Raw genomic sequence first — 54,513 nt, forward strand, 5'->3', positions numbered from 1 at the left:
GGCGCCGCGGCTGCCTTTGAGGTAGGGACATTTGAGGATCAGTCGTGGCATGAGGGCACCTCCTTTTCAGCTTATTGATCCGCACCCCGCTGGTACTCCACCACATCTTTGAGGGAGATGCTGCCGTTGGTTTTCTTGATCTCCCGGACGCAGAGGCCGCGAAGTTTTTCAAGGATCTCCGGCTCGATCTCCATGGCGGTGGCGAAGAGGTGCATCATCATATCCACCTCTACCGCCAGCTTGAAGAGCAGGCGAGAGGTCCGGTTCTCCGAATCCTGCAGCGTCCCCCGGATGGCAGAGACGAGAGCCTGGGGAAGATAGGCGGCCGCATCCTCACCAGAAAGATATCCCGCATAAAAGAGCGCAGCCTTCTCCAGGTATTCGCTCCGGCTTTTCCAGTTCCCGCGCTCCACCATCTGATCCACCACCTCGAGGGCGGAGGGGTAAAGCCACACGGGAATGCGTGTTTTTGTTTCCGATTCCACTTCGTTGACGATGACTTTTTTGTTTTCTCGCATAAGCTCCCTCCTGATGAAAAGTTTGTAGAACCACCTGCCACAGCCACCTGTGAAAAGCGGCTATGGCAGCGGCTTTTTTCTCGGTTTTTGCTTTTTGAAACCACCCAGCACAGCCAAAGGGTAGAAATCCGACCACCTGGGCGAAGGCTCACCGACCCGCGTTGCGGGGCGGTGTGATCGGCAGGAGGACGCAAAGCGACCACCTGCCTTTATCCTGCTCGAATATCGACCCACCACCCCCGTCCTGGCGGGTGGATTCCGGCCCTCGCCGCACGCCCGGCACAAAGGCCCCACGGCGGCCTCAGATGCGGGGCTGAGGTGTGTTCCTCCACCCGGTGGGACAAAGGGCGACACGGGGGCACATGGGGCCGGACAGGGCGGATCTCGGAGTTTGGCTGCTGCCAGGCATAGGAAAAGGCCGCACCACCTACCGGTGCGGCCTCTGCTATCGGGTATTCCTTTTTAGAAAATCTGTTGGGAAACCTGTGGCCCCTCACTCGGCTCCTCCATTGCCAGCAGCTTTTCCAGGCTGCTGTCGAGGATCTGTTCCTTGCGTTCCTGCAGCATGGTGAGGTAGAACTCCCGCTGCAGGCCGTTGAGGGAAGGGGTGTCTTCTATGATCTTTTGAATCGCGTCCATATCGATCCGCGGCGCGATCCGCCGCAGGGCGGCGTTGCACTCCGGGTTCTTCAGGGAGGAGATATACGCCGCGTAGGGAATCTTGACGCCGTCCTCCTTGATGGCGGAGCTGGGGAACACATAGATGCGCTGACGGATTTCCTCCGGGTCGTCCAGGACCGCACGCATCCCTTCCTCACTCAACTGAGGGTACAGGCAGGAACCGCAGTCGTAGACCGGCGCCAGCTCCGCCGTGCCCAGGTTCTCATCCACCAGCACACCCCAGTTGCCATTGTGCCGGTCGAAGTTCCCCAGGAAGGCATCGGCGATAAACTGGTCCCAGAAAAATTCCCGCAGGGTTTCCGGCGGGAGGAGCGTTTGCTCCTCGATTGCCTCAAGAATGGTGGAAAGCTCCGTCCCATAACCGTTCAGCTCACTGTCGATACAGGTGTTCTTGAGTTTTGCGAATTCGATCAGCTGCTTTCCGCCTTCGGTGAAATCCCCGCAAGCCACCACCAGCTTCTCCTTGTTCTTGTTGTCGGTGTAGGTACCGAGCAGAGTTTCCTGTACTCTGAATCCCAGAGAGGCGAAGATGTGGCAGCCGAGATACTCGCTGACGCAACCGTTGGTGTAACTCATCTCACCGCCCCTTCTGGGTTTGGGCGGGAACTTGAGCATATAGCTTTTACCCTGATAACGGATGTTGATCTTATTCCCATTGGCGCCGCCGTAGGCGCGGAAGCGGTTCCGCTCGCAGTTGGTAAAGTCGATCAATGGTCATTCCTCCTCATCATCGAAGAGATACTTGCTTCTCAGGTAGTCCGCCTGGGCCGGGCTGATTTCACCGCCCCACTGGTTGGCGTTGATGGAGCCGTACAGCTCATCCCAGAGGCAGTCCAGATGCTTGGAGTGGGTGCGTTCCCCCTCCAGATATTCCCGGATGGCCTTTTGCAGGTCGGCGGGGAGCCCAGCCTCCTGCGCGTCTGTTTCAGCTGGCGGCCGCTTTTCCTCCACCTTCAACGCCAGCAGCTGTTCCAGGGATAGGCCCAGGGCGCCAGAGAGTTTCATCAGCGTGTTTCCGCTGCACCGCTCCAGCTTCGTCCTGCCGGAACAGATATCGGACAGGGTCGCCCAGGGGATACCGCTGGTTTTGGAAAGCTGGTAACGGGTCAGGTTCTTTTCTTTCATCACTTGCTGCAGTGTCATATCCATCACCAGCTTCATTATATCGGTGTCCCGATAGAAAGTCAACTGAGGCCCAGCCCCATCTCGTGCGGGCACTTTTTCACCGTTTTCCCATCCAGAGAGGAAAAACAGCACTCGGTATAGGAGAGCCTGTGCCCCTGTACCAGCCGATCCAGCACAGCGCACATGGCGTCCTCCTCCAGGCACACCGCCTCCTCGGGATTGTCGTAGCAAACCCATTCGGGAGAATCCGGCTGGTCTTTGACAAACAGATCGTACCCCAGCCGCAGTGCGTTGCCGTCACGGAAAAGCACTGCGTCCAGCCGGACACAGCCGGCGATGAGGGACGCAGCGATCTGGCCGGTGAACCAGGATGGGTTTTCCTTCTGCAACCTGCGCACCTCGCCGCTTGTCAAGATCAGCCGGTATTGATACCGGTCGCCCAGCATTTTCTGCAACTTTTCTTTGTTCACCGGATCGCCTCCTCACAGCTTGGGCCCTTCGGAAAAATAAAAGGGGTCGGATTCATCCAGCTCCTCCTCATTGAATACATCTTCCTCCTGCAGCTCCTCCTGGCCGGTAAACAGGGATTCCTGGTAGCTCTGCAGAATACCGTTGGCGAAGTACGCCTTGGCGCTCTCCATGATCGCCTGATCGAGGACTGTGGCATCCAGCCCGCAGTCCTCATACCCCTCCCGCACCGTCTGATAGTACTGTAGGGAAGGCAGGCCGAATTCCTGTTTCAGATCCATGATGTAAACCATAGCCTGGATTTCAACTTCGCTCATCTGGACGCGGATGTCCTGTTTGAAATAATGGGAGGGATACCCTTCGTACCAATCCAGCGCCTGCTCGTCCTTGGGTTCCAGCGCCCACACCGCGACCGGGACCATGGCCCCTTCCTTGGGAGCGATGGTAGCGAAGGCCCCCTGGGGCCTTCCTTTGAATTGCAGTTCATAATCCTGAATCGTCCCGATCCCCACCAGCTTGGCGGTGGGACAGCGCATTGCCATCTGGCTAAGATTGAGATTGCTGCCATAGGCAGTGTAAAGCCGTTTCTTCATTTTGTCACCTCATATTCTTTCACATAGAGAGGGAGATAGACGGTTGCACGTCCTCCTCCAGCTGCTCCGGTTCCGGCGCCGACTCCTGAATCAGCTGGGCGGTTTCCTCCAACCGTTTTCTCGCCAGCCGTTCTTTTTGCGCTTGGGCCTGCGCCGGGTCTTTCCAGGCGATATTCCCCTCCAGGTTTTTCAATAGATGGCCGCGGGCGGTTTTGAACTCGTCGCCAATGAGCCCCAGCCGCAGCAGCCAGGTGCGGAAGGTGTACTTTTCATTGTCGCTGTGGGTCCTGGCGTGGGAGGCGCGTTTTTGCACCAGCGCCTGATGGCTGATGGCCAGGCAGAGCTGGATATAGGATTTGACCTCGCCCGCATGGAGGGTGGAGTTGAACAGGCGGAACTCAATGGTCCCCTTTGAAAACACACTGTGCAGATTGAGCCCGTGGTACCGGGTATGGTCGTAGTGATTATTCCGACCGGAAGGGCCGTCATACCAGATCCACTCCAAAGCAGACATGGAAGTTGGCCGCCTGCGATGCATCTCATTTAGGAAACGGGTGTCCGCTTTTTGACAATAGTTTTCCCGTTCTACCTTGACCTGCAGGGCTTTGTAGAGCAGGTCCTCCTTTGCCGCCATGATGTTGACGATGTTCCGTAAGGTGGTGACCGTATGGGGAGCGGCGTCCACATGGATGTGGATGCCGCAGGAGTCGTTGACCTTGGCCCCCGCACTCCTCAGTGCCCGCACGATCTCCTGGATGGTGGGGATGTCATCATACCGGCAGATGGGGGACACCAGTTCCACCGCGTAGGTCCGCCCGGCAGCTCCGGACCCTCGCCGCGATTCACATTGGATGGAGGCGTCGCTTACAATCTTCCACTGCCGGCCTTCCGTATCCCGGATAGAATAGGCGTCATAATTTCCGCCTACATGGATGGCGGTGGTAGAAAAATGGCCGGCGATCACCCGGGCAGCTGCGGCCCGGGTGAGGCCGGTCATCTCGATCTCAATTCCAAAACGCTGGTTCTTCACAGTGGATCACCCTCCGCTTCCGCGGGCGGCTTGGGTTGGGACGGTTTTACTGGGCGGCGGGGGCGATCCTTGACTCCGCTTTTACTTTCCAGATACTCCCGCACCGGTTCCGGCACCGACTGCTCATAGAGTCCTGCCAGTGCCTCGTCCAGCTTCTTTTTGACGGTAGTCTTCTCTTTGCGGAGGACAAACTCCAACGCCTCCAGCTTTTCTTCGTCAAAGGAAAGGGCGATTTCAACCTTCTTCATTGTGCTCCTCCTTACCAAGTGAAAATTGTTACTTTGGGCTCCAGCTCCGGTTCTTCTCCGGTAAATTGTTCCGGCTGGGCAAAGGCATCCCGGGCCAACTGCATCTGCCGGTCCGTGAGGGATACGAATTCTCCCTCGCTGTTTTCCCCGACCAGGAAAAAAGGGCCGCAGATAATGTCATTGCCCAACCATCGGTTGGGAGGCATCCCGTTGAGTTTTCCCTCCTCATTGCAGCACAGAACAATCCCCGCCCCCAGATACAGAGGCTGAAACAGCCCGCCGCCCACCTCTGCCTGAATGCTTTTCAAATTGTTTTCGATCTCTTTTTCGTAGGGAGCCCTCCCAGGTTCCACCTTCACGATTCTCAAACGGGTTCCTCCTTTACAGATAGTTCCTCGGGTCTTGCGGCACGCCGTCCTGGATTACCTCCAGGTGCAGATGGGGGCCGGTGCTCCGTCCAGTATTACCGCTTTTGGCGATCACCTGCCCGGCTGTGACTGTCTGCCCCTCGGTCACCAGGATCTCGGAGCAGTGGCCGTAGAGGGTCACCAGGCCCCCGCCGTGGTCGATGGCCACATGGTAGCCGTACCCGGTCTGCTTAAACCGGACGAACAGCACCTTGCCATCCTTGACCGCCCGCACATCCGTCCCCAGCGGGACAGCCATATCCATTCCGGTATGGCCTTCGCTGCCGGCGCCGGTGGGATTTTGCCTGTAGCCAAACTCAGAGGTAACCTTGTCCTGCCAGCCGCCAGGCAGAGGGCTGACAAAGCCGCCCTCGGACGGAACCACATCCGAATCCTTGACCATCTCGGCAATGAGATCATGGGTGCTGTTGCCGCCTTCCAGCGCCATGTCCGCCCCTATATCAAAATTGCGGTACACCACCCGCAGGTAGATCTCGGTGATGTTGGCCATGTCGTCGGAGGTGACCTGCCGTCCCACCACAGCGGAAACATTGGCATAGACGGTGGGCAGATCCTCGATGGGATAGGCCCGGGTATGGGTATAGGTGTATTCCTCACCGTTCTCATCAATTTCGGTGTGGGTGCAGTCCCGGTATTCCACAAAGCAGTCCACAAACTCCCGGGCTTTGGCCCGGCGCAGGGAAAGATCCTCCGTCCCGAAGTTGAGGGCGTAAAAAACAGCCTTGACCCGGTTGGAATCCAGGCTGTCGCCGTCCTCCATCATCCCTTCCACTGTGGCGATGGCGCCATCCAGAGAGGAAAAACAGTCCCGCATCTCGGTGATATAGTCCTTGTACTCGCCGGGCATGGTGATGGGCAGGCTGCCGCCATAGAAGGTCAGTTCTACTGCAGCGTTGTTGTGGTTGGCCGTCCCCGAGAGCATCGAGCAAATAATCACCACCAGCAGGAGGAAGGGGGTCAGGATGGCGGCGATCACCACCCCGATGGCTTTCCAGGTGCGCTTGTCGGTGAGCAGCACCACCGCCGCTTTGATGAGGGCGGGATTGGCCATAGGCGTTCACCTTCCTCCTCCCTTACCGTACAGCGCCAGCTTGTGTTCCGGTGGGCGCACCACCAGGTTATACCGTTCGGCGCCGCACCGGTAGAGGCAGATTCCGGTCTGGCACGCCTGGATCAGCTGGTATTCGGTTTCCTCCAGCTGGAGGGCGTCCATGAAATCCCGCTTGTCGATGATACCGGGATGAAAGAGGAACTGGTGGGTGGGGATGGAGAAGAGCGGTTTGGTCATCTCAGCCACCCCCGGCAGCAGGAAATCCGAGATATTCTGGCTGGCCAGCACCACCATGCTGTCCCTCTTGCGGACCCGCTTCATGGCGTTTCGAATATAGCTTACCGCCAGGGGATTGGAGAGGAACACATGGAGCTCATCGATGATGCCGGCAGTGTTGCCGCCGGAGATGAGGGCGTGGCTGATGTAGGAGAGCACATTGAAGAGCATGGCGTCCTTGATGTTTTTGCCGCCCTCCATCAGGTCCTTCACATTGAAGAACACCAACCGGCCGGACCGCAGATTGGTATGGCCGCTAAAGAATTTGGCGTCCGCCCCCACACAGATGGAGTGAAGCCCCAGCCGTACCGACCGAAGCAGTTCCGGGGTGTAAAGGGTGCTTTCGCCCTGATCCTGGGCCTCCTCCATCAGGGCGTAGAGGTCGGAGAGGATGGGATAGTCCTCCGGCGCCAGGCGGGAGAAATCGGTGTTGTCATCGATCCCCCACTTGGCGTAGAGCCTGCCCAGCATGATCTCGATGGTATCAGTCTGGGCGTCGTCGAAGTTTTTGTAGCTGCGGAAGAAATCCCGCAGGAAGGAGATGTGCTGGGAGAGCAGGGAGCCCTGCCGGAAAGCGACAGGGGCGTCCGGGTCGGCGGTATCCTCTCCCGCGCTCCAGGCACGGGGTTCCAGCACATTGATCCGGTGGTTCCCGCTGGTGAGATCCAGGTAGGAGCCGCCCAGCTTCTCCACGATCTCCCCATATTCCCCCTCGGGGTCCAGGCCCACCGCCCGTTTGCCGCTCTCCAGGATGTTGCAGAGAAGGAGCTTGAGGAAGTAGCTTTTGCCCTGGCCGGAGTTCCCCAGAATCAGCACATTGGCGTTGGATTTGTCCCGGTCCCTGCGGTCCAGGTCGGTGATGATGGAGCTGCCGTACTTGTCGTAACCCAGGTAGAAGCCGCCCGGGTCGGTCTTGCCGGTGTAGGAAAACGGGAAGAGATTGGCCACGCTGGACGCCGGCAGCATCCGCTCGTATTGATCCCCCAGGGCATTGTAGCCGCTGGGCATCACCGAGCAGAAGCCCTCCTGCTGGCAGAGGTGCAGCCGGTCCACGGTGACCTTCGCCCGGCCCAGCTCCGCCTCGATGCCATCCCGAAGTTCGGTAAACTCCTGTTCGCTTTTGGCAATGAGTTCGATATATACCGCCGTGTGGAAAAATGGCTCCCGGTTGCGCTGGGCGGCTCGGATCATGGACGCCACATCCTCCAGGTTGCTCTGGGCCTCCACCATCTCCCGGATATCGGTGCTGCCGGACCGGAAGCGGTTGGCCTTGTCCGCTGCCTGGAGGATCTTCCGCTCCTCTGCCGGGGAAACCAGCCGGGTGTAGATCCGCAAGGTGACCCCGGCCCGTTCCCCCAGCCGCTGGAGGATGGCCTGTTCCTCGGTGGACGGGGAGTACCCTCGCACCGCCCAGACACAGCGCCAGGTATTGCCCATGAGGTAGCGGTCGGTTTCAAAATGCACCGCTGCCGGCGCGATGAGGTCCAGAAAGGTCTGAAGCACCTTGGCCTCGTCCATAACACTGGCGGAGCGATAGTCGCTACGGCCATCCTTCATCAGCCATCGCTGGCCGTCGAAGTCGTCGTATCCCTCGCTCACCGTATCCCCGGCGAAGTAGACGGCGAGGATGCGCTTGAGGTCCTCCCGGTCCGCCCGGCGCACCGTAAACTGCTGCTCCCGGATCATCTTTTCCAGTCGGTTCAGGTAGGGATATATCTCTTTCTCGTCGATGCCCCTGGGCCGGACCAGGAGGACAAACTCCCTGGCAGTGGCGGTGCGGCTCTGGATCTCATCCAGATGGCGAAGGTCCTGCTCCAGCAGGGCGCGGATCTGGGGGACGGGTTCCTGCTCCATCCGGCTGGTGAGGTACTGCTTGTTGTGCTCAAAGCTCTCCCGGGAGTTGAGGCAGAGCAGTTCGATTTCGGCAAATCCCTTAAGAACATGCATCAGGGCATTCACCCTGGCCCGCAGTCCCTCCCGGGAAAGCACCGACACATTGGTGGGTTCCAACAAAAAAGCACAACCTCATCCCCCTGGAGGGTAATGAGGCTGCGCTCAGTGATGGCTTTCAGGTTCATCAGCTGGCGGGTGCTATTGGCCCGCCGCTTGTTTTTCAGGCTTCCGAACAGGTTTTTGATGGCGTTTCACCTCCGGTTCAAAGGGGGAAACCCAGCGGTACCGCTGGGGCTTCAGCAGAAAATATACCGCCGCTTTGCGGATGAAGTCCAGAATACAGGCGTCCTCAAAACGGATGGTTAAAAACAGGTACAGGGCGGCCAGCGCCGCCACCAGGTAGATGCCGAACTGCATGAGCAGCACAGCCCCCAGAACAGCCAGGGCGCCGCCGATGGTCAGGTCCCTCAGCTGCCAGAGCCACAGGGTGGGGGCGGCCTTCAGATTTTCCGGGTAGATGTATACCACGGGGAGCAGTCTCCTTTCCAAAGAGAATAGGCCCGGAATGGGGCCTATGGTGTGTAGGATTATTCGGCTTCCATGTTATCCGGATCGGCCTCAAGGTCCACAAGGACCGTCTCCTCCTCCGGGGCATTTTCCTCCTCTGATTCTTGTTCCCACTCCTCCAGCGCCTCCTCAATGAGGCCGAGGACGAACTGCCGCTGGGAGATGTGGTGGGCCGCGAGGTAGGCTTTCAGCCTCCCGAAGAGGTCCTCCGATACCTGGAATGCCAGGGTCCTGGTGTTTTCGCTCATCGCTTTCCCGCCCTTCTCTTTCTGCTCAAAATGTTCGGTTAAGATCTGCGTGATATATGCGCCCAGGGTCTGTCCCAGGTGTTCCTGTTCTTCCCGCACTCTGGCGTGAAGGGATTCCGGGATCTGGGCGCAGAGGTTCTTGGTTGGTTCCGTCATTGCCGTTTTCACCTCCTTAGCAAGCAAAGCATACCCCAAAGGGGTGGCAATAGCTATTCACCAAAGGCAACAAAAGTGCGGGCAGGAATACTAGCGGAAGCAACATGATCCTGACAGCAGGCGGAGCCTCCTCTCCTGGCACCAGGCCAGATTTTGGAAGATATACACAAAACAGGGTACGGCGATGCTGTTGCCCAGCGCCCGGTACCGGGCGGAGTCAGAGGCGCCGGGGATCTCCGTCCAGCCGTCCGGGAACCCTTGGAGGCGCTCGCACTCGATGGGCATGAGCCGCCGGATATACAGCCCCTCCACCGCTGGATTCAGGACAAGATCAGAGGGGCTTTTCTGTTCTGTGGCTTCAATCCCCATGCACTGTTGGCTGCCGAATTGGCAAACACAGTGTTCGTCCGTCGCGGTGAGGGTATACCCCATCTCCTCGGAAACACCGATCCCGTTGCCGCCGTTCTGAGGCTGCCTGCCTACCGCTGTCGCGGCGATCCCATAGGCGCCTACCAGCGGCGTATTGTTCCCGCCGGTCCCCATCCGCGTGGGCAAGGTTGGGGAAACAGGATGGGGGCCTGTGTACCGCCCATCGATACCGTGATTTTCAAACAGCACCAACGGCTGGTGGCCGTGCTCCTGGGCGCGGAGGGTTCCTGTCTTTTCCCACTGGCAGTCCATCATCCGGCGGCCGTTGTCATGGATGCAGAGGACGGAGGGCATACAGTTTCCGCTCTCCGTCCCCTTGAGGGTGGGGGAGAGTTCCTCGGTATACCCGGTGCTGCCGGCGGACGCTCCCGCCCCGGCGCTGAACCCGGCGGCAAGCACACAGGGGTATCCCTGGCCCGGCAGGCCGCCCCCGCCGCCCAGGGCGGTATGGCGTTCCTGGGACAAAAAGCATGCTCCCGTCCCCTTGGCGGTGACGCCCGCCACAAAGGTCTGGGCCTTCATCCCTGGCTGTGCGGTCAGTGCCGCGGAAACATCCCGCAGATCCCGCACTTCATCCCTCTGGTTACAGGCAATCGCCTGGGGCAGCCCTTCCAGAAGGCTCGGTGCAGCCAGCCCTCCCTGGACTTCAAGCGCCCGCAGCAAGGCTCCGGGCAAAGGCTTCCCCCGGGCTTTGGCCCTCTGGATAATACCCCGGCAGGCCGTCGTCGATAAATAGTACTTCCGGGGCGCAAAGCCCTGCAAAATCTGCGACAAGCGCGATTCTTTTCCTTCTTTGGGGCACTCCGAAAAATTGTGCGTCGACCGTCCGCCATGCGATGGAAAAACCGTCTGCCAGAATGCACCCAGCACCAAGCCACTGTCCCTTCGCAGGTCGAGGCACATGGCAGGCCGGGTCCACCACTCGCGCGGTTTCCTCCAGGACGATCCGGAAGTCTTCCCCCTTGGGATCTCCGCTGGAGAAGGCTCCCGGCACGTTCTCCCAGAGCATCCATCTGGGCCGAACAGACTCAGCTGTCCTTCCACATCGTATATCCGCATCTCTCATCTCCTTGATCACCCGGATCTGGTGCAGAAAAAGGCCGGAGCGTTCCCCGGCTAATCCGGCCCGCGCTCCGGCTACGGATAGATCCTGACAGGGGCTGCCGCCGCAGATGATATCCACCGGCGGCAGCGCGGCCCCATCCAGTTTCGTAATGTCGCCAACCTGCTGTACTTCCGGGAAATGGGCTTTGCTCACCCGGATGGGAAACGGTTCAATCTCGCTGGCCCAGAGGGTGACGATCCCCGCCCTGCTGGCGGCGAGGAGAAATCCCGCGATCCCGTCAAACAGGCTGCCCAGGGTCATAGGGACAGCCCTCTCTGTAAGGCCGCTGCCGGTTCCACCTGCCGGATCGGGATGCCGAGGCCCTGGGCAAACTGGATCTCCCGGCTCATACCAGGCGAAATCTCCGGGCCGCACACCCACAGTTCCTCGCAGCGGGCCAGCAGCTCCAATCCGGCCCGGAGGCCCAGGTTCCGCTCTGCCGGATCGTTGTCCTCCAGAAATTGCGGGAACAGCAGATGCGGGGCGATGGGAACCACCCCTTCCTCCAGGGCTGCCCGGCAGTAACTTTTCGCTGCTTCGGTATTCGATTGCACATCCCCCGCGTAGGGGGAGGCGATATAGACTAGCTTCATATGTCGTTCACTCCTTTATTTCACAGCTGCCGTCAAACTCCGGCCAAGGTTCACCACCGTCTGGGTGGCGTAGACGGCCTGCATGATATTTGCCCGGGTGGAGGTTTCCAGCCCGAACTGCTGGGCGATCCGCGGGATCTCCGAGGAGGAGAGCATCAGGCCGCAGCCAAGCAACATATTTTCGTTCCAAACCATGAGGCCGGCAATGAGGATGGTGGTCTGCAGGAAGGCGGTCAGGCAGAGGCCGATCACCTGGCGGCACCAGCCGTAGAAGCCGTCTACATACCCCCTGGGGATGGAGAACAGATACAGGCTTCCCACGGCGATCTGGATGAGTAGGATGCCGCCCCTTTTGAGGTTGGCAAAGAAAATTTTGATGACCGAGTAGCCCATGAGGATCAGCAGGAACAGGGCGATGAAGATGCCGTAACCGTTGAGGCCACCCATAGCGGCCCTGGCCATATTGCTGACCCCCTCGGTGTTGGAGGCCCCGGCGATCCCCGAAGACAGGCTGCCCTGCAGGTCGATGCAGAGCTTATACAGTTCCACCGGGACGGTGGTAAACAGGCTGACCGCCAGAAACCCCTTGACCGAGCCCAGCGCCAGATCCCGCACAGCGGTGGTCCGTCCGCCCTGGTATTCCACCGCCGCCTCAAACACCGCCACCACCAGCCCGACCACATAGAGGGCCCAGGCAAAGTAGTGGAAAAACTCCACCACCGCCTGTACCCAGATCAGCTCAAAGAGCTCGCTTCCCATGCCGTTCATCATATTGAGGAACTCGGAAAGGAACTCCACGATCTTTCCATAGATCCAGTCGAAAATCTGACCCAGCACCGTATCCGCCACAAAATCCCATATGAACAAGGGCATCACCTCCTTCCAGCGGCGCAGGGATCTCAGATCCCGAGAATGGTCCAGATATAGGTGGGAGCGGTCAGGGAGAAAATGAGCCCGGCGAACAGGATGGCGATAGGCGCCCACTCCATCTGCCCGTGTTTGCGGTAGTCCATATACGCGCTGGCAATTTTCACAAACAGCAGCACCACCAGGATCATGTCCAGGGCGGGGAACACTACGCTGTTGACCACCGTCTTGATCTGCTGGGCGGCGCTGGTCCAGGTCTGCTCGATTACGCCGGACACATCCCCGGTGGGAGCTGCCAGCGCCGGTGTCGCCATCAGGAAGGCCATGGTGCAAAGGGTTCCTGCCATCGTCACAAGTTTTTTCTTCATAAAGGTCCTCCTATTCACATTGCCATCTCAGGGCCCGGTTCCGGTTCCTCCTGCCGCGTCTGGTGCTGTTCCAGCGCCTGATGGTAGGCGTTCACCGCCGCCTCGGTCATCTGGCGGCGCAGTTCCCCGTTAAGGGGGAAGCAGATATCCTGGTAACCGTCCTTCGCTTTGTAGCTGGGAAAGGAGAGGAACGGCCCGTTTTTCCCCTCCATCAGCCGGATACCGCGGACAGCGAAACAATCCCCCAGCGTCATCGAAAGGTGGGCCAGGCAGGAGCCGCCCTGGGTATCCAGGCGGTTTACCCGCATCTCCAGCGGCAAGGTGGTCGTATTTTCGTTCTGCTTCATTCCATTTCCTCCTTCTCTGTTTCAAATGCAACCGGGACAAAGCCTTCCAGATCCAGATACCAGAATTCCGAATGGTTTTCATCATAGATCTCCACCAGGTCGGAGATGGTCAGCCGGTGGCCCCGGTAGCCCTGGGGTAGCGTGCCGGCGTTAAACCGTTCATACAGCTCCTCTGGATGGTCGGTATCCAGCTGCCCGTCAAACACCATCTGGTAATCGGAACGGCTGGGCCCTCCAAAGCGGTCCGTCAATTCCCAATACCCGATGAACTTCTTGTTCAAATCCGCCTCGGGCTTCAGCTGCCAGACCCGTACACGGCGGGTCATCGGACGCTCTTTTTCGATTTGCTCCAGCCGCTTTGCGACGCCCGGCTGCCAGCGCACCGCCCGTCCGGCGCGGATCAGCCGGTGGCCTGCGTCACAGCCGAAAAAGGCCGAATCCAGCACAGCGGTCCCGTCCTCAAAATACCCCACCAGGACGCCGCCCTGGCGGATCAGATCCCGTTCTTCCATTCTGGTTTTCCTCCTCGGTATTCGTAGTTTCCGGCAGCCGGGTTGTACACCAGGCCGTAGTCCGATGCTTTGCCGCCCAGGATGTCCAGCGCCTTTTCGATGGCTGCCCGGCTGCCGGGGGTGGGGATGAACTCGATAAGCGGCTCACCGTCCCGGTATTGGGCGGCTCCCACCAGGCTTCCCACATCCTCGCTGGCCCACAGGTAGTCCAGGTACAACTCCTTGAACACCAAGGAGAGCCTGCGGATCAGTTCCCGCACATCCCCGTCCATGGTGTCAAAGCGGATGGCGGGGCCGCCGTCGTACTGCCGGACACTTTTCTCCGGGTGGAGCACATTCTGATCCACGCCCCAGTGCCGGAGGCACCAGCCCCGGGAACAGTTTTCCTCCCCATATTTGCGGAGCAGTTCCATATTCGTGGGCTGCCGGTAGACCCAGGGCGGCATGGGAGTGATCCGGTTCAGATCGATGGACCCGCGCCCATACCGCCGGTCTGCGATGAAATCCAAAAGGGCGGCCGCCTGCGAGGCGCCGCCCTGGATGTGGAGGATATTTCGTACTACTGGCAAACTATTACCCTCCCTTCTAAAATCAGATTGCGAAAGCCCCAACAGGCGGGGCTCGAATGATGAAATACAATACGGAAATACTTCCTTCCGAGTAAAAGAGGTCAGCCGTTACACACCGGTCTTGGGCAGGTCACCGCGGGGCTTGCCCCAGACTACCGTGATCCAGGTATCCTTGGCCACCACCCACTCGTCGCCAATTTTGCCACCTACATCGGTGCGGTTGATGATCCGGTATCCATCCTCCAAATCGGCCAGGGTGGTCACATAGAGGCTGGGGCCGGTTTCCTCACAGGAACAGAAGCCGGGTCCTACCGTCCCGAAGTCAAAACGGATCTCGGTGACATACTCGTTGGCAGCCAGATCAAGGGCTTCCGGCGAACAATCCAGCGAGTGGCTGGTCTTGCTGGAAAGGTTCTTCTCCAGCACCTTCCAGCCGCTCTTTTTGTTGGTCTTGTACTCCACCGAATAGGTGAGCCGCTCGCTCCAGGTGCCGGTGACGATCTTGCCCAGACGCACCTCCGCGGGCAGCTTGTCGTGCCAGTAGAACTCGTCCAGAGAAACATTGGAGTCGTTGCAAATCTGGGAGAAATCATACCGCATGGTGTCCCCGGCCAGCACTTCCACATTGCCGCGCTTTTCCACTGTCACATTCACATCCACGCTCTCGTTGAGCACCTCAAACCGTACCAGGTCGTCCGCTACCTTGAGGGTGGCGTAGAACACTTTGCCGTCGGTGAGGTAATACTCCGGGCTGGAGGTTTCTTTAATGGCATAGGTGGCCAGCGGAAGGGGCTTGCTGGTGGCGACGCCGCTTTCATCCGTTGTGATGGTGTCCACCACTTCCAGCTTGTCGTTGTAGATGGTGAACTCCGCCCCGTCCAGCAGGGCGCCGGCCTTTTCCTTGGTGACAGGGTTATCGTCCACCGCCTTCTTGACGATCTGGATCTGCCCCCGCAGCGGGCGGTTCTCCAACACCAGCTCGGTGGTCTCTCCAGCCTTCAGCTCCACCGTGTGGATGGTGGGGTCCACCACATAGCCATCGCATTTGACCTCTTTGACCTTATATTTTCCAGCGGACAATTCTCGGGGGAATTCGATCACGCCCTCCTGGTTGGTCACATATTCGTTAATCAGATTGTTCCGGCTATCGTAGAGGTTGAATACCGCCCCATAGATGGGTTCCTTGGTTTCAGCGTCGATCTTGGTGAGGCGGAAGGTAGCCAGGGGTTTGTTGAGCAGCTCTACTGTGCTCTGCTGCCCCCAGGCCAGGGTCACCTCGTGGACGGTTTCGTCCAGCTGGTATCCGGGCAGAGTCTGGATTTCCTTCAAGTAAAGGGTTTCGCCGCCATCTACGCCGGTGAGCAGGATCTGCCCCAACTCATTGGTGGTGAAGGTCCCCACCTCCCGGTGGAACTTGTCATACACCCGGATCTGGACGCCCTCCATCGGCTGGCGGGTATCCGCATCCAGCTTGACGATCTTGAGGATGGGATAGGGCTGGTTGCGGAACTCGAGGACATTGAGCTTGCCGCTCTCCAGCTTGATGGTCCTGGGGGTGGGGTCAGGCTTGTACCCCTCCGCCGGCTGGATCTCGGTCACCTGAACCCAGATCTCCTCCTGGTCCGGCAGGTTGATGATGCCTGCCTCATCGGTGCAGTAGGTGCCGATGGTGCGGCCGTCGATCTCCTCGATGTAGAAGCCCACATCGGGGATGGGTTCGCCGGTGACATCGTCTACCTTTCGGATCTGCAGCCCGGTGCGGGGCTGGTTGAGGAACTCCACCATGGCGGTGGCCTCGTATTTCAGCTCCACCAGCTTGGCTTCCCCAGTGGCGATGTAGGCCGGGTTCGCCCGTACCTCGGTGACCAGGTACCAGCCGGGGGTCACATCCTTTCCGGCGACCACCGCCATACCATTCTCCCCGGTGGTGAACTCTCCCACCAGGCGGCAATCCGAGTGGCGCACCTCAAAGACCGTGTCGGGGATCGGCTCCCCGGTGACCGCGTCCACTTTGGAGATGATAAGGGGGTTCTCGGGGGTGTTTTTCAGCTTGAGGACGCCGCTCTCGTTTTCATCCAGCTTCAGCTCATGGACCGTCTCGTCCAGCAGGTAGCCCGGCAAGGCTCGTACCTCCTCGGCCAGATAGATCTCACCCGGTTCCAGGTCCTCCAGGACGATTTTTCCCTCTGCATCGGTGGTGAACTGCCCCAGGCTCTTGCCGTTCTTGACGCTGATCTCAAACACAACGCCCTCCAACGGCTGGAGGGTGACGCTGTCGATCTTCTCAATGGTGAAGGTGGGCTTTTTGCGGTTTTTCACCACCAGTTCGGCGGTTTCGCCGGCGATGAGCTCGATGTCGTAATGGGTGTCGTCGGTGACATACCCCGTCGGACTGCGCAGTTCATAGACCTCGTACCAGTCCTCCTCCAGATTCTCGAGAAGGTAGGTCCCGTCCGGCCCGGTGGTCACATCCACATACTCGGCGGTGGAGCGCCGGGAAACCCGGAACACCGCCCCAGGGAGCGGTTCACCCGTATCCGCGTCGATCTTGGTGATGAGGAGCTTGGGCTTGGGAAGATTCCGGAAGATCACCGTAATATTTTCATTGATCGCCTCCGGTTTAATGAGGATGGTCTGTACATTGTCTTCATCCAGGAAGTATCCATAGGGCGGCTGGGATTCAACAATGGTGTAATATTGGCTGCTTTCCAGCTCCTGGATGGTGACGATTCCATTTTCGTTCGATTGAAAATCTCCCAAAAACTTGGTCTTCTCCGCGGCAGTACCCTCGTAAAGTTCAAAAACCGCCCCTTGCAGGCCCTCACCTGTGACGGCGTCCACCTTTTTGATGGTGAGCCCCGTCCAGGGGTCATTTCTAAATTCCAGCTCCACCGGCTCGTGAGAGCCGTCATACACATTGACGGTGTGTACCTGGTCGGTAGGCAGGTAAAACTGGGGCGGGGAGGTTTCCTCGACCCGGTACTCGCCCGGGATCATGTCCTCAAAGACGGCGACCCCGTCCGGCCCGGTGGTGCGGGTGTAGACCAGGCCACTCTCGTAGGGCTCGGTGTGGCTCCGCAGAAGGGTGGCTTTGATGACCGCCCCCTGAAGCGGCTGGCCGGTCTGGTTGTCCCGCTTGGTGACGATGATCTGGGCCTTTTTGTCGTTGGAGATGGCGATCTCCTTGTCTTCGCCCTTTTGAACCACTACCTCATGGGTGGAGATCTCCCCGATGACATAACCATCTGGCGCTTCCAGTTCCTCGACGATCAGCGTGCCGCTGTGGGGAAGGTCGATGTGGATACGGCCCGAGGAGTCGGTGGTTTCGGTCCACACCTGGGCGCTCACATCCGGGTCAGCATACCGGATGCGGAACCGCGCTCCCGAAAGAGGTACATCCTCCTTTCCTTTTTCATGTTTGTAGATGGTGAGGGAACAATCCATCGGGTAGTTGTCAAAATCCAGATGGGCAATGTTCACCTGATCCCCGGCAGTCACCGTCACCTTTTTCGGAGTACTGTCCAGCACGTACAGGTCCGGAGCCTTCACCTCGGTGACAGTCACCTCAATGCTGTCCTTCCCCTCCGGGATGGGGATCACCACAGTGGCCCCGCCATAGGGGACCGCGAAGGAATCGTTCACATAGGTTTCCGACTCGATCTTAAAAATCGCGCCGCCCAGGGGCAGATTGGTTTCTCCGTCATACTTGGTGATCTGGAGATAACCGACCTTTTCGCCCTCGCCCTCATCCGGGGGCTGATCGATGGGCGTCCAGTCAGAGGAGAACACCATATACCCGTCGGCGGGGATGCCGGCGGTTTCATCGAAGGTGGCCTTGGTCTGCTGGGAAGAGTTCCAAAAGATGAGGGCCCCTTCGCCGCTGCCGCCGTGCCAGGCGGTGTAGCTGTCGCTGTCCGGCTCGGAAGAGGAGGTCACCGTCAGGGTATCGCCGGAAACGGAAAAGTCAAAGGGCGCCCGGCTCTCAAAATCCTCCTCCCGCAGGGTGACATTGCCGTTGATGTTCTCAAGGTCGATGCTCCATTCGCCGCCGTTTTCCTCCATGGAGTGCTCGGTGGGGTTCTGGGGGTCCGGGCTCATGAAGCTGGGGATCTCTCCCAGGTTCTCCATCTCCGAGCGGATCTCCTCGTAGTAGGAGGAGAGCTTCCCAGAATTTTGGGCGATGACAGCGTTGTAGACGCTGCCCCCACGAGGAGACTGGTTGTAGGCGATCTCCCAGATGATGGCCTGGCAGGCCATATATTGGTATGGGTTGGAGTGGCCGCCGGGATTGGCGGCGATGGCCCGGGCGATGTCGTTCTGCTGGGCCTGGGTGAGGCCCGAGTAGGTCTTGGAACCGGTCACCACCGTGCCGGTGGTGGAATTAAACCGGGCGGGCTCCACACAGTAGGCGGTATCCCCCTCGGCGGTGTAGAACAGATACCCGTAGTAGGGGCCTCCGCCGGAGAACGGATAGCGGTGGGAGATGTCGTCGATCCGCTCCATATACATAGTGGTGCTGCCGGGGGCGCTGCGGGCCGTCCGGCTCATAACTGCCATCTGTCCGCCTTTTACTGCTTCAAAAGTTGTCAGATCGGGCGGGTCCAGGCCGGAACTGCCTACAGTGGGTTCCTCGCTGAGAGGCTCATCCTCCTCGGGCACGACGGCTTCACCGCTGTCCTGCACAGGCGGGGTTTCCGGCTGCCCCTCCACGGGGAGCGCGGGCTGCCCATCCAGTCCTTGTTCCTCATCCTCGCCTCCAGGCTTCTCATCGGGGGCCGGCTCGTCCATCGCCTCCGCGTTTTCCTCTGAAGCCGGGTCAGAAGACTCATTGTCAGGGTCCTGCTCCGGTTCTGGTATTTCTTCTTCCCCGGTGGTTTCTTCGGTCTGCTCCGGCGCCATCTGCTGGATGCCGATCACCGGCTCCAGAGCGTAGGACACCGGTGCGGAGGTCATCAGCATCAGGGCCGCCAGCAGCCCCGAGGCGATCCGCCGCAGGCGGCTGTTTTTCGTCTGCTTCATCTCATCCATCCTTTCCGCTCCCGGCGGCGCCGGGCCGAGGCGGAAAGATGGATGCTCCCCCGGCAAGCGGGAAAACGACGCCTCGGCCTCGGTTTACCGCTCACCATTTGGGAGCAAACAAAAAAAGATAGCCGCTGTTTTCACAGCGGCTGATTTGGGCTTGATTCAATTGTTGCCTTGTTACTTGTCCGGTTCCTCCCGCAATTGTTCTTCGCAGAAGGCGAGGAGGACAGGAATATCCGTTACAGCGGTTTCCCAGATGATTTCCCGGCTCATGCTGCCATAATTGTGGGCAACCAAGTTACGCATTCCTTTCATCGGGCCCCACTGAATACGGTCGGCGGTTTTAGCGCGGAATTCCGGGCTCAGTCCACCGCTCAGTTCCCCGATTTGAAGGATCGAGAAGGAGACTGAACGCTGGTAATCTGCATCCTGGTCAAAGGCGTCAAAGGATCGCCCGTAGCGGTTGATGGTCTTTTCAATTTCCAGGCAGTAGTCCCGGATATGGGCAAGGCGCTGCAGGTCAGGCGACTTCATACAGGTTGACACGCTCCTTCCACACGGTATCCCGGAATGCTTCCTCACTGGGCATCTGCGCCCGCTGGGTCAGGGAATTGAGGGTAATGAGGTCGATGGGTTTTTGAAACGCTTCCTCAAGTTCGGTATAGAGCGCCCCCAAAGTGAGCAGGGATTTGAGCTCAGTCCCAGTGGTATCCACCAAAAAATCCAGGTCACTCGTTTCGGTGGCATCGCCTCTGGCATAGGAACCGAAGAGGTAAACCGCCGGAAGACGGTATTTTTTTGCAATCGGAGTGATGATACGCCGGATCTCCTCGATGGTATAGATCATATCACATCCCTCCTTTTTCTTTATTATACCCAACTTTTGGGGCCACTGCAACTTTTGTTTCTCACTTGATGGCGAACAGCTGCACCCAGTAGAGGATGCCGTCCTCATCCTGCCAGACGCCGACACCCAGGTATCCGGCGTCCTCCCGCAGGAGGTTTTCTCTGTGACCCTGGGAATCCATCCAGGCTTCCACCACCGCCTCTGGGGTTCGATTGCCCTTGGCGGCGTTTTCGCCCCAGAACCGCAGATCGGTTTCAAACTCCCCGAACACCGTTTTGCAGTTCTCCCCGCTGGGGCGGGTATGGGAGTAGTTCTCCTCCAGCTCCCTGGCCCGGAGCATCGCCATCTCGGTGAGGACGGGATCAGTTGAGAGGGTATTCAATCCCGCTGCTTTCCTCCGGGCGTTGGTCAGGGTCAGGACTTCCTGGGCATAGGCGTCCAGGTCTACCCATTCCGGTTCAGGGGGAGTCCATTCATGGCCATCGGGTTCTTGGAGCTCTGTTTCCGGGGCCTCCCAGACTGGCGCGCTCTGTTTCTCTGCTTTGCTGCCGCTTTCCGGCGCCGCCTCAAAGGTGAAGACCTCTCCGGCATAGGCCGGCGCCGCGCTGCCCACTGCCAGCGCCATCGCCAACAGGATACTCATGAAGTTTCGTTTCATTTTGCATTCCTCCTTGCCACCAAAGATACCAGCAAATTACGCGGAAAGCCATTCAGCAAACCCAACAAATCAGATCTCCTTGGCTTGTACCATCAGCCGAAGGTCCGGCTTGCCGGTGATGCAGGTGATCATGGTGATGCGGTTGTCGTCGGTGCGGGAGAGGTAGCTCCAGTCGTCCCCGGCGATCTCCCGGACCTCGGTCACCTGGTACTGCCGCTCTCCCTGGGCGGTTTGGTAGGTGAGCGTATCGCCCGCCTCCAGCAGGTGAAGGTCACGGAAAAACGCCACCGCACCGGCGGGCGGTACATTGTGGGAACAAAGCCCCACATTCCCGTTCCAGGCGGAGGTGGTGGCAAAATGAGCGATCCCCTTAGTCATGCTCTCCATCTCATCGCCGTCCTCCGACTCATACACCGGGGCGGAGAGGCCAATTTTGGGGATGGAAAGCACCCCCACCGAGCCATCCTCCAGCTGAACCTCAGCGGGAAGGGTATAGTTCTCCGCCGAAAGGGAGGCTCCGTCCCAGACCACCTCCAGGTCGGCGGTGGTCACCAGGGCATTGGCTGCCTTTGATTCTGCGGAATCCGCCTGTCCGGATGGCCGGATCACCACGATACCATCCTCCGCGGTATATGCCCGGTTTTTCTCCAGGTCAAAGGTGACCTCCGTTTCGGTGGGAGGGTCGGCAATGGTTTCCCTGGGCGGCTGGACCGCCTGGTTCGCCTGCCAGATCACCAGCCCCAAAATGACAGCTGCCAGCGGCAGCCCCAGCAGGAACCACCGTCCGGACGAATCCCACAGTCTTTGAAGTTTCTCTCTCATCGGTCCTCCTCCAATCCACGGTCCATCTCATTCAGCAGATCCGGCAGATCCATGGGCGGTCTGCCAGCGTAAGGGTCCTCCCGGACCAGCTTGGATTTTCGGTTTTCGGCTGTGTCCTTTCCCTTCGCAATCAGCCGGCGGACGCCAAATACTCCGCCGGTGAGGACACCCGCGCCGATCAGCACCAGCAGCACCGCCTGCCAGGGAAAACTCCCGAACAGGCTCGCGCCGGGTGTCTCCTCATAGACGATGCTCACCATCTTCTGCCCTTCCTCTGTCTTCGTTGCCTCGCCGGTGTAGGAGGCGGTCACCAGATAGCCATCTGCCTTGCTGCCCCAGGCGGTGCCGGTGTAGACGGCGGTGGCCCGATAGAGGGAGGGAACCTCGCTGTTGTCCCCGGCGCTGGCCATGGGGGTCCACTGCACATCCGCCAGGGTCAGGGTCACACCGTTTTTCTCGGCGGATTTGGGGATATAGTAGGGGTCGTTGCGGTCCAGGCCGGTGTACTCCCTGGTATCCTTAAGAGTGTACGAATAGCTGGTGGTGTCCGCTGCCTTGGCGGAGATGGAGGAGGGGTCCAGGGACAGGGTGCCGGCATAGCCGTCCTCCCCATATTCCAGTGTGGGGGACAGCAGCGTCAGCAGTTCCTCGGTGTCATCCGTCTCCGCTGGGATGGTGACCGTTTTGGTCACCGGCTTCGTCTGGGAATCTCCCTTCAACTCCCGCAGCAGAATATCCGATACCTGGTAGGTGATCCCCCGGCGGGTCAGGCTTTCCTCGACGAGCGCCTGGGGATCTGTACCCTCCGGCACAAGGAAGGTCTTGACCAGCAGGCGGACGCCTGCATCCTCTGCGGTTTCAATGGCAATGGGGTAATACCTCGTCTGGAATGAGCTCTCGGTTTCATCTTCCTGCTCCTCCCTTGGCGTGATATCGGTGATGGAGATGCTGGCGCCGCCGTTTTCAGTATTCACCACCGTCTGGGGTTCCTCGGCAAAAGCGGTGGTGCTCAGTCCCACCGCCATCAGGCAGGCCAGCAAAAGGGCGCTTCCTCGTTTCATTTTGTTTCCTCCTTCCGAAGCAGTTCCAGCAGCCGGGCGGCCAGTTCCATCTGTTTCTCCCGGCTCATAGCCGCAGCCGCCGCATGGACAAAGGCCTCCACCGCCTCGGGGGATTTGTCCCCCAGTTCAATGAGGTGGACCTTTTTCACCTGCAAGCCGTCTTTGCCGGTGGTTAGCTTGACGATTTCCCCGCAGCCGAGACCCATCGCCCCGCGGAACTCCTTGGGCAGATGTACCCGGCCGCGGCTGTCCACCACCTTGTATACGCTTCCGTTCATTCTTCTGTTTCTCCTTTCCGCATCACATCCCGGACGGTTGCCGGGTGGATCTCCAGATCCCGGAAAAAGTCCCGCAGGCGCCGGGGCAGCCGGGAGAGGATCTCGTCTTCCGCCGCTTCCTCCCAGGCGTCTGCCAGCAGTTCCTGTTCAAAGTCCGTCTGGGCTTCCAGGACGATCCGCCCGTCCTCCACAAAGAACTCCAGCTGTTCCATATCACTGGGCAGCCCGGCGTCCTCCAGCATCTCATCCGGGATCACAAGGCCGTCTGTTTCCAAGGGCAGATCCAGGTCTCTGGCCACACAGGACAGGCCCTCACCGATCTCCTCACGCTCCTGTGGGCTGGGAAATCTCCGGGTGAGCAGGATCACGCCCGGAAAGAGAGCTGCCAGCAGGCTCCGCTCCTGGTCCAGTCCCGTGTCCTTCAGAAAATGGCCGGGGAGCCGCAGGCTGTTTTGCTTTTTCAGATTCTTCATTGGTTTTTCCTCCTTCACAAACTAAGGTGTATTCCAGTTCCAACAGGGGTTCGTCCGCTTGAAACAGGGTCATCTGCCGGTCTTTGGGATGGTCCCGGGGATCATAGTTGAGGATCACCAGCTCGCCGTATTCGCTGCCGGGGGTGTATCGGTTGGCCATGGGGTTCTTCCGGCGCACCGCCACCACCCAGAAGTCCCGGTAGAGGTCCCGGATAAAGGGGCAGTCGTTGTAGGAGAGGACCACCCGGCTCTTTGTCTGGCCGATGAGTTCCCGCAGCCGGTAGTGGTCCCGCAGGCCGAAGGACACCTCATAGCACTCGGCCTGGTAGTAGGGCGGGTCGACATACAGGAGGGTGGCCGGGTCATTAAACCGGGGGATGAGGGTCTCGTAGCTCTGGTGCTCGATGACCACCTCCGCCAGCCGGCGGGAGCACTCCCAGATCTGGTGCAGCCCCCGGCGGATGTCCACCGGCTTCCCGCCGAAGGAGGTCCCGCTCCCGGCATAGCTGTACCGGATCACCTTGTAGAAGGCGGCAGCCCGGCGCACATCGCCCATCTCCGCCTTTTTTAAGAGGATCTCCCGCAGCTCCTCCCGTTCCGGCGAGAGGAAGAACCGCTCGCACAGTTCCAGTTCCTCCCGGAGGTAGGCGTCGGTGAACTCCTCCTCCCGCAAAAATTTCCGCAGCACCTCAAACTCCTGGCGGGAGTTGAGGGGCAGGAAGTTCAGCTCCGTCATCAGCGCCAGCGGCCTGTTTTTGACGCACCAGAACAGGGTGACCAGGTTGCTGTTGTAGTCGTTGTAGATCTCCTCGCAGCGGCCCGGCTCCCGGCCAAAGATCACCGCCGCACCGCCGCCAAACACCTCCACCAGCCGGTGGAAGTCGTTGGGGAACAGCTGGTACAGCACCGGCAGCATCGCACGCTTGCCTCCCACCCAGGGGATAAAGGGCTTCAAATAGGCTTTCACCGCCTTTCCGCACAAACAAAAAACGGGCCGCCCCTGAAGTGAGGGACGGCCCGTGATCGACGATCAGATATTCTTTTACAGCATTTTTCACCCAATGGCAATCCCTCCTGTCTGTTCCTCCTCGTGAGACAAACCGGAGCCAAACCTCTCCTCCTCGGTGAGGATCGACCACCGGTCGCTGTTCCACAGGCTCACATAGAGCTCCCCTCTGTCTGCCGTGATGAGGGGGCGCTGTTCAAAACCTTCGCCCCAGCCATCCGACGCCTGGCCCGCCAGGTAATCCCGGAGGGTTTCCAGTTCCTCCGCTTCCAGCGTTCCGGCGACCTTGCACTCTGCTACACCCCAGAGCCTGCCATCTCTGTTTTCGACCGTAAAAAAGGCGGAGTAGACCTTGCGGTTCACTCCGTCCTTGTCCTCATACCAATGCATCAGGCCCCGGGTCTTCTCAGCGGGGAGGTCATTGTCACGCATTGCCCGATTAATCTGGCTTTCGTATGGAAGCAGGTCTTGCCAGTCCATTTCTGTGCCCCACTCGTCCAGTTCGCCCCATTCGCTGCGTTCGTGAATCCTGGCGGAGAGGGGCATATACAGTTTGAGGGTTTCCAAAGGGGTTACCTCAAACTGGTCTTCGCCGGGTACAAGGCCCAGCCCCCTGCCGTTATCCCAGTTGACATGGAAGGTCCCCATATCGTCGATGGCGACAAGGGTTCCCTTGGTACCAGGCGGCACCGGGTGGTATGGGTCGTTCATCCGGATCAGGCGGATGCGGGAGCCAACCGGGTACTGTTCCCGGAGGACCTCGACCTGGTTTTTTGTCAGTTCTCTCATAGGGTCATACCTCCTGTCTGGATCATTGTTTCATTCGGGGTGTTTCTTAACTGTTGCACCCCTTTGGCCAAGGCAGTCAGCTGGGCACTGGTGATCGATTCAAAAGGTGCTGCCATTGACCGCAGTGTGGAAAACTCCGCTTCGCCGAAATCTTTAACTGCCAGGCACAGCCGGTTGAGATTTTCAACCGTTTCCCGGTCTGGTATTGGGGGTAGATCTAGCTTCTCAAAAAGGGCGCCGAATACCTGCTCGGGTCAGACGGATGTCAGCGATTCCCCCAAACGGTCCAGGTACCGCTTCAGCTGTCCCTCAGCCATAGGAAGGAACAGGGAATAGGTGGAATTGTTCATTGGAACAGGGATCTCTGCGGTGATCAAGGGCGCTTCGTAGGAGTACTCCGGGAAGATCCTTCCGTCGTAAACCGTCTGAAGTTCCATCCCATTCTCGAAGATAACCCCGTAGGGGGTAACGATCCCCTCACCGCTGGATAGCGCGGCGATAGCAGTTTTGACAGCCGTATCCCGATCCAACTCTGGTGGATCGACGCTTGTATTTCTTGCAAGCAGGAGCCAGATCCCAACCCGCTCCAAATTTCTGAAATCCTCTACGGCGACAACCTGGGAACAGGAGAACGCCAGGTTAATCAGCCCTGGAAGATCTGTGACCTCCCGTTCCGACGCAACTTCCTGGAAAGCCGCCACCTCATCGGGTGTGAAGCTGTCCAGGTATTTGACGAGATAATCCAGCTCATCTACATTGACGCAGCTTCCCTCCAGGCAATTCAGGATAGGATATGCGGTGGAGATCTCCGCCACAAAGCAGTCCCGTTTTATATGGCCTCCGATGCCCAGGGCATCCAGCATTTTGAGGTTTTCGTCGAATTCCTCCAATTGGATGGGAAACGGCAGGGATACGGTCCCATATTCGGGGTGCGTTTTATTACAGATGGTTGCTTTCAAAGGCCTTCTCACTTTGATTCCTCCTCTCTGGCAGATGATTTTTTCTCACAGTACATCCCTCCTTTCCAACCCAACAACATACCGTCTTCCATACCAGAAAGCGATACCCAAACCCAACAAACTTATCCCGTGCTTTTTGACGCCTGCCGCGCTTCAATTTCCTGTACATCGGAGCGCAGGCAGCTTCCATCCTTCCCATAGCAGACGAAACCTACCTTGGGGTAGGGGCAGCCCTCACAGCGATAGGGGATGGGGATCTCCCTCCAGCTGTGGATCGTGTCGGTTCTCTTTGCCATAGCGTTTCCCTCCAAATGAAAAAGGGCGCCGCTTTTTGCGACGCCCTGGGGTGGCTTGATGCCGGCGCCCCTTTTGAGGGTACCGGCGTGATCTATATGAAGGCGCCCTTTTTCCCGGTAGGGCCCTGCCAGGCGGTCGCCAGATTTTCGGAGAAACAAAAAAAGGCGCCCTTTTTGAAAGAATGACCAATCAAAAAGGGCGCCTGATGCTTTTTGGGGAGCGTATGGGTTCGAGTCCCGTCAGTTCCCGAAAAAGCGGCTTGCCGATCTTTTGTTTTTCAGCTGAAATCAGGGCCAGAAAAACCCCGGAAAAGGCCGATCGGATGCGCTTTTACACGCATCCGATCTAAACTGACCATAATAGATGGTGCCGGTAGCCGGGGTCGAACCGGCACGGTATCGCTACCAACGGATTTTGAGTCCGTCACGTCTGCCAATTCCATCATACCGGCGGATACGAGGATAGTATAGCAAATCCGCGCAGAAAAGGCAAGAGCGCATTGGCGTTTTTTCGCACGTAACAGCTGTATATTACGTATGTACATCTTTCACATTTTGTTTTCTTGCCGCGGATTTTCTCTTGCCTTTGTGAAAAACCCATGTTATAATAACTAAAAAGCATCCGGAATACACTGTGCAAGATGCCAGTAGTGCCGTGATGATCAAGGTTATCCGCGGGCTCGGGCTTTGGGGAAACGGTTTTGAGTTCTCGCCGGAATAACAAAAGGGACGGTTCCTGGAACCGTCCCCTTTTTTATCCGTTTTCTCACCGCGCCCGGGCGGTGAAAACTCCCGCAAAAAGCGGAGGACGGCTGATTTGATCAGCCGTCCTCCGCTTCTATTCCACAACGATCGCGGCCGCCCGGCGTTCGACCGCCTCGCCGATCACAGCCGCACAGGGCAAGGCGCCCTTCAAGCGGCGCAGCAGCCCGTCCGCGTGCGCCTTCGGCACCGCGAGCAGCAGGCCGCCCGACGTCTGCGGGTCGGCGAGCAGGTCGCGCAGCACGCGCGGCACCCCCGCGCCGTAGGCGGCGCGCTCCCCGACATAGTCGCGGTTGGCGTAGGCCCCGGCGGGCAGGATGCCCATTTCGGCCAAATCCGCCGCGCCCTCCAGCAGGGGGAGCTCCCCGGAAAAGAGCCGGATCGTGACGCCCGAGCCCTCCGCCATCTCGAACGCGTGCCCGAGCAGGCCGAAGCCGGTCACGTCGGTGCAGGCGCTCACCGGGAAGTCCGCCGCGATCTCCGCCGCCGCGCGGTTGAGCGCGGACATCGACGCGATCGCCGGGGCGAACGCCTCGGGCGTGATGAGCTCCGCCTTCGCGGCGGTGTTGAGCACGCCCACCCCGAGGGGCTTGGTGAGGATCAGCAGGTCGCCCGGCCGCGCGCCGGCATTCGCGAGGATCCTGCGCGGATCGACGAAGCCGCTGACGCAGAGGCCGTATTTGGGCTCGTTGTCCTGGATCGTGTGCCCGCCCGCGAGCGCCGCGCCCGCCTCGCGCACCTTGTCCGCGCCGCCCGCCAGGATCGCCCGCACCGTCTCCTGCGGCAGGCAGGAGGGGTAGCAGAGCAGATTCATCGCGAGCTTCGGGACGGCGCCCATCGCGTAGATGTCCGAGAGGGCGTTGGCCGCCGCGATCTGCCCGAAGGCGTAGGGATCGTCCACCACCGGCGGGAAGAAATCGACCGTCTGCACAAGCGCGAGCTCGTCGCTGATGCGATAGACGCAGGCGTCGTCGCTGGTGTCGAAGCCGACCAGCAGGTTTTCATCGTGGAACTTTGGTAAGCCGCACAGAACCTGTGCGAGGACCCCCGGTCCGACTTTGGCCGCTCAACCGGCCGTGGAGGTCATTTGGGTGAGCCGTTTTTCCTGTTCCGCCACGATGCGAGCCTCCCTTCCGTGTGATTTCCCGTATCCCGCGCCCGGGGATGGTAAATCCTGCCGGGTTGTGCTATCATGGATCTATCGGGATTATCTATAGCATAGCCCACTTTGCCCAAAAAAACAAGCCTCAAAGGATGACTTTGGGGCAGAGTCTTGGTATAATGGATGAAAAGTCGGACTTTTCCGAAGGGAGGCGGGCGGTTGGATTTTAAACAGCTCGAGGCGTTTTCCGCCGTGGTGAGCCTCGGCAGCTTCTCCCGCGCGGGGGAGCGGCTCTTCCTCACCCAGCCGACGATCAGCGCCCACATCCGCTCCCTCGAGCGGGAGCTCGGGGTGCAGCTCGTCGTGCGCACCACCAAGGAGGTCTACCCCTCCGAGGAGGGCAAGCGGCTCTACGCCTACGCGCAGAAGCTGCTCCGGCTGCGGGACGACGCGATCGCCGCCGTCACCTCCTCCGCCCCGCCCGTCGGCGGGATCGTCACCGTCGCCGCGTCGAGCATCCCGGCCCAGTACGTCCTGCCCGGCGCGGCCGCCGCTTTCGGCCGCGCCCATCCCGACGCGGCGGTGCGCAGCCTCCGCTGCGACAGCGCCGCCGTCGTCCGGCAGGTCGCGGAGGGGACCGCCGACCTCGGCATGACCGGCACCGCGATCCCCTCCCCGCGCTGCGTCTTCCACGACCTGTGCGGCGACGAGCTCGTCGTCGTCACCCCCAACACAGAACGCTATCAGGCGCTGCCGCGGGAGGGCTTTCCCCGCTCGCTGCTGCTTCGGGAGAAGTTCATCCAGCGGGAGACCGGGTCGGGAACCCGCCGCGAATTCGAGCGGTTCCTCGAGGAGATCGGAGTCCCGCCCGAACGGCTGAAGGTCGCCGCTGAGATGGACGACCCCGAGGCGATCAAGCGCGCCGTGTCCCAGGGACTGGGGATCTCCATCCTCTCCCGGCGCGCCGCCGCCGATTTCGAGCGGTTCGGGCTGCTGCTCGCCTTCCCGCTTGAGGGGGGCGCGCTCGGGCGGCGGCTCTACCTCGTTCAGCGCAGGGACGGCCGTCTCTCCCCCGCCGCGCGCGCGCTGGCGGAATTTCTGCTCGGGCAGTTCCGGGACGCGGAAGGAGGGAAAACGTATGGAGCTCTCTGAACGGCTGGGGCTCTGTCCCGGGCGGGAACGGATCGTGTCCATCGTGGGCGCGGGGGGCAAGACCACCCTCATGTACGCGCTCGCCGGGGAATATGCGCGGCGGGGGCTGCGCGTGGGCGCGGGGACGACCACCCACATCCTGCGCCCCGCGGCAGACGGCCGCGTCGCGGTCGTCTGCGACGGCGATCCCGGCGCGCTGGAACGGGCGCTCGCGGACGGGCGGATCGCCGTTGCCGGCACGCCGGCGCGGGGCGCCCCCGGGAAGCTCGCCGCGCCCGCGCCCGAGACGCTCGCGTGGCTCGCGGCGCACACCGACGCGCTCTTCCTCGAGGCGGACGGCTCCCGGCGGCTGCCGGTGAAGTTTCCGAACTCCACCGAGCCGGTCATCCCGGACGGGACCGGCCGGGTGATCGCCGTAGCTGGGCTGTCGGCGCTCGGCAGGCCGTTCGACGAGGTCTGCCACCGCGCCCCGCTCGCGCGGGAGGCGCTCGGCATCCCGGAGGGGGCCTCCGTGACCCCCGGGATCATCGCCCGGCTGCTGCTCGCGGGCTACGGGAGGTTCTCCCCCACCGTGCTGCTCAACCAGGCGGACACCCCCGCCCTGCGGGAACAGGGGGAGCAAACCGCCGCCCTGCTCCGTGCGGGCGGCATTGAAAAAGTACTTATTCTTTCGCTCAGACAGGAGGCGGAAATCACATGCTGATCTTCATCAAGGGCGCGGGCGACCTCGCCACCGGCGTGGCCTGGCGGCTGCACAACTGCGGCTTCCAGGTCGTCATGACCGACATCGCCCGGCCCACCACCGTGCGCTGCACCGTCGCGTTTTCCCGCGCGGTCTATGAGGGCGCGGCCGAGATTGAAGGGGTGACGGCGCGGCTCGCGCGCGACCCCGCCGACGCGCTGCGGATCACCGGGGAGGGCGAAATCGCGGTGCTCGTCGACCCCGAGGCGGCCGCGATCGAAACGCTGCACCCCCCCGTCGTCATCGACGCGGTGCTCGCCAAGCGCAACCTCGGCACCAGAATCACCGACGCGCCCGTTGTGATCGCGCTCGGCCCCGGCTTCACCGCGGGCGCGGACTGCCACGCGGTCGTTGAGACCAAGCGGGGGCACTATCTCGGCCGCGTAATCTACGCGGGAAGCGCGATCGCCAACACCGGCGTGCCCGGCGACATTGGCGGCTACACCTCCGAGCGGATCATCCGCGCGCCCGCCGACGGCCCCTTCGTCCCCGCGGCAAGGATCGGGCAGCTCGTGCGGGCGGGCGACGTCGTCGCGCGCGTGGAGGGGGAACCGGTGCGCGCCCTGATCGACGGGGTCGTGCGCGGCATGCTGCCCGAGGGGACCCCGGTGACGCGCGGGATGAAGTCGGGCGACATCGACCCGCGCGGCATCGTGGAATACTGCCACACCATTTCCGACAAGGCGCGCGCCATCGCGGGCGGCGCGCTGGAGGCGGTCCTGCACCTGAGGGGAGGGGTCCTGTGAACCGGGTATTTTTCCGCACGCTCGCCGACATCCTCGACGCGGGCGGCAGCGCCGACCTGCTGACCATCCTCGCGGGGGAACGGGAGGGACGCGCGCTCACCGCCCAGAAGGCGCTCGTGACAGCGGACGGCCTCGTCCCCTATGACGAGGGGCTGCGCGGGCTGTGGGAGGAGCTGGCGGCCGCCCTGCCGGGCGGCGACCGGCCGCTTTCCGCCGAGGTCCTTGGCGTGCGCCTGCTCGCCGAACGGCTGAGCGCGCGGCGTCAGCTCATCATCTGCGGCGGCGGGCACATCGCAAAGCCGCTGGCGGAGATCGGTTCCCTGCTCGACTTTGACGTGACGGTGATCGACGACCGGGAGGAGTTCGCCAACCGCGAGCGGTTCCCGCGCGCCGGCCAGGTGCTCTGCATGCCCTTCGCGCAGGCGATGGAGTCGGTCCCCTACACCGACGGCAGCTACTTCGTCATCATCACCCGGGGGCACGCGGACGACCGCCTCTGCCTCGAACGCATCCTCCCCCGCCGCTTCGCCTACTGCGGCATGATCGGCAGCCGTAAAAAGGTCGCCGTGGTCATGGAGCAGATGGAGCGGGAGGGGTATACCAGGGAACAGCTCGCGCGGGTCCATTCCCCGATCGGTCTGCGCATCGGGGCCGAAACCCCCGCCGAGATCGCCGTGTGCATCGCGGCCGAGATCATCCAGGTGGGCAGCGGACTGTCGGCGGGCAGCGTCAGCCGCGAGGGACTCGAACGCCTCGCGCGGGGGGAACCGATGATGCTCGCCACCATCATCGAGAAGCGCGGCTCCGCGCCGCGCGGCACCGGCTCCAAGCTGCTGGCCGACGGAAAGGGCGCGCTCTACGGCACGATCGGCGGCGGCGGCGCCGAGGCGCGGGTGGTCGCCTCCGCGCCCGAGGTCCTCGCGTCGGGCGCGCCGCGCGTCGTCCTCTGCGACATGACCAACAGCGACGCGCGCCAGGCGGGCATGGTGTGCGGCGGCACCGTCGAGGTGCTGCTCGACCCCATCCTCTGACCGCTCTCCATCGCCGGGACACAATAACAGCCGTAACAGGGCCTCGCTTGGGGCGAAATGCCACGAGGTCTGGCCCGAGGTGTGCTCCAACTGCCCGCTGGACGGGCTGGGGGAGGGCGCGTCCAGCCACCTCGTCTGCTACGATTGCCGGCTGAAGGGCACCGTTGACGTCACCGCTTGAACGGAAAAACAATCAAAAACAGCCGCCTTAGGGCGGCTGTTTTTCTTATTCCTGTTCGGTCTTTTCCGGTTCCTCAACCGGCTTCCAGTCCCTCAGCGCGTTGAGCGTCGAAGACACCACGCGCAGAAAAAGGGACTTCCGCCACGGCTCCATGGTGCTGCTGATCCCCCGCAGGTGGCGGAATTCATCGTACTGCTCCGGGAGGATGTCCACCTCGTCCATCCGGAAGAGCTCCGCCGGAGAAAGCCCCAGCGCCATGGCGATGCTGTCGAGCGATTCGATCGACGGGTTGGCGACCATCCGCTCGATCCTGCTGATGTAGGACGCGCTGGTATAAGCCTTCGACGCCAGTTCCTCCTGCGTCAGGCCGCGCTGCTGTCTGTAGAATTTGAGGTTCTTTGCTACGATTTCAATCGTTCTCAAAGCACTCCCTCCATACCTTTATCATAAGCAGGTATGAAATATTTTCCAATGGCCTCATAGTCCTAGCTTGATTTTCCCGATTTTCCGATCGTTTTTTACCGTTTCGTGACGCCTTTTTTATTTTAATGTATAGTGCACTATATTTCAATAAACGGATCTGTGCAAATCACAAAAAAATTTTTGTCTAAAATACCGATTCCCTGTTACGATCAGTAAACATTGTAATAATGTTCTATAATTGCTATAATATTGAAGGGGTCGGTCTCATGGCTTACAATGAAGCGAGCAAAAACGCCACGATGAAATACCAGCGGGAGAATCTGGAACAGATCCGCTTCTGGGCGCCCAAGGGTTATAAGGACAAAATCAAAGCTCATGCCGCGGGCCGCGGCATGAGCATGGCGGAGTATCTCAAAAAACTGATCGATGAGGATATGAACTATGAACCGTAAAGTCATCCAGGCCTTCTGGGTCGTCGCGATCCTGCTGCTCGCCGCCAGCTTCTTCGTTGCCGGCGTCCCCGGCTCGGTCCTGACGGTCGGCGCGATGGCCTTCGCCATCGCCGCGCTTGTCGTCACCTTCGCGGGCCGGAACAAATAGCGGCTTATCCCATGGAAGAAACAAATCCCCGTGCGGACGAGGTGTCCGCACGGGGATTTTCATTTTGGCGGGGGCGTGTGAGAATCGAACTCACCCGGGCGGCTCTGCGCCGCCCACACCGGTTTTGAAGACCGGGAGGCACACCGGCACCCATCCACCCCCATATCCGCGCGGCAAAACGCCGCGCGTTTTTTGTCCGCGCAGGTAACCGGCCCGTCACTCCCGCAGGAGATGCGCGTCCCCCTCCCTGCGGGTGAAACCGTCGGCGTCCATCCGCTCGAGCAGCGCCTGCGCGTACCGCCGGGAGGTTTCAAGCGCGTCGCGCAACCCGGAGAGCGTGACGCTTCCCCGCTCCCCGGCGACATTGCGGGCCGTTTCCCGGGCGCTCTCCCACGCCGCGCGGGCGAAGCAGAGTCCCGGCGCGGCCTCGACCAGTTCGCCCGCCTCGAGCAGCAGATCGAACACCCGACCGGCTGGCACGGACGGCGGAAATTCCGCGAGCGCCGCCGCCCGGTCGGGCGGCGCGTAGGGCGCGCGCGCATAGAGAGCGAGCAGCTCCGCGGCGGTACGGCGGTAGAGTTCCGTCCCCTCGGGCGCAAAGCCGGGCAGCGAGAGCGCGTCCCCCGCGCGGGAGACGGCGCCCTCCTCCGCGAACCACTCGGGCAGTCCGCCGGGAAACCGTTCCCGCAGCAGGACAAGCGGCATCCCCCGGTCGAGGGGATGCGCCCCGTGATAATCCGCGAGGACGCCGAGTAGCTCCTCCCGCAGGCGGGCGAGCGTCCCGGGCGTCAGGGCGAGCCGGCCCGCGCACCGGATTTCCCCGTCCGCGAGCAGGCCCTTCCACGCGGTGGAAAATTCCGCGTCCGAGAGAAAAAAGAGCCGCTCCCGCGCCTGTTCCCGCGTCATCGGCTCTTCGGCGAGGTCGAAGCGCAGGCGGCCGCGCGCGTCCGCCCCGTCGTAACATTGTAACCGCGCGAGCACGGCGCTGTCAAGCCGTCTGTGGCGGCGGGCGGGGATGTCGAGCACCACGCCGCCCCCCACCGTCTCGACGGGCGAATAGAACCGCACGACGAACCGGTCTCCCGGGCGGACCGCGACCGGCTGCTCGAGCAGCAGCTGGGCATAGCCGCTCTCGCCCGGCGCCAGGGCCTCCCGGTCGAGCAGACGCACGCGGCAGAGGACGCAGGCGGTGCCGAGCGCGAGGTGCAGCCGCTGGTTGTGGGTGATCGCGCGGGCGGAGGCGGGGTGCGCGGCCAGCCGCACGTCGAGCAGCGCGTTTGCGCGCGCGGACGGTGCGGCCGCCAGCGCGTCGCCGCGCGCGAGCGAGCCGGGTTCCGCCCCGGCCAGGTTGACGGCGACGCGCTGGCCCGCAAAGGCGGCCGCGGCCTCGCGGCCGCAGCTTTGCAGGCCGCGCACCCGCACGCGGGCTCCGCCGGGGCTGACGGTCAGCAGGTCGCCGGGGCGCACCTGCCCGTCGAGCGCGGTCCCGGTCACGACGGCGCCAAAACCGCGGACGGTAAACGCCCGGTCCACCGGCAGGAAAAAGGGACGGTCGATATTCCTGGGCGGGAGCTCCGCGGCTTCCTCCGCGAGCAGGGCGCGCAGCACGTCGAGGCCCTCCCCCGTTTGAGCGGAGGTCTCCACGACCGGCGCGCCCTCCAGAAAGCTACCCCGCACAGCCTCGGCGATCTCCTCCCGCGCGAGCGCGCGAGTCTCCCCGTCCGCGAGGTCGCATCTGGATAGCACGACCACGCCGCGCGGCACGCCGAGCAGCGACAAAATGACAAGGTGCTCCCGCGTCTGGGGCATGACCCCCTCGTCCGCGGCAACCACCAGCAGCGCGAGGTCGATCCCACCCGCACCCGCGAGCATGTTCTTTACAAAATGCTCGTGGCCGGGCACGTCGACGATGTCGGCGTGGACCTCCCCAGGCAGTTCCATCCACGCAAAGCCGAGGTCGACCGTCAGGCCCCGGCGCTTCTCCTCCGCGAGCCGGTCGGCGTCGATGCCGGTGAGCGCGCGCACGAGCGCCGTCTTGCCGTGGTCGACGTGGCCCGCCGTGCCGATCACGATCCGCTTCACGGTCCGCACCCGGCCTTCACCGCCTCCGCCGCCGGTGCAAGCTCCTCCGGCAGCATCGTCGAAACGTCGAGCAGCAGCCTGCCCTCCGATATGCGCGCGACAACGGGGACCGGCGCGGCGCGCAGCCGCGCGGCAAGCGCGTCCGCGCCGAAAGCGCGCGCCGTCACCGCGACCGCGGATCCCTTGAGGAGCCTTCCCGGCGCGCAGCCGCCCCCCACCGGGCGTTCTGTGGGGACGACCTCGCAGGCGCAGTCCGCGCCCAGCCGCGAGATCATTCCGCAGAGTTCCTCGGCGCGCGCCCGCAGGGTTTCGGGCGGGGTGCAGAGCATCCGGAGCGCCGGGATCTCCCGCTTCGCGCGGACCGGGTCCGCGTAACTCTCCAGCGTCGCGGCCAGCGCCGCGAGGGAGAGCTTGTCGATGCGCAGGGCGCGCGCCAGCGGGTGGCGGCGCATCCGTTCGATCAGCGCGGCCCTCCCGACGAGGATGCCCGCCTGCGGGCCGCCGAGCAGCTTGTCCCCTGAGAAGCAGACGACGTCCGCGCCCTCCCGCAGCGTCTGCGGGACGGTCGGCTCGCCGGGGAAGGGGTACTCTTCCGCTTCCAGCAGCGCGCCGCTCCCCAAATCCACGACGAGCGGGATCTCCCGCCTCTTCGCGAGAGACGCGAGCTCCCCGACCGACGCCGACGCGGTGAACCCGACAACGCGGAAGTTGCTCGTATGCACCTTCAAAAGCGCAGCCACATCCCCTTCGGCACAGGCCGCCTCATAGTCCCCGGGACCAGTGCGGTTGGTGGAGCCGACCTCCCTGAGCCGGGCGCCGCTCTGCTCCAAAATGTCGTGGATGCGAAAGCCGTCCCCGATCTCCACGAGCTCCCCGCGCGATACGGCGACCTCCCGCCCGCGCGCCAGCGCGGCCAGCGCGAGCAGCACCGCCGCCGCGTTGTTGTTGACGACGAGCGCGTCCCCGCACCCGCAGAGGTCCTTCAGCAGAGGCTCCACATGCACGCCGCGGCTGCCCCGCTCCCCCGTTTCGAGGTCATATTCCAGGTCGCAGCAGCCCGCCGCGTCGCCCACCGCGCTGCGGGCCGCGTCCGAGAGGGGGGCTCTGCCCACGTTGGTGTGCAGCGCCACGCCCGTCGCGTTTATGAGGCGGCGCAGGCGCGGGGGACCCGCGCTGCGCAGCCGTTCTCGAACGGCTGCGCACAGCAGGGACGGCGGCGGCACCGCGGGGCATTCGCCCCGCAGGATCGACGCGCGCAGCGCGTCGAGCTCGGCGCGCACCGCGCCGAGCGCCGCCGCCCGCCCCTGCTGCTGCGCCGCCCGGGCGAGCCCGGGCTCCCGGAGCAGCTCGTCCACCTGCGGGATCGCCCGCAGCAGCGCCGTCCTGTTCTCCATACCGCGCCCTCCTATCCGTTCAGGATGCGCCCGATCGCGTCGGACGCGTAATCGATCTCTTCCTCCGTGTTCCCATACCCGAAGGAGAACCGCACCGTCCCCTGCGGGTAGGTCCCGAGCGTCCGGTGCGCGTTGGGGGCGCAGTGCAAGCCGCAGCGGGTCATGACGCCGTATTCGCTGTCGAGGCGGAAGGCAATCTCCGCGTTGTCCCGCCCGGGGAAATCGAGCGAGACAACCGCCGTGCGCCCCTCCGCCGTCCGGGGACCGGCGACGCGGATGCGTCCGTCCTCCGCCACCGCCGCGAGGAACCGCGCGGTCAGCGCCCGTTCCCGCGCGCGGATGACATCGATCCCCGTCTTCTCCAGGAAACCGAGCGCCGCGTGCAGGCCGTAGATGCCCGGCAGGTTCAAGGTTCCCGCCTCGAACCGGTCTGGCAGCAGCGCGGGCACCGTCTCGAGGTGGGAAAAGCTGCCCGTCCCGCCAGAAATGAGCGGGTCCAGCTCCTTCTCAAAGGCGTCGGTGACGAGGAACCCCCCTGTCCCCTGCGGTCCGAGCAGCCCCTTGTGCCCGGTGAACGCGAGCGCGTCGATGCCCATCGAGCCCATGTCGACGGGCTCCATCCCGGCTGTCTGCGCGCAGTCGACGATAAAGCGCAGACCATGCGCGCGGCAGAACGCGCCGACCTGCGCGACCGGCTGGATGGTGCCCGCGACGTTGGACGCGTGGGTCAGGACGACGGCGCGGGTGCTGGGACGGACGAGCCCGTCGAGCGCGTCCAGACAGAGGGCCCCCTCCCCGTCGCAGGGGATGCGATCGAACGCCACGCCCGTCTGTGAAAGCTGCACGAGCGGGCGCATGACCGCGTTGTGCTCCACCGCGCTCACGAGGACGTGGTCTCCGGGGCGCAGGAAGCCCTTGAGGATCATGTTGAGCGCCTCGGTGACGTTGAGGGTGAAGATGACGTTGCGCGGATCGGGGCCGCCCAGCAGGGCGCAAAGCCGCTCACGCGCGGCAAGCACCGTCCCGGCGGCTTCGTAGGCGGAGGCGTAGCCGCCGCGGCCCACATTGCTGCCGACCCGTTCCATATACGCCACCATCGCGGACACGACCTCGGGCGGCTTGGGAAAGGAGGTCGCCGCGTGGTCGAAATATACTTTTTGCATCTCCTGGGGCCTCCTTTGCAGATTCTGGCTTCTATTGTACGCCACTTTTACCTCCCGCGCCATATATATAGACGATATCTATAAATACCGTCTGTTTATTCAAAATTACGATTTCCATATGCCAAATATTTGTACTATAATAACAAAAGAAACGCATGCGAATCAAATCTGCTTTGAGGTGTTGGCATTGAAGGAAAAACGTAACATCATCCTCGCCGGCGTGGCCATCGGCGTCATCGCCGCCGCGCTCGTCTGGCTCGGGAACCCCAAAAACATGGGCTTCTGCATCGCCTGCTTCATCCGCGACACCGCCGGTGCGGTCGGGATGCACCAGGCGGCGGTCGTCCAGTACATCCGCCCTGAAATCATCGGCCTCGTGCTCGGCGCGCTCATCGTCTCTGCCGTGAAGAAGGAGTTCCTCCCCCGCGGCGGCTCCTCTCCGATGACCCGCTTCGTGCTCGGCGCGTTCGTCATGATCACCGCGCTCGTCTTCCTCGGCTGCCCGCTGCGCATGGTTCTGCGGATCGCCGGCGGCGACCTCAACGCCATCGTCGGGCTCGTCGGCTTCGCGATCGGCATCCTCTGCGGCGTGCAGTTCCTCAAACACGGCTACAGCCTGAAGCGCACCTACACCCTGCCCGCCGTCGACGGCGTCTGGCTGTCGGTCGTCCAGGTCGCCCTCTTCGGCCTGCTCTGCGCCGCGCCCGCGTTCATCCTCTTCAGCGAAAAGGGTCCCGGCTCGATGCACGCCCCCATCTGGATCTCCCTCATCGCCGGGCTGGTCGTCGGCGCGCTCGCGCAGCGCACCCGGCTGTGCATGGTCGGCGGCATCCGCGACGTCCTGCTCTTTCAGGACTGGACGCTGCTCTCCGGCTTTGTGGCCATTCTTGTCGCCGCGCTCGCCGGGAACCTGGTTCTCAACGCCGTGTTCGGCGGCTACTTCAGCCTCGGCTTCATGGGCCAGCCGGTCGCCCACATCGACGGCGTCTGGAACTTCCTCTCGATGGCCGCGGTCGGGCTCGGCTCGGTCATGCTGGGCGGCTGCCCGCTCCGTCAGCTCATCCTCGCGGGCGAGGGCAACTCCGATTCCGCCGTCACCGTCGCCGGCTATTTCGTCGGCGCGGCGTTCGCGCACAATTTCGGCCTCGCCTCCGCCGCCACCGCCGTGGCCGAGGACGGGACCATCACCGGCGGCCCCACCGCCGCGGGGAAACTCTTTACCGTCATCGCACTCATCGTCCTGTTCGTCGTCGCCTTCCTCAATACGAAAGCCACGGCCGCGGCAGGCGTAAAAGAGCCCCAGCGGGTATAGAAGGAGGAATCATCATGGCACAGACCATCGACGCGCGCGGGCTCTCCTGCCCGCAGCCGGTCGTCCTGACAAAAAACGCGCTTGACAAGGCCCCCTCCTCCTGCGAGGTGCTGGTGGACAATCCCACCGCGCGGGAGAACGTCACCCGTTACGCCGAACGCGCGGGCTACCGCGTCTCCGTCTCGGCAGATGGAGAGGACTACCGCCTGACCCTCGCGAAATAGCAGCCCCACATTGACCGCCGGGAGGGAACCGCCTTTGCAGTATATCGCAACCTTTTTCACCCACTATGACGCGGTCCGGTTCGCGGGCGACCTGCGCGGGCAGGGGATCGCGGTGCAGCTTTCCCCCGTGCCTCGGAGCCTGAGCTCCTCCTGCGGGACCTGCGCCCGCTTCGCCTATGAAGGCGATCCGCGGGAGCTGGACCGCGCGGGGCTCGAGCAGCTCGTGCGGACGGACTCCAGCCGCTACCTTCCGGCCATCGACAACCGATAACCCGTCACCCAATCCGCATATCCTACCACACAAAAGGGCCGCCCCACGGGGCGGCCCTTTTGTCCTCTCCGGAACCCGCCGCTTCGGGAAGCGCTCCGCCTGAATCACAAACGTTCTTTTCCGCTTTCTTTCAAGAAAGCGGAAAAAAAACGCCGCCCTTTCGGGCGGCGTTTCTTTTCCACGTCTCTCTCGAAAACGCGGGCCGCCCGCGGGGGCAAGAATCCCGCGGGCGGCAAGAAGGAGGGTATCAACAGATGGAGCGAAGTCAGCGAATGATGGTGCCGGTCTTTCCGGCGATGCCGTCCTTGGCCTTTTCCAGCAGGGTGATCAGCGCGTAGCGCTCCGGCTTGGACTCGGCGAACTGGAGGGCGGCCTGCACCTTCGGGAGCATCGAGCCGGGGGCGAAGTGGCCCTCGGAGATGAGCTGCCGGGCGCGTTCGGGGGTGAGCTCGTCAAGCCACTCCTGGTTGGGCTTGCCGAAGTTGATGGCGACCTTTTCGACCGCCGTGAGGATGATCAGGCAATCCGCGTCGACCGACTCGGCCAGGCGCGCGCTGCAGAAGTCCTTGTCGATGACGGCGGGCACGCCCTTGAGGTGGTTGCCTTCCGTCTCCATGACGGGGATGCCGCCGCCGCCCGCCGCGACGACCACCTGCCCCGCGTCGACAAGGGTGCGGATCGTCTCGATCTCGACGATGTGCTGCGGGCGGGGGGAGGCCACGACGCGGCGCCAGCCGCGCCCCGCGTCCTCCATGACGGTGTAGCCCTTTTCCGCGGCCAGCTTTTTGGCGGCCTCTTCGGTCATAAAGCTGCCGATCGGCTTGGTCGGCTTCTTGAAGGCGGGGTCCTCCGGATCGACGACGACCTGGGTGATGAGCGTCGAAACGGGCTTGTGGATGCCGCGGTCGAGCAGCTCCTCCCGCAGGGCGTTTTGCAGGTCGTAGCCGATGTAGCCCTGGCTCATCGCGCCGCACACCGACAGCGGGATCGGGTACTGCTTGGGATCGACAGCGTTGAGGGAGGCCATCGCCTTCTGGATCATCCCGACCTGCGGGCCGTTGCCGTGGGAGATGACGACCTCGTGTCCCTCTTCGATCAAATCGACGATCGCCTTGGAGGTCTGTTTGACCGCGATCATCTGTTCGGGCAGGTTGTTGCCGAGCGCGTTACCGCCCAGAGCGATGACGATTCTCTTTCCCATACCAAATTACCACCTTTTCATAATATCGGCTCAAACCGGCGGCGCCGGCAGATTGTGACGTCGGTCCCGGGAAGCGCGCTCCCCGGGACGCCGCAAAGGCGGAATCCGTACCGCTGCGGGCGGGGCTACGCGCCGTTTACTTGGTCCAGCGGGGGGTGCCGCGCTCCTCGAGCGCCTTGAGGACCGCCTGCGGGTCCTTGACCTTCGAGAGGAAGATCATCGCCGCGATGACGTAGGGCTTGAAGGAGGCCTCCTTATAGAGCGGGGTGCGGTAGCGGTCGAACACCGAGGCCTCGACCTCGCCGTCCTCGCAGGAGACGCCGTTGATGTCGGCGGGCAGGCAGTGCAGGTAGAGCGCCTTGCCGTCCTTCGTGGTCTTCATGAGCTCCTCGGTGCAGCACCAGTCCTTGTGGTTGGCGTTCTGCGCGAGCAGCTCCTTTTCGAGCTTCTTGATACCCTCCGAGTCGCCCTCGCCGTAGAGGTTGGTGCGCTTTTCCATGGCGGCGAAGGGAGCCCAGCTCTTCGGGTAGACGATGTCCGCGTCCTGGAAGGCGTCGGCCATCGAGTTGGTCTTGCGGTAGGTGCCGCCCGACGCGGCGGCGTTCTTCTTGGCGACCTCCTCGACCTCGGGCATGACCTCGTAGCCCTCGGGATGAGCCAGCACGACGTCCATGCCGAAGCGGGTCATCAGGCCGATGACGCCCTGCGGCACCGAGAGGGGCTTGCCGTAGGAGGGGCTGTAGGCCCAGGTCATCGCGACCTTTTTGCCCTTGAGGTTCTCCACGCCGCCGAAGTGGTGGATGATGTGGAGCATATCCGCCATGCACTGGGTCGGGTGGTCGATGTCGCACTGGAGGTTGACCAGGGTCGGGATCTGCTCGAGCACGCCGTCCTGATAGCCCTCGCGGACCGATTTGGAGACCTCGTGCATGTAGGCGTTGCCCTTGCCGATGTACATGTCGTCGCGGATGCCGATGACGTCCGCCATGAAGGAGATCATGTTCGCCGTCTCGCGGACGGTCTCGCCGTGCGCGATCTGGGATTTGCCCTCGTCGAGGTCCTGCACCTCGAGGCCCAGCAGGTTGCAGGCGGAGGCGAAGGAGAAGCGGGTGCGGGTGGAGTTGTCACGGAAGAGGGAGATGCCCAGTCCGCTCTCGAAAATCTTCGTGGAGATGTTCTGCTCGCGCATGTAGCGCAACGCATCGGCGATGGTGAAGACCGCCTCGAGCTCGTCGTCCGTCTTCTCCCAGGTGAGGAAGAAGTCGTTCATGTACATCTCTTTGAAGTTGAGTTTGTTGAGTTTATCGATATAGGCCTGTAATTTCTGATCCATAGCTGTAACTCCTTCACAAATGTTTACTGATTTTGAATGGTTTTCAGAAATCGGCCAATCCTATATGCAATTTTAACGAATATCTTCCCTTACAGCATACATGAATTGGCGATTGATTGCAAGTTCTCCGGCTGTATTTGTTTGATTTCGCCGCAAATTTGTGCATTTTCACTCCGAAGCGGCAGGTGCAAAACCCAAAATTACTTGTGAATTATTCACAATAGCAGGTGGGCAGCGCCGCATAAACCGCCGCGCAGCGGACGAGATCGTCCTTCCAGGTCATCTCGTTGGGGGCGTGCGCCTGCGCCTCGGCGCCCGGGCCGAACCCGATGCAGGGGATACCGTTGCGGCCCATGATCGACACGCCGTTGGTCGAGAAGGTCCACTTGTCGGTCAGCGGGCGGGCCTTGCGCATCTCCTCGTTGGCGGGCACGCCCACGCGGCTGTCGCCGTAGAGACCCTTGTAAGCCGTCTCCATCGCCCTGGTGACCTTATGGTCCTCGGGGATGACCCAAGTCGGGAAGTAGCACTCGATCGGGTAGACGCAGCCAGTGTAGCTCGGCCGGTCGTACTGGTACATCGAAACCTTCACGTCGCCGCCGTACTTTTTGACGGCCGGCAGGTTCCGGATTTCCTCCAGGCAGCTCTCCCACGTCTCGCCCGCGGTCATGCGGCGGTCGAGCGACACGGCGCAGGAATCCGCCACCGCGCAGCGCGACGGCGAGGTGAAAAAGATCTCCGACACCGTCACGGTGCCGCGCCCGAGGAAGCGGGCTTCCTTCCACTCGGGGTTGTACGCCTCGTCGAGCATCTTGACGAGGCCCTTGATCTCCGTGCCAGCGGCCGCGTCGTTCTCGTTGAGGGCGCGCACGTCCTGGAGGATGTCGGCCATCTTGTAGATCGCGTTGTCGCCGCGCTCGGGCGCCGAGCCGTGGCAGGAGACGCCCTTGACGTCGATGCGGATCTCCATGCGGCCCCGCTGCCCGCGGTAGATGCCGCCGTCGGTCGGCTCGGTGGAGACGACGAACGCGGGACGGACGTGGTCCTCCTTGACGATGTACTCCCAGCAGAGGCCGTCGCAGTCCTCCTCCTGCACCGTGCCGGTGACGAGGACCCTGTATTTGTCGTTCAGCAGGCCGAGGTCCTTCATGATCTTCGCGCCGTAGACCGCGGACACGATGCCGCCCATCTGGTCGGAGGTGCCGCGGCCGCCGATCTCGAGATCGTTCTCATAGCCCTCGTAGGGGTCGAAGTTCCAGTTGTCGCGGTTGCCGACGCCCACCGTGTCGATGTGCGCGTCGAACCCGATCAGGGTTTCGCCCGCGCCCATATAGCCGAGCACGTTGCCCATCGGGTCGATGACCACCTCGTCGAACCCGACCTTCTCCATCTCCTCCTTGATGCGCAGGATGTGGCCCTTTTCGCCGCAGCTCTCGCCCGGGATCGCCACCAGATCCCGCAGGAACCTGGTCATGTCCGCGCGGTAGCCCTGCGCCGCCTCTTTAATCTTGCTGAAATCCATCGTCGTTTCCTCCTTATAGAATCATACTGCTGTTCACAAAACTTTTCGCCCGCCTTTTTTAAAAGGCGGCGGGGTGCCCCGGCGGCGCCCCCCCCCGCCGCCCCCCCCGGGGGGGGCGGGGCCCCCCCGGGGGGCCCGCGGCGGCAACGCCGCCGCGGGCAGCGTCACGCTGCCGCGCCGCCTCGCGGCGGGAGTCGCGGCGGTGGAGAACGGCGCGCCCTTTGCCGGCGGAACGGACGCGGAGGGGGACGATTCGCTGCGCCGCCGCCTGCTCGCCGCCTGGGCCCGCCCCGCGAACGGCGTGAACGGCGAAAGCTACCGCGCGGCAGCCGAGGCGTGGCCGGGTATCGGAAGCGCGGCCGTATGCGCGGGAGAACGTCCCGGTTCCCTCACCGTCTATGCGGCGGCGGACGGAGCGCCGGCCGTCCCGGAGGCGGTGCTTGCCGGTCTGTCGGAGGCGCTCGGCGGGATGCGCGCCCCCTGCGACACGGTCACGGTCGAAAGCGCCGAGGCGGTCGCCGCCGACGTCTCCATTGAGATCGAGGTCCCGGCGGAACGCTTTTCCGAGGTTCGGGAGGCCCTGCTCGGCCGCGTCCGGGAGACGCTCGACCGCATGCCGGTCGGCGTGGGGCTGCCCGTGGCGCGCCTCTGCGCGCTCGCGATGGACCGCGAAGAGGTGACCAACTGCCGCGTCCTGCTGCCCGCCGCCGACCTGGCGGCCGGCCCGGCGCAGGTGCTGCGGGCGGGGGAGCTCTCCGTCACGCGGATGGGAGGGTAAGCGATGGGGCTCTTTCCCCGGATGGCCGCGACCGGCCTCTACGACCTGAGGCCCGGCGCATCCGTCTTCCGTGAGCTTTCGGCCTACGAAGCGGCTTTCGCGCTGCTCTCCCCCGCGCTTGAGCGCTGTGAGGCGTCCTTCTTTTCCCCGCGCGCGGACCGCGCGCAACTCGAGCGCCTCTGCGCCCTCTGCGGCTTTCGCGTCCCCGCCGGCATGGAGCTTTCCGCGCTTCGGGAGGCTTCCGCCGCGCTGGCGCGCGGCCCGGGCTGCACGCCCGGGGCGCTCGAATCCCACTTTCGCGCACTCGGCGCGGACCTCTCCCTGCGCGAACAGGACGGGCAGAACCGCGTCCTCGCGGAGGGGTCGGGCGCGGGCGGGCTCATTCCGGACAACGCGGCGCTCCTCCGGCTGCTCGCGGCGCTGCTGCCCGTGGGCGTCGGCGCGGCGGACAACTTCGGCAGCCTCTCGTGGGAACGGCTGGACGCGTCCGGCCTCACCGCCGCGCAGCTCGATGAAAAAGACCTGGCCTGGGCGGAGATCGACGCCGGGCAGCTCCCGGAGGCCCGCTGACCGGGCGAAAAACCAGCCGCCGCGGGCGGCTGCCCCGCGCGGCTTTGCCGTGCGGGAGGCGGGCGGCATGCCCGCCGTTTTTCGCCTCCGCGCCCCCCGGCCGGGGCACGCCAACCTGAAAAAGGAAGTGAAGCAATGGCAAGCACCAACACCACGGAACATCTGCAGCTCAACCAGTGGAGCGGCACCGACCGGCCCAAGATGGCCGATTTCAACGCGGACAACCAAAAGATCGACGGAGCGCTCCACGCCCACACGGCCGACGGTGCCGCACACGTCTCCGCGCAGGAACGCGCGGCGTGGACGGGAGCCGTCCCGGTGCTCGGCAGCTACGAGGGGGACGGACAGCCCATGCAGGAAATTTCCCTCGGGTTCTCCCCCGCCTTCGGAATCGTCTTCGCCGCCGGTAAAAACCCCTTTCAGCCGGTCGACCAGACCACCGTCGCCCTCCGGGCGGCCTTTCTCGCCGGCGGCGGTTCTTCACAGGCCGCGCTGGTCACCGAGACGGGGTTTTCGGTGCTCAGCTCGGCGACGCCCGTCTCCGGACGGGTCGCCGCCCTCAACGAGGCGGGCGTCACCTATCAATATCTGGTCTTTCGCTAAAAAAGAGGGGCGGCGTGGTGCGCCGCCCCGCCCTTTTGCAGGAAAAATTTCTTGCGGGGTATTGCATTTTTTCAAAAAAGATGCTATCATAACTTGTACTGTCTGATGATATCCAGCGGACAAGGAGGTGTGAACCATGCCGAATATCAAATCTGCGAAAAAAAGAGTGCTCGTTGCCCAGAAGAAGGCGCTTGAGAATAAAGCGGTCAAGACCAACCTCAAAACCGTGCTGAAGAAGGCGGATGCTGCGGTTGCCGCCGGTGCCGCCGATTCTGCCGACGCGATCCGCGTCGCGATCAAGAAGGTCGACCAGGCCGCTTCGAAGAACATCCTGCACAAGAACGCCGCCGCGCACAGGAAGTCCGCGCTTATGAAGAAGCTCGCCGCCGCCAAATAAGCGGCTCCATGCAGCCTTTTCTCTGTGACACTGTCACCTCCGGTGGCAGTGTTATTTGTTTTTCCGGGCCGCGCGGGGCCGCCCGTCCCGGTTGACGGTTTTCCCATTTTGCGGTATCATAGTAGCTGGTGAAAATTTCGGCGCCTCGCGCGCATGGAGGGGAATCCCGATGGATCGCAACGACAAACGCTTTCTTTCCCTGTTGTGGCTGGTGGTCCCGGTCGCGCTTGCCGTTCTGGTATGCTGCGTCACGGCTGGGTATTCCATCTACCGCCGAGCCGTGGAACGCGCCTACCACGAAACCAGCTGGGGCGGCGGGAACGATCTGCCCTTTTGAATCCGAATAAAAAGCCCCCGGCTCATGGAGCCGGGGGCTTTTCAATGTTTAAAGCGGCTTGTAGCCCTTGAGGATCTCGTCGTGGGTCAGCCAGCCGAGGCACCGCTCGAACATGACGCCGTAGCGCGTGTCAGTCCCATAGCTGAAGGTCGTCTTGATCGCCAGCTCGACGAACCGGGTCGCGCGCGCCATCGCGATCGGGAAGCTGTCCCCCCTGAGCATCGCGCCGGTGAGCACGCTCGCGAAGATATCTCCCGTGCCGGGATAGGCCGCCGGGACATATTCATACTCCACGTACCAGAAGGCGTTGCGCCCGCGGTCGTAGCCCACGGTCGCGCACTCCCCCGACGCCAGTTCCACGCCGGTGATCACCACGTGGCGCGGACCGAGCTCTCCCAGCCGCGCGAGCATGCTTTTGAGCGGCTGGCGCGCGAGGGGCTCGGGCCGGTAGGGCTCGCCGAGCAGGATGGCCGCCTCGGTCGGGTTGGGGGTGATGACCGCCGCGCTGCGCACGAGGCTGCGCATCCGCTCCATCAGCGCGGGGGTGCAGGTGCGGTAGGGCTTGCCGTGATCCCCCATCACCGGGTCGACGACGGCCAGCGCGTCCGGCCACGCCGCGATGAACGCGGCCACGTCGTCCGCCTGCGAGGGGTTGGAGAGAAAGCCGGAATAGATCCCCTCGAACCCGAGCTCCAGCCGCTGGTAATGTTCGAAGCAGGGGCGGATATAGTCGGTCAGGTCGCGGTATTCCACCTCGCCCAGCCCGCCCGTATGGGTGGAGAGGACCGCCGTCGGCACCGGGCAGACCTGGATCCCCATCGCGGAAAGTGTGGGGGCCACGACGGCAAGCGAGCTCCGGCCGAAGCCGGCCAGCCCGTGGATGGCCGCGACGCGCGGCGGACGGTCCGTCATAACATTCACCTCACAAAATTGGAATTCATTTCCTCGGATAGCCGTTTCCAGAAAGTTTGCGTAATCGCTCCGCCGCGCGCAGGGCATACTGTCAGTATGGGACGCATCGGGTGCGTTCCGCGGAACCAACTAAATTTACGGAGGTGCAACCCTATGAACAAAACGGCGGCGACAGCGGTGACCGGCGTGGCGGTGGCAATGGCGGCGGGTACCGCGGCCTATATGATGAACCACAAAAAGAACCCCGGCAAAAAGCTCAAGCAGAACGCGACCAAGGCGATCAAGACCCTCGGCACCGTGCTGGACAGCGTGGAGTATATGATGCGGTAAAAGCCCATCGGCGGAAATTGCCGTTCGTCAGAACGGCAATTTTTCATGCAACAACGCCCTCAGCCGATCTGGATCTTCCCGACCGGCAAAATTTCCTTGCGGTTGGCGGTGGGGCGCATGGCCAGCGCGAGGAAGAAGGTCACCGGCCCGAGGCGCCCGATATACATCTCGAAGATGAGCAGGATGCGCGACAGGGTGCTGGCGACCGCCGAGATGCCCGCCGAAAGCCCGACCGTCGCGAATGCGGAGACGCTCTCGAAAAGCGCGTCCACGCCGGTGACCGCGTGGGTGCCGCTCATCGTGGCGACGATGCAGGCGGCGGTGATCGTGACCGCGAGAATCCCCAGGATCATGACGGCCAGCGATTTATAGACCGCGCTCTTCTCCACCTTGCGGCGGAAGATGACGGTGTCCTCGTCGCCGCGCACGACGCTGTAGACGGTCATGAAGATGACCGCGAAGGTCGTGCACTTGATGCCGCCGCCCGTCGAGCCGGGCGCCGCGCCCACAAACATGAGCAGCGAGGAGAGGATCTTGGTGATGTCGTGCATCGGCTCGAGCGGGAAGACGTTGAAGCCCGCCGTGCGGCAGCTCACCGAGTGGAACCACGCCGCGCCGAGCCGCTCCCCCGTTCCGGAAAGTCCTCCCAAGGTGAAGGGGTTGTTCCACTCGCAGACGGCGGTAAACGCCATCCCCACCAGGATGAGGGAAACGGTGGAGACGATGACGATGCGGGTGTGAAGCAGCAGCTTTTTGGTGCGCCGGTACTGGAGCAGGTCGTGGATGACGATGAAGCCGATTCCGCCCACAATGATGAGCAGCCCCACCGTGCCGACGACGATCGGGTTGCCCACGTAGCCGGTCAGCGATACATACGGTTCCGCCCGCCCGAAGATGTCGAACCCGGCGTTGCAGAAGGCGGAGACGGAGGTAAACACCGAGATGAAGATGCCCTCCGCCCCGAACTCGGGCACGAACACGGTCGCCAGCAGGAGCGCGCCCGCCGTCTCGACGGTCAGCGCGGTGATCATGACCACCTTCATGAGCTGGTTGATGTCCGGACCGGTGGACGCGACCGATTCCTGCGCGAGGTGCATCCCGCGCAGGCCGAGCTTGCGGCCGATCGCGATGTTGAAGAAGGTGGTCAGCGTCACGAGTCCCAGGCCGCCGATCTGGATGAGCGCGAGGATGACGCACTGCCCGAAGGCGGACCAGTAGGCGTAGGTGTCGTGCACGACCAGCCCGGTCACGCAGGTCGAGGAGGTCGCCGTGAACAGGCAGTCGAGAAAGGGGGTAAAGGCGCCCGCACGGCTGGACACGGGGAGCATCAGCAGCAGCGTCCCCACGAGGATGACCGCGGCAAAGCTCAGCGTGATCGTGCGCGTGGGGAAGGAGAAGAGCCAGCTCCTCCGGATAGGTTGTCGATCCAAATCAGTTCGCCTGCGCTTTCGTAATCATTCGGAAAAGCCGCCGCGTCCGTTTAGTGCTCCCGGTCCTTTGCCAAAAACCGCTTGGCCTCGTTGATGAGGTTTTTGTCGTTGCGAAAGGTGACCATCCCGTCCGCGTCGTCCAGCAGGCACCACTGGTACTCGCTGATTTCCTCCTCCTGCCGCTTGACGGTGTCGTCCCCGCCCGGATAGCCGAGAAAGTAGACCACCTGCTTTTTGACGTGCGGCTTGGGGAAATACTCGACGCTCTGCCGGAAGCCGTCCCGCAGGTTGACGTCCAGCCCCGTCTCCTCCTTGATCTCCCGCAGCGCGGTCTGGTACTCGTTTTCCCCCGATTCCACATGCCCCTTGGGGAAGGACCAGTGCCCGCCGTTGCGGTGCTTAATGAGCAGGAGCTCCACCTTATCCTGTTTTTTGCGGTAGACAAGCGCCCCGCAGGATTTTTCGCGAATCATCCGTTTTTCCATTCCTCTCTTTTGCGGCGCCGAATCCGCGCCTGAGTCGCGCCGGCCGCCCGCGTGCCCGCGGGACTGCCGCGCCCGGTGCACAGCACCAGCATATACAGTTATTAATATATCACTTTTTATGGGTCTTTAAAAGTGGGTTTTGGATTTTTCTGCGAAAACGCCGAATCCGGCCCCCCGCGTTCGGTTGACAAAAATATCCCTCCGCATTATAATATTATGGTGTTATGCGCCCGTAGCTCAGTCGGATAGAGCGACCGCCTCCTAAGGTTGCGTTACAACGGCCACCTCAAAAAAAACTAAATAAGGGATTGCAGTTCGACTTTGATCGGGCTATAATCATATATCAGACACGTCCATATAGCTCAGCTGGATAGAGCACACGCCTCCTAAGCGTGGGGTCGGAGGTTCAAATCCTCTTATGGACGCCAGTGAACAACGCCGAAAGCCTTTGTTTTCAAGGGTTTTCGGCTTTTCTTATATAAAAAGCTACGAAAAAGCTCTTTCACTGTATGAGATAAAATTCTACTCCAAAATTTGATTTTTGACAACCCCTCCAGAATCGAACGGTTGTTATAAGACAAAATCGCCAGCTAATTTTTAGCAGAAAACGGGCTGTTCTTGCTAATGAAAATGCCCTTCCTGCTAATCAGCCCCAAAATCGTGCCAAAAATCCAGCTAATCAAAAAAGGCGGATGTTTTGAATACCATGCAGTTATAGCAGATAAAATTAAATATCGTTATGTACATAGAGCGTCTATTTGCCCCGCATTGGGGATGGATAGGCGCTCTTTTTTTATGCCCAAACCCATGGGCAAATACAAGAGATTGGAGGTGTTTTATTTGAGCAAGCCTGTTTATACCGCAGACAAGCCGAGCGACTGTCATTACTGCTACTTCTGGACGAATGGCAGAAAGGGCTGCCGTCTGGGTAGAAATAATTGCTACTACTTAATCTCTTTGCCGCCGAAACCCAAGTCGGAATGTGATGGCTGTCCCTATGGGCGAGATCACCCGTGCATTGGTTGGTGTACGAAGAAGGTTATGCGTGAAGTGGGGCTTCGTTGATATGGATGTGTATGAACAGGAATACCGCTTCTACTATTTTGCCCGATGTCCTTACGAAAAGACGGATACGACTTTCCGCAGCATTCCGCTGACAACAGAAAGTTTTCCGCAGAAAGAAGGTGGTGAAGCCGTGTGAGTTTTGATTATTTTTACGGTCAGCAATCCGATCTATTCACATTCTATCGAGTTCCGAAGGTGTTGTTCACGAACGAGAGGTTCTGGAATATTTCTGCCGATGCCAAGATGCTGTATGGCATTTTGCTTGACCGCATGAGCCTGTCTGCCAAGAATGGTTGGATAGATAAAAACGGTAGAGTGTATATCATTTTTACAATCGACGAAGCGAAGATGGCTCTGAACTGTGCTGAACAAAAGGCTATCAAGCTGCTCAGTGAACTTGAGAAGAAAGCAGGATTGATTGAACGTAAGCGCCAGGGTTTGGGAAAGCCCAACCTGATCTATGTGAAGAACTTTATCTCTGCTGTGGATTCACAACTCTTGAATTGTGAAAATCACAATTCTGGAACAATGGAAATCACAACTCAAGAACTTCCGAAATCACAATGTAATAATACTGATATTAAAAATACTGAATTTAGTGATACTGATTCTATCTTTCCTTCCGGAAATGGTGGAATGATGGACGAGAATGACCGGTATCAAGAATACTTTGATTATTTCTCGGATCAGCTTAGTATGGATTTGTTGAAGAAGGATTACCCTTACGATTCCGAAATGCTGGATAACATTCTGGAGTTGATCGTTGAAACAGTTTGCACGAAGCGACCGTTGATTCGCATTGGTGCAGAGGAGCGTCCGGCAGAAATTGTCCGCAGTCGGTTTATGAAACTGAATGCCGAACACATTCGATATGTTATGGACTGCTTCAAGGAGAACACCACAAAGATTAGAAATATCCGTCAGTATATGCTGACTACGATATACAATGCGCCGACGACAATAGACACCTACTACGATGCTCTTGTTCGGCACGATATGTCACACGGATATTTGGAAGGAGGATTTAAGAAATTGAAAATGAAGCGAGAGGAAGGAGAGTGACGATAAATGTCGAAAAAAGCAACCATCATTGCGGTGGTCAATCAGAAAGGAGGCACTGGAAAGACCACCACCACCGAGAATCTGGGCGTTGGCTTGGCTCTTGAAGGAAAAAAGGTGCTTCTGGTAGACACCGATCCCCAGGCTTCCCTGACGGTCAGTTTGGGCAATCCCTGCCCGGATGATCTGTCTCCGACACTTTCCGATCTGATGGGAAAGATTATGATGGAAAACCCTATTACTCCCGATGAAGGGATTCTTCATCATCCGGAGGGCGTTGATTTGGTGCCGTCCAACATCGAACTCTCAGGTATGGAGGTAGCACTGGTCAATGCCATGAGCCGGGAAACCATTCTCCGGCAATACCTGGATACAGTCAAACAGAATTATGATTACATTCTTCTTGACTGTATGCCGTCTTTGGGTATGCTGACCGTCAATGCGTTGGCAGCTGCCGACAATGTGCTGATACCGGTTCAGGCAGCATACCTTCCTGCAAAGGGTCTGGAACAGCTGCTTGGAACCATCAACAAGGTCAAGAGGCAAATCAACCCGAAACTGAGGATTGAAGGGATTCTTCTGACGATGGTGGACAGCCGCACCAACTACTCCAAAGACATCAGCAATCTGATTCGGGAGAGCTACGGCGGAAAGCTGAAGGTTTACAAGACCGACATTCCCCGCTCTGTCCGTGCAGAGGAAATCAGCGCAGAGGGAACCAGTATCTTCAAGCATGATCCCAAAGGCAAAGTTGCCGAAGCCTATAAAATTCTGACGAAGGAGGTGTTAAACAATGCAGAAAAAAGGCGCAAACATCAGCTTGAAGGGGTACGATGATATTTTCTCCACCGATCAATCCAGAGCTGAAGCCCAGCAGGAGCGTGTGCAGGAAATTCCGCTTTCTGAGCTACACCCCTTTGAGGGACACCCCTTCCGTGTGGTTGATGATGAAGAAATGATGAAAACGGCAGAGAGCGTCCGAGATTTCGGAGTTCTCACTCCTGCGATTGTCCGTCCTGACCCCGACGGTGGTTATGAAATCGTTTCTGGTCACAGGCGGCACCGGGCATCGGAGCTTGCGGGTAAGGAAACCATGCCTGCGATTGTTCGTGACCTGGACGATGATGCAGCCATTATTTTGATGGTTGATGCGAATTTGCAGAGGGAGAGTATCCTGCCGAGTGAAAGAGCATTTGCTTATAAGATGAAGCTGGATGCGATTAAACATCAAGGTCAACGCACCGATTTAACTTCATCCCAAGTTGGGATGAAGTTGCAGGCAATGGATATAGTCGGTCAGGAGGCAGGAGAAAGCAGAAATCAGGTACACCGTTATATCCGTCTGACCGAACTGATTCCGGAACTGCTGGATATGGTAGATACGGGTCAGATCAAATTCAATCCTGCGGTGGAGCTTTCCTATCTGGCAAGTGAAGAACAGAAGGATTTTCTTTCTGCAATGGATTATGCTCAAGCAGCTCCTTCCCTTTCGCAAGCACAGCGAATTAAAAAGCTCGCACAGGAGGGCGAGTGTACGCTGGATGCGATGTGCGAGATTATGAATGAAATCAAGAAGGGAGAGCTGGACAGAGTAACCTTCAAAACGGATTCGTTGCGAAAATACTTCCCGAAGTCCTATACCAACAAGCAGATGGAGGATAAAATCATTCAGCTTTTGGAGCAATGGCAGAAAAAAAGAGAAAAATCAATGGAAAGGTAAGGTAAAAAATGTTTACACCCAAAAACATTCAGGGCGCTTTGGAAGAACTCTACGACCTTTGCGATCCTGATTATATGGTAGATATGCTCGTAAACTACAGTGAGGAGTTCGATGATATTTCTCCTGCGCTTCTGGCAAAGTCGTTTCAGAAAAATGCCGAGATGATTAGCGAGTATCGAGTATTGTCCTCTGCTGGTGAGGGTATCGACTATCAGGGAAAGGTACTTCTGAACAGCAGAGCCGTGCGGCTTCTGTCCTATGTAGAAGATATGAGCGGCGATGAAAAAGTTCGCACGATTCAGAGCAAGGAGCTGTGGTTAGCAGAAGATATGACATTCTATGTGGTGTCCTGTATGTCTACGATCACGATGGACAAGGAAGAAGCCATTTGTCTTAACGAACACCGCAGCGTGGTTACTACGGTGGAATGCGAGGACGATATTTTCTTCGACATGGGTTCCCTGATTTGCGAACTGGACGATATTTGCTTGTTCGAGCTTTTAGCCGATGTGGATGCGACTATTTATGAACTGTAACAGGTTCATGGATGGTCGCTTTTCTTATTTCCAAAGAAACGGAGGTATCGAAACTTGAAAGAATACGATGTGAAGATCACCGAAACCTTGGAGAAAACGGTTACGGTGCAAGCAGAATCTCACGATGCGGCAGAGGAACAGGTTAGAGCCGCTTATTACAATTCGGAGTACATTCTGGACTCCGAAAACTTTACCGGTGTTGCGTTCGGCACGACCGAGGAACGGGAGGTTCAGAAAGAACAGGCAGATACCATGAATGTGTTGCTGGTAAAGCCGTTCATGTATCCGCAGGCTGTGCAGATCGGCTGTGAGCTGGAGGATTTGCAGAAAGCCGTAGGTGGCGATATTGAGGCAACTTATCCGTTCAATGAGCCGGTTGCACTGGTGATGCACGACGAAGGTAAACTCGTAGGCAAAGAACTGAACCGTGCGCTGCGTGATGATGACGGCGATATTTATGACATTATCGCCGGTGATTTTCTGGTTGTGGGATTGGGCGAGGATGATTTTTGTTCTCTGTCCCCGGAACTGATGAAGCAGTTTGAGGAACACTTTCATCAGCCTGAGACTTTTGTACGCATGGGGCGCAGCATTATGGCGCTTCCCCTGCCGGATGACATGGTGAAGAAAGAAGATGCACCTGTCAAAGCTGATTCGGTTCCCCACAAAAGTAACCCTGACCGAGATGTTCTGTAAGGAGGTTCTTATGCAAAGAAATTCGACGATTGGAGAGCTGATGGAGCGAAAGCGGATTCAGGATGGTGCCA

General features: G+C 60.9%; 65 protein-coding genes, 3 tRNA genes and 1 pseudogene (2 of these 69 running past the window's edge). 23 read left to right on the top strand and 46 right to left on the bottom strand.

Going from position 1 to position 54,513, the window contains the following annotated elements:
* The 35 genes and pseudogenes from mobP3 to selD all read right to left on the bottom strand — a co-directional run.
* Window positions 1-51: the 5' portion of a MobP3 family relaxase gene (gene mobP3 / locus NE609_RS04000; RefSeq protein WP_256151814.1), read on the bottom strand. It extends 1,425 nt beyond the left edge of the window; only the first 51 of its 1,476 coding nucleotides appear in the window; the start codon lies at window positions 49-51; its stop codon lies off the left edge, out of view.
* A gap of 20 nt (window positions 52-71) precedes the next feature.
* The gene (locus NE609_RS04005) at window positions 72-518 is read right to left on the bottom strand and encodes a hypothetical protein (protein WP_256151815.1); all 447 of its coding nucleotides are present in this window, start codon (window positions 516-518) and stop codon (window positions 72-74) included.
* A gap of 462 nt (window positions 519-980) precedes the next feature.
* Window positions 981-1,910, bottom strand: coding sequence for a HipA domain-containing protein (locus NE609_RS04010; RefSeq protein WP_256151816.1), 930 nt, complete (start codon window positions 1,908-1,910; stop codon window positions 981-983).
* A gap of 3 nt (window positions 1,911-1,913) precedes the next feature.
* Window positions 1,914-2,360: a helix-turn-helix transcriptional regulator gene (locus NE609_RS04015; protein ID WP_256151817.1), complete on the bottom strand. Its 447-nt coding sequence runs from the start codon at window positions 2,358-2,360 to the stop codon at window positions 1,914-1,916.
* Between the two features lie 23 nt (window positions 2,361-2,383).
* Entirely contained in the window at window positions 2,384-2,794 is a 411-nt protein-coding gene (locus NE609_RS04020; protein WP_256151818.1) for a hypothetical protein, read from the bottom strand.
* Window positions 2,795-2,806: 12 nt separating this feature from the next.
* A complete protein-coding gene (locus NE609_RS04025) occupies window positions 2,807-3,385 on the bottom strand; it encodes a gamma-glutamylcyclotransferase family protein (protein ID WP_256151819.1) in 579 nt (192 codons plus the stop codon).
* Window positions 3,386-3,404: 19 nt separating this feature from the next.
* Window positions 3,405-4,382: an amidoligase family protein gene (locus NE609_RS04030; protein WP_256151857.1), complete on the bottom strand. Its 978-nt coding sequence runs from the start codon at window positions 4,380-4,382 to the stop codon at window positions 3,405-3,407.
* A gap of 29 nt (window positions 4,383-4,411) precedes the next feature.
* Window positions 4,412-4,663 (bottom strand): DUF6103 family protein, encoded by a 252-nt coding sequence (locus tag NE609_RS04035; RefSeq protein WP_256151820.1) that lies wholly within the window; start codon window positions 4,661-4,663, stop codon window positions 4,412-4,414.
* A gap of 11 nt (window positions 4,664-4,674) precedes the next feature.
* Window positions 4,675-5,022: a DUF3846 domain-containing protein gene (locus NE609_RS04040; RefSeq protein WP_370867135.1), complete on the bottom strand. Its 348-nt coding sequence runs from the start codon at window positions 5,020-5,022 to the stop codon at window positions 4,675-4,677.
* 22 nt (window positions 5,023-5,044) lie between these two features.
* Complete coding sequence (locus tag NE609_RS04045; RefSeq protein ID WP_256151822.1) at window positions 5,045-6,142, bottom strand: M23 family metallopeptidase; 1,098 nt, start codon at window positions 6,140-6,142, stop codon at window positions 5,045-5,047.
* Window positions 6,143-6,148: 6 nt separating this feature from the next.
* Window positions 6,149-7,975 (bottom strand): VirB4 family type IV secretion system protein, encoded by a 1,827-nt coding sequence (locus NE609_RS04050; RefSeq protein ID WP_370867136.1) that lies wholly within the window; start codon window positions 7,973-7,975, stop codon window positions 6,149-6,151.
* 534 nt (window positions 7,976-8,509) lie between these two features.
* Entirely contained in the window at window positions 8,510-8,839 is a 330-nt protein-coding gene (locus NE609_RS04060; protein WP_256151823.1) for a hypothetical protein, read from the bottom strand.
* 59 nt (window positions 8,840-8,898) lie between these two features.
* Complete coding sequence (locus tag NE609_RS04065) at window positions 8,899-9,282, bottom strand: hypothetical protein (RefSeq protein WP_256151824.1); 384 nt, start codon at window positions 9,280-9,282, stop codon at window positions 8,899-8,901.
* A gap of 90 nt (window positions 9,283-9,372) precedes the next feature.
* Window positions 9,373-10,386 (bottom strand): DNA cytosine methyltransferase, encoded by a 1,014-nt coding sequence (locus tag NE609_RS17740; protein WP_370867133.1) that lies wholly within the window; start codon window positions 10,384-10,386, stop codon window positions 9,373-9,375.
* On the bottom strand, window positions 10,358-11,077 hold the full coding sequence (locus NE609_RS17745; RefSeq protein ID WP_256173994.1) for a DNA cytosine methyltransferase: 720 nt from the start codon (window positions 11,075-11,077) through the stop codon (window positions 10,358-10,360). The genes NE609_RS17740 and NE609_RS17745 overlap by 29 nt, the downstream gene beginning before the upstream one ends.
* Window positions 11,074-11,409 (bottom strand): DUF4406 domain-containing protein, encoded by a 336-nt coding sequence (locus NE609_RS04075; RefSeq protein ID WP_256151825.1) that lies wholly within the window; start codon window positions 11,407-11,409, stop codon window positions 11,074-11,076. Before NE609_RS04075 ends, NE609_RS17745 begins: the two co-directional genes overlap by 4 nt.
* A gap of 15 nt (window positions 11,410-11,424) precedes the next feature.
* On the bottom strand, window positions 11,425-12,276 hold the full coding sequence (locus NE609_RS04080) for a conjugal transfer protein TrbL family protein (protein WP_256151826.1): 852 nt from the start codon (window positions 12,274-12,276) through the stop codon (window positions 11,425-11,427).
* Between the two features lie 32 nt (window positions 12,277-12,308).
* Window positions 12,309-12,644: a DUF3852 domain-containing protein gene (locus NE609_RS04085; protein WP_256151827.1), complete on the bottom strand. Its 336-nt coding sequence runs from the start codon at window positions 12,642-12,644 to the stop codon at window positions 12,309-12,311.
* A gap of 14 nt (window positions 12,645-12,658) precedes the next feature.
* Window positions 12,659-12,991 carry a SpoVG family protein gene (locus NE609_RS04090; protein WP_256151828.1) on the bottom strand — a complete coding sequence of 111 codons (333 nt, stop codon included), beginning with the start codon at window positions 12,989-12,991 and terminating at the stop codon, window positions 12,659-12,661.
* Entirely contained in the window at window positions 12,988-13,503 is a 516-nt protein-coding gene (locus tag NE609_RS04095; RefSeq protein ID WP_256151829.1) for a YodL domain-containing protein, read from the bottom strand. The genes NE609_RS04090 and NE609_RS04095 overlap by 4 nt, the downstream gene beginning before the upstream one ends.
* The gene (locus NE609_RS04100) at window positions 13,485-14,072 is read right to left on the bottom strand and encodes a hypothetical protein (RefSeq protein ID WP_256151830.1); all 588 of its coding nucleotides are present in this window, start codon (window positions 14,070-14,072) and stop codon (window positions 13,485-13,487) included. The genes NE609_RS04095 and NE609_RS04100 overlap by 19 nt, the downstream gene beginning before the upstream one ends.
* 108 nt (window positions 14,073-14,180) lie before the next feature.
* Entirely contained in the window at window positions 14,181-19,100 is a 4,920-nt protein-coding gene (locus NE609_RS04105) for a SpaA isopeptide-forming pilin-related protein (RefSeq protein ID WP_256151831.1), read from the bottom strand.
* A 171-nt stretch (window positions 19,101-19,271) separates the two neighbouring features.
* Window positions 19,272-19,628 (bottom strand): DUF86 domain-containing protein, encoded by a 357-nt coding sequence (locus NE609_RS04110; RefSeq protein ID WP_256151832.1) that lies wholly within the window; start codon window positions 19,626-19,628, stop codon window positions 19,272-19,274.
* Window positions 19,615-19,941, bottom strand: coding sequence for a nucleotidyltransferase family protein (locus tag NE609_RS04115; RefSeq protein ID WP_256151833.1), 327 nt, complete (start codon window positions 19,939-19,941; stop codon window positions 19,615-19,617). The genes NE609_RS04110 and NE609_RS04115 overlap by 14 nt, the downstream gene beginning before the upstream one ends.
* 61 nt (window positions 19,942-20,002) lie before the next feature.
* Window positions 20,003-20,599, bottom strand: coding sequence for a CAP domain-containing protein (locus NE609_RS04120; protein ID WP_256151834.1), 597 nt, complete (start codon window positions 20,597-20,599; stop codon window positions 20,003-20,005).
* Between the two features lie 69 nt (window positions 20,600-20,668).
* Window positions 20,669-21,421 (bottom strand): class D sortase, encoded by a 753-nt coding sequence (locus tag NE609_RS04125; protein WP_256151835.1) that lies wholly within the window; start codon window positions 21,419-21,421, stop codon window positions 20,669-20,671.
* On the bottom strand, window positions 21,418-22,482 hold the full coding sequence (locus tag NE609_RS04130; RefSeq protein ID WP_256151836.1) for a hypothetical protein: 1,065 nt from the start codon (window positions 22,480-22,482) through the stop codon (window positions 21,418-21,420). Before NE609_RS04130 ends, NE609_RS04125 begins: the two co-directional genes overlap by 4 nt.
* Entirely contained in the window at window positions 22,479-22,760 is a 282-nt protein-coding gene (locus tag NE609_RS04135) for an AbrB/MazE/SpoVT family DNA-binding domain-containing protein (RefSeq protein ID WP_256151837.1), read from the bottom strand. Before NE609_RS04135 ends, NE609_RS04130 begins: the two co-directional genes overlap by 4 nt.
* A complete protein-coding gene (locus NE609_RS04140) occupies window positions 22,757-23,233 on the bottom strand; it encodes a hypothetical protein (RefSeq protein ID WP_256151859.1) in 477 nt (158 codons plus the stop codon). Before NE609_RS04140 ends, NE609_RS04135 begins: the two co-directional genes overlap by 4 nt.
* Window positions 23,234-23,420: 187 nt before the next feature.
* Window positions 23,421-24,200: pseudogene (locus NE609_RS04145) on the bottom strand (DNA adenine methylase); the annotation flags it as partial.
* 87 nt (window positions 24,201-24,287) lie between these two features.
* Window positions 24,288-25,028 carry a DUF4314 domain-containing protein gene (locus NE609_RS04150; RefSeq protein ID WP_256151838.1) on the bottom strand — a complete coding sequence of 247 codons (741 nt, stop codon included), beginning with the start codon at window positions 25,026-25,028 and terminating at the stop codon, window positions 24,288-24,290.
* A 254-nt stretch (window positions 25,029-25,282) separates the two neighbouring features.
* Window positions 25,283-25,999, bottom strand: coding sequence for a hypothetical protein (locus NE609_RS04155; RefSeq protein ID WP_256151839.1), 717 nt, complete (start codon window positions 25,997-25,999; stop codon window positions 25,283-25,285).
* Between the two features lie 110 nt (window positions 26,000-26,109).
* On the bottom strand, window positions 26,110-26,283 hold the full coding sequence (locus tag NE609_RS04160; protein ID WP_256151840.1) for a hypothetical protein: 174 nt from the start codon (window positions 26,281-26,283) through the stop codon (window positions 26,110-26,112).
* A 365-nt stretch (window positions 26,284-26,648) separates the two neighbouring features.
* Window positions 26,649-26,735: transfer RNA gene (locus NE609_RS04165), tRNA-Leu, on the bottom strand.
* A gap of 386 nt (window positions 26,736-27,121) precedes the next feature.
* Entirely contained in the window at window positions 27,122-28,132 is a 1,011-nt protein-coding gene (gene selD, locus NE609_RS04170; protein WP_121586466.1) for a selenide, water dikinase SelD, read from the bottom strand.
* Between the two features lie 234 nt (window positions 28,133-28,366).
* Here selD and NE609_RS04175 point away from each other — a divergent pair, with 234 nt between their 5' ends.
* From NE609_RS04175 to NE609_RS04190, 4 genes are read left to right on the top strand one after another with little or no spacing between them, the layout of a single operon-like run.
* Window positions 28,367-29,299 carry a selenium metabolism-associated LysR family transcriptional regulator gene (locus NE609_RS04175; RefSeq protein WP_256151841.1) on the top strand — a complete coding sequence of 311 codons (933 nt, stop codon included), beginning with the start codon at window positions 28,367-28,369 and terminating at the stop codon, window positions 29,297-29,299.
* Window positions 29,286-30,002: a selenium cofactor biosynthesis protein YqeC gene (gene yqeC, locus NE609_RS04180; protein WP_256151842.1), complete on the top strand. Its 717-nt coding sequence runs from the start codon at window positions 29,286-29,288 to the stop codon at window positions 30,000-30,002. The genes NE609_RS04175 and yqeC overlap by 14 nt, the downstream gene beginning before the upstream one ends.
* On the top strand, window positions 29,996-30,787 hold the full coding sequence (gene yqeB / locus NE609_RS04185; protein WP_256151843.1) for a selenium-dependent molybdenum cofactor biosynthesis protein YqeB: 792 nt from the start codon (window positions 29,996-29,998) through the stop codon (window positions 30,785-30,787). The genes yqeC and yqeB overlap by 7 nt, the downstream gene beginning before the upstream one ends.
* Window positions 30,784-31,818 carry an XdhC/CoxI family protein gene (locus NE609_RS04190; RefSeq protein ID WP_256151844.1) on the top strand — a complete coding sequence of 345 codons (1,035 nt, stop codon included), beginning with the start codon at window positions 30,784-30,786 and terminating at the stop codon, window positions 31,816-31,818. The genes yqeB and NE609_RS04190 overlap by 4 nt, the downstream gene beginning before the upstream one ends.
* Window positions 31,819-32,044: 226 nt before the next feature.
* On the opposite strand, the gene NE609_RS04195 is transcribed toward NE609_RS04190, so the two are convergent.
* Window positions 32,045-32,422, bottom strand: a complete 378-nt coding sequence (locus NE609_RS04195; protein ID WP_121586370.1) for a helix-turn-helix domain-containing protein — start codon at window positions 32,420-32,422, stop codon at window positions 32,045-32,047.
* A 266-nt stretch (window positions 32,423-32,688) separates the two neighbouring features.
* Between NE609_RS04195 and NE609_RS04200 the strand changes: the two genes are divergently transcribed.
* Window positions 32,689-32,874 (top strand): hypothetical protein, encoded by a 186-nt coding sequence (locus NE609_RS04200; protein WP_256151845.1) that lies wholly within the window; start codon window positions 32,689-32,691, stop codon window positions 32,872-32,874.
* Window positions 32,864-33,022, top strand: coding sequence for a hypothetical protein (locus tag NE609_RS04205; protein ID WP_158595582.1), 159 nt, complete (start codon window positions 32,864-32,866; stop codon window positions 33,020-33,022). Before NE609_RS04200 ends, NE609_RS04205 begins: the two co-directional genes overlap by 11 nt.
* A 65-nt stretch (window positions 33,023-33,087) precedes the next feature.
* Here the strand turns inward: NE609_RS04205 and NE609_RS04210 are convergent.
* The 4 genes from NE609_RS04210 to NE609_RS04225 form a co-directional block, all read right to left on the bottom strand.
* Window positions 33,088-33,184 (bottom strand) — tRNA-Sec (locus NE609_RS04210).
* Between the two features lie 54 nt (window positions 33,185-33,238).
* Window positions 33,239-35,113 (bottom strand): selenocysteine-specific translation elongation factor, encoded by a 1,875-nt coding sequence (gene selB / locus NE609_RS17750; RefSeq protein ID WP_256151846.1) that lies wholly within the window; start codon window positions 35,111-35,113, stop codon window positions 33,239-33,241.
* Window positions 35,101-36,498, bottom strand: a complete 1,398-nt coding sequence (selA, locus tag NE609_RS04220; RefSeq protein WP_256151847.1) for an L-seryl-tRNA(Sec) selenium transferase — start codon at window positions 36,496-36,498, stop codon at window positions 35,101-35,103. The genes selB and selA overlap by 13 nt, the downstream gene beginning before the upstream one ends.
* 11 nt (window positions 36,499-36,509) lie before the next feature.
* Window positions 36,510-37,661, bottom strand: a complete 1,152-nt coding sequence (locus NE609_RS04225) for an aminotransferase class V-fold PLP-dependent enzyme (protein WP_256151848.1) — start codon at window positions 37,659-37,661, stop codon at window positions 36,510-36,512.
* 118 nt (window positions 37,662-37,779) lie between these two features.
* Here NE609_RS04225 and yedE point away from each other — a divergent pair, with 118 nt between their 5' ends.
* From yedE to NE609_RS04240, 3 genes are read left to right on the top strand one after another with little or no spacing between them, the layout of a single operon-like run.
* On the top strand, window positions 37,780-38,973 hold the full coding sequence (yedE, locus tag NE609_RS04230; RefSeq protein WP_121586375.1) for a YedE family putative selenium transporter: 1,194 nt from the start codon (window positions 37,780-37,782) through the stop codon (window positions 38,971-38,973).
* A gap of 14 nt (window positions 38,974-38,987) precedes the next feature.
* Window positions 38,988-39,197 carry a sulfurtransferase TusA family protein gene (locus NE609_RS04235; protein WP_121586376.1) on the top strand — a complete coding sequence of 70 codons (210 nt, stop codon included), beginning with the start codon at window positions 38,988-38,990 and terminating at the stop codon, window positions 39,195-39,197.
* A gap of 34 nt (window positions 39,198-39,231) precedes the next feature.
* Window positions 39,232-39,468, top strand: coding sequence for a DUF3343 domain-containing protein (locus NE609_RS04240; protein WP_256151849.1), 237 nt, complete (start codon window positions 39,232-39,234; stop codon window positions 39,466-39,468).
* 265 nt (window positions 39,469-39,733) lie between these two features.
* On the opposite strand, the gene arcC is transcribed toward NE609_RS04240, so the two are convergent.
* The 3 genes from arcC to NE609_RS04255 form a co-directional block, all read right to left on the bottom strand.
* Window positions 39,734-40,669 (bottom strand): carbamate kinase, encoded by a 936-nt coding sequence (gene arcC, locus NE609_RS04245; protein ID WP_121586377.1) that lies wholly within the window; start codon window positions 40,667-40,669, stop codon window positions 39,734-39,736.
* Window positions 40,670-40,805: 136 nt separating this feature from the next.
* Complete coding sequence (ygeW, locus tag NE609_RS04250; protein WP_101551812.1) at window positions 40,806-42,002, bottom strand: knotted carbamoyltransferase YgeW; 1,197 nt, start codon at window positions 42,000-42,002, stop codon at window positions 40,806-40,808.
* Window positions 42,003-42,213: 211 nt separating this feature from the next.
* The gene (locus NE609_RS04255; protein WP_101551814.1) at window positions 42,214-43,524 is read right to left on the bottom strand and encodes a YgeY family selenium metabolism-linked hydrolase; all 1,311 of its coding nucleotides are present in this window, start codon (window positions 43,522-43,524) and stop codon (window positions 42,214-42,216) included.
* Window positions 43,525-43,597: 73 nt separating this feature from the next.
* Between NE609_RS04255 and NE609_RS04260 the strand changes: the two genes are divergently transcribed.
* The 5 genes from NE609_RS04260 (at window position 43,598) to NE609_RS04280 (ending at window position 46,209) form a co-directional block, all read left to right on the top strand.
* The gene (locus NE609_RS04260) at window positions 43,598-44,302 is read left to right on the top strand and encodes a baseplate J/gp47 family protein (RefSeq protein ID WP_256151850.1); all 705 of its coding nucleotides are present in this window, start codon (window positions 43,598-43,600) and stop codon (window positions 44,300-44,302) included.
* 3 nt (window positions 44,303-44,305) lie between these two features.
* Entirely contained in the window at window positions 44,306-44,872 is a 567-nt protein-coding gene (locus NE609_RS04265; protein WP_256151851.1) for a hypothetical protein, read from the top strand.
* 135 nt (window positions 44,873-45,007) lie between these two features.
* Window positions 45,008-45,475, top strand: coding sequence for a hypothetical protein (locus NE609_RS04270; RefSeq protein ID WP_256151852.1), 468 nt, complete (start codon window positions 45,008-45,010; stop codon window positions 45,473-45,475).
* A gap of 136 nt (window positions 45,476-45,611) precedes the next feature.
* Window positions 45,612-45,872, top strand: coding sequence for a 30S ribosomal protein S20 (gene rpsT, locus NE609_RS04275; protein WP_101548436.1), 261 nt, complete (start codon window positions 45,612-45,614; stop codon window positions 45,870-45,872).
* 169 nt (window positions 45,873-46,041) lie between these two features.
* Window positions 46,042-46,209 (top strand): hypothetical protein, encoded by a 168-nt coding sequence (locus NE609_RS04280; protein ID WP_158595660.1) that lies wholly within the window; start codon window positions 46,042-46,044, stop codon window positions 46,207-46,209.
* Between the two features lie 48 nt (window positions 46,210-46,257).
* On the opposite strand, the gene NE609_RS04285 is transcribed toward NE609_RS04280, so the two are convergent.
* Window positions 46,258-47,121: a pyridoxamine kinase gene (locus tag NE609_RS04285; RefSeq protein WP_256151853.1), complete on the bottom strand. Its 864-nt coding sequence runs from the start codon at window positions 47,119-47,121 to the stop codon at window positions 46,258-46,260.
* 153 nt (window positions 47,122-47,274) lie between these two features.
* Between NE609_RS04285 and NE609_RS04290 the strand changes: the two genes are divergently transcribed.
* Window positions 47,275-47,451, top strand: a complete 177-nt coding sequence (locus NE609_RS04290) for a hypothetical protein (RefSeq protein WP_158595661.1) — start codon at window positions 47,275-47,277, stop codon at window positions 47,449-47,451.
* 59 nt (window positions 47,452-47,510) lie between these two features.
* Here NE609_RS04290 and NE609_RS04295 read toward each other — a convergent pair whose 3' ends face one another.
* Both NE609_RS04295 and NE609_RS04300 read right to left on the bottom strand, forming a co-directional pair.
* On the bottom strand, window positions 47,511-48,881 hold the full coding sequence (locus tag NE609_RS04295) for a TrkH family potassium uptake protein (protein ID WP_243107458.1): 1,371 nt from the start codon (window positions 48,879-48,881) through the stop codon (window positions 47,511-47,513).
* Between the two features lie 50 nt (window positions 48,882-48,931).
* Window positions 48,932-49,354: a bis(5'-nucleosyl)-tetraphosphatase gene (locus NE609_RS04300; RefSeq protein WP_121587185.1), complete on the bottom strand. Its 423-nt coding sequence runs from the start codon at window positions 49,352-49,354 to the stop codon at window positions 48,932-48,934.
* Window positions 49,355-49,717: 363 nt separating this feature from the next.
* On the opposite strand from NE609_RS04300, the gene NE609_RS04305 reads away from it, so the two are divergent.
* The 8 genes from NE609_RS04305 to NE609_RS04340 all read left to right on the top strand — a co-directional run.
* Window positions 49,718-49,794: transfer RNA gene (locus tag NE609_RS04305), tRNA-Arg, on the top strand.
* A gap of 569 nt (window positions 49,795-50,363) precedes the next feature.
* Window positions 50,364-50,567, top strand: coding sequence for a hypothetical protein (locus NE609_RS04310; protein ID WP_223385014.1), 204 nt, complete (start codon window positions 50,364-50,366; stop codon window positions 50,565-50,567).
* A complete protein-coding gene (locus tag NE609_RS04315; RefSeq protein ID WP_002304312.1) occupies window positions 50,564-51,493 on the top strand; it encodes a DUF6017 domain-containing protein in 930 nt (309 codons plus the stop codon). The genes NE609_RS04310 and NE609_RS04315 overlap by 4 nt, the downstream gene beginning before the upstream one ends.
* Window positions 51,494-51,499: 6 nt before the next feature.
* Window positions 51,500-52,327: a ParA family protein gene (locus tag NE609_RS04320; RefSeq protein ID WP_002304313.1), complete on the top strand. Its 828-nt coding sequence runs from the start codon at window positions 51,500-51,502 to the stop codon at window positions 52,325-52,327.
* Window positions 52,284-53,210: a ParB/RepB/Spo0J family partition protein gene (locus tag NE609_RS04325; RefSeq protein WP_002304314.1), complete on the top strand. Its 927-nt coding sequence runs from the start codon at window positions 52,284-52,286 to the stop codon at window positions 53,208-53,210. The genes NE609_RS04320 and NE609_RS04325 overlap by 44 nt, the downstream gene beginning before the upstream one ends.
* An 8-nt stretch (window positions 53,211-53,218) precedes the next feature.
* Window positions 53,219-53,746: a hypothetical protein gene (locus tag NE609_RS04330; protein WP_002304315.1), complete on the top strand. Its 528-nt coding sequence runs from the start codon at window positions 53,219-53,221 to the stop codon at window positions 53,744-53,746.
* Window positions 53,747-53,800: 54 nt separating this feature from the next.
* On the top strand, window positions 53,801-54,442 hold the full coding sequence (locus NE609_RS04335; protein ID WP_002588969.1) for a DUF3846 domain-containing protein: 642 nt from the start codon (window positions 53,801-53,803) through the stop codon (window positions 54,440-54,442).
* 10 nt (window positions 54,443-54,452) lie between these two features.
* On the top strand, window positions 54,453-54,513 hold the beginning of the coding sequence (locus tag NE609_RS04340; RefSeq protein ID WP_002304317.1) for a DUF5720 family protein. 251 nt of this gene lie beyond the right edge of the window; only the first 61 of its 312 coding nucleotides appear in the window; the start codon lies at window positions 54,453-54,455; the stop codon falls past the right edge of the window.

The organism is Anaerotruncus sp. DFI.9.16 (genome assembly GCF_024461615.1).
GTDB lineage: Bacteria > Bacillota > Clostridia > Oscillospirales > Ruminococcaceae > Anaerotruncus > Anaerotruncus massiliensis.

Excerpts from the sequence above, each read along its gene's own strand:
- NE609_RS04075 (WP_256151825.1), bottom strand. The coding sequence starts at position 11,409 with ATGAAGCTAGTCTATATCGCCTCCCCCTACGCGGGGGATGTGCAATCG.
- yqeB (WP_256151843.1), top strand. The coding sequence starts at position 29,996 with ATGCTGATCTTCATCAAGGGCGCGGGCGACCTCGCCACCGGCGTGGCC.
- NE609_RS04025 (WP_256151819.1), bottom strand. The coding sequence starts at position 3,385 with ATGAAGAAACGGCTTTACACTGCCTATGGCAGCAATCTCAATCTTAGC.
- NE609_RS04045 (WP_256151822.1), bottom strand. The coding sequence starts at position 6,142 with ATGGCCAATCCCGCCCTCATCAAAGCGGCGGTGGTGCTGCTCACCGAC.
- NE609_RS04285 (WP_256151853.1), bottom strand. The coding sequence starts at position 47,121 with ATGACGGACCGTCCGCCGCGCGTCGCGGCCATCCACGGGCTGGCCGGC.
- NE609_RS04265 (WP_256151851.1), top strand. The coding sequence starts at position 44,306 with ATGGGGCTCTTTCCCCGGATGGCCGCGACCGGCCTCTACGACCTGAGG.
- NE609_RS04030 (WP_256151857.1), bottom strand. The coding sequence starts at position 4,382 with ATGACCGGCCTCACCCGGGCCGCAGCTGCCCGGGTGATCGCCGGCCAT.
- NE609_RS04325 (WP_002304314.1), top strand. The coding sequence starts at position 52,284 with ATGCAGAAAAAAGGCGCAAACATCAGCTTGAAGGGGTACGATGATATT.
- NE609_RS04310 (WP_223385014.1), top strand. The coding sequence starts at position 50,364 with ATGGGCGAGATCACCCGTGCATTGGTTGGTGTACGAAGAAGGTTATGC.
- NE609_RS04160 (WP_256151840.1), bottom strand. The coding sequence starts at position 26,283 with ATGGCAAAGAGAACCGACACGATCCACAGCTGGAGGGAGATCCCCATC.
- NE609_RS04035 (WP_256151820.1), bottom strand. The coding sequence starts at position 4,663 with ATGAAGAAGGTTGAAATCGCCCTTTCCTTTGACGAAGAAAAGCTGGAG.
- NE609_RS04120 (WP_256151834.1), bottom strand. The coding sequence starts at position 20,599 with ATGAAACGAAACTTCATGAGTATCCTGTTGGCGATGGCGCTGGCAGTG.
- NE609_RS04125 (WP_256151835.1), bottom strand. The coding sequence starts at position 21,421 with ATGAGAGAGAAACTTCAAAGACTGTGGGATTCGTCCGGACGGTGGTTC.
- NE609_RS04135 (WP_256151837.1), bottom strand. The coding sequence starts at position 22,760 with ATGAACGGAAGCGTATACAAGGTGGTGGACAGCCGCGGCCGGGTACAT.
- yedE (WP_121586375.1), top strand. The coding sequence starts at position 37,780 with ATGCCAAATATTTGTACTATAATAACAAAAGAAACGCATGCGAATCAA.
- NE609_RS04255 (WP_101551814.1), bottom strand. The coding sequence starts at position 43,524 with ATGGATTTCAGCAAGATTAAAGAGGCGGCGCAGGGCTACCGCGCGGAC.
- NE609_RS04095 (WP_256151829.1), bottom strand. The coding sequence starts at position 13,503 with ATGGAAGAACGGGATCTGATCCGCCAGGGCGGCGTCCTGGTGGGGTAT.
- rpsT (WP_101548436.1), top strand. The coding sequence starts at position 45,612 with ATGCCGAATATCAAATCTGCGAAAAAAAGAGTGCTCGTTGCCCAGAAG.
- NE609_RS04320 (WP_002304313.1), top strand. The coding sequence starts at position 51,500 with ATGTCGAAAAAAGCAACCATCATTGCGGTGGTCAATCAGAAAGGAGGC.
- NE609_RS04280 (WP_158595660.1), top strand. The coding sequence starts at position 46,042 with ATGGATCGCAACGACAAACGCTTTCTTTCCCTGTTGTGGCTGGTGGTC.
- NE609_RS04105 (WP_256151831.1), bottom strand. The coding sequence starts at position 19,100 with ATGGATGAGATGAAGCAGACGAAAAACAGCCGCCTGCGGCGGATCGCC.
- NE609_RS04015 (WP_256151817.1), bottom strand. The coding sequence starts at position 2,360 with ATGAAGCTGGTGATGGATATGACACTGCAGCAAGTGATGAAAGAAAAG.
- NE609_RS04225 (WP_256151848.1), bottom strand. The coding sequence starts at position 37,661 with ATGCAAAAAGTATATTTCGACCACGCGGCGACCTCCTTTCCCAAGCCG.
- NE609_RS04270 (WP_256151852.1), top strand. The coding sequence starts at position 45,008 with ATGGCAAGCACCAACACCACGGAACATCTGCAGCTCAACCAGTGGAGC.
- NE609_RS04330 (WP_002304315.1), top strand. The coding sequence starts at position 53,219 with ATGTTTACACCCAAAAACATTCAGGGCGCTTTGGAAGAACTCTACGAC.
- NE609_RS04205 (WP_158595582.1), top strand. The coding sequence starts at position 32,864 with ATGAACCGTAAAGTCATCCAGGCCTTCTGGGTCGTCGCGATCCTGCTG.
- NE609_RS04085 (WP_256151827.1), bottom strand. The coding sequence starts at position 12,644 with ATGAAGAAAAAACTTGTGACGATGGCAGGAACCCTTTGCACCATGGCC.
- selA (WP_256151847.1), bottom strand. The coding sequence starts at position 36,498 with ATGGAGAACAGGACGGCGCTGCTGCGGGCGATCCCGCAGGTGGACGAG.
- arcC (WP_121586377.1), bottom strand. The coding sequence starts at position 40,669 with ATGGGAAAGAGAATCGTCATCGCTCTGGGCGGTAACGCGCTCGGCAAC.
- NE609_RS04090 (WP_256151828.1), bottom strand. The coding sequence starts at position 12,991 with ATGAAGCAGAACGAAAATACGACCACCTTGCCGCTGGAGATGCGGGTA.
- NE609_RS04050 (WP_370867136.1), bottom strand. The coding sequence starts at position 7,975 with ATGAAGGATGGCCGTAGCGACTATCGCTCCGCCAGTGTTATGGACGAG.
- ygeW (WP_101551812.1), bottom strand. The coding sequence starts at position 42,002 with ATGGATCAGAAATTACAGGCCTATATCGATAAACTCAACAAACTCAAC.
- NE609_RS04005 (WP_256151815.1), bottom strand. The coding sequence starts at position 518 with ATGCGAGAAAACAAAAAAGTCATCGTCAACGAAGTGGAATCGGAAACA.
- NE609_RS04065 (WP_256151824.1), bottom strand. The coding sequence starts at position 9,282 with ATGACGGAACCAACCAAGAACCTCTGCGCCCAGATCCCGGAATCCCTT.
- NE609_RS17745 (WP_256173994.1), bottom strand. The coding sequence starts at position 11,077 with ATGACCCTGGGCAGCCTGTTTGACGGGATCGCGGGATTTCTCCTCGCC.
- NE609_RS04140 (WP_256151859.1), bottom strand. The coding sequence starts at position 23,233 with ATGAAGAATCTGAAAAAGCAAAACAGCCTGCGGCTCCCCGGCCATTTT.
- NE609_RS04235 (WP_121586376.1), top strand. The coding sequence starts at position 38,988 with ATGGCACAGACCATCGACGCGCGCGGGCTCTCCTGCCCGCAGCCGGTC.
- NE609_RS04110 (WP_256151832.1), bottom strand. The coding sequence starts at position 19,628 with ATGAAGTCGCCTGACCTGCAGCGCCTTGCCCATATCCGGGACTACTGC.
- NE609_RS04300 (WP_121587185.1), bottom strand. The coding sequence starts at position 49,354 with ATGATTCGCGAAAAATCCTGCGGGGCGCTTGTCTACCGCAAAAAACAG.
- NE609_RS04290 (WP_158595661.1), top strand. The coding sequence starts at position 47,275 with ATGAACAAAACGGCGGCGACAGCGGTGACCGGCGTGGCGGTGGCAATG.
- yqeC (WP_256151842.1), top strand. The coding sequence starts at position 29,286 with ATGGAGCTCTCTGAACGGCTGGGGCTCTGTCCCGGGCGGGAACGGATC.
- NE609_RS04200 (WP_256151845.1), top strand. The coding sequence starts at position 32,689 with ATGGCTTACAATGAAGCGAGCAAAAACGCCACGATGAAATACCAGCGG.
- NE609_RS04115 (WP_256151833.1), bottom strand. The coding sequence starts at position 19,941 with ATGATCTATACCATCGAGGAGATCCGGCGTATCATCACTCCGATTGCA.
- NE609_RS04150 (WP_256151838.1), bottom strand. The coding sequence starts at position 25,028 with ATGAGAGAACTGACAAAAAACCAGGTCGAGGTCCTCCGGGAACAGTAC.
- NE609_RS04130 (WP_256151836.1), bottom strand. The coding sequence starts at position 22,482 with ATGAAACGAGGAAGCGCCCTTTTGCTGGCCTGCCTGATGGCGGTGGGA.